Genomic DNA, 54,695 nt, shown 5'->3' on the forward strand with positions numbered 1-54,695 from the left:
GCGAGCAGGATCCAGCCGATCTTCATCACGGTCGATCCCGTGCGTGATACGCCCGACAAGCTCAAGCAGTTCGTTCGCGCTTTCCATCCCAAGCTGATCGGGCTGACCGGAACAGAGTCCGAGATCGCCGGGGTAGCCAAAGAATATGCGGTTTTTTACGAGAAGATGCCGGCGGAAAAAGATGGCTCCTACCTCGTAAATCACGTCCGCGCGGCCTATCTAATGGGCCCGGCAGGCGAGCCGATCGCCCTGATCACGCAGGACAAGGGTGCCGACACAGTGGTTTCCGATATCGAACGCTGGGCGAGATAATGGCTGAGGCAAGGCCGTTCTGGGAGACCAAGCGGCTCGACCAGATGAGCCGCGCCGAATGGGAATCGCTGTGCGACGGCTGCGGCAAATGTTGCCTCCACAAGCTCGAGGACGAAGAGACCGGCGAGCTGATGGCGACCAATGTCGCCTGCCGGCTACTCGATCGCCGCAGCGGCCTGTGCAAGGACTATAAGCACCGCCGGACCTTCGTGCCCGAATGCGTGCGGCTGACGCCCAAGGTCCTGTCCGAAATCGACTGGCTGCCGGCCAGCTGTGCCTATCGGCTGATCGACGAGGGCAAGCCGCTTGCCGACTGGCACCCGCTGGTCAGCGGCGATCCCGAGTCGGTGCACCGTGCTGGAATGTCGGTTCGCGGCTGGACCGTCTCGGAGGATGAAGCCGGCGATCTCGAACATCATCTGGTCGACCGTGCCCTGTAGCCGGGCAGCCCGCCCCTCATGATCTTCTCGCGGAAAACGGCCGAGGCCAATCTGATATTCGAAGCCGGCGGGCGCAGCCGGCCGCTGGTCGTGCGGCGCATGGCACAGGCACATGGGATGCGGCTGAGCGTTGATCCGCGTGATGGCGGCGTCCGCCTCATCATGCCCAGCCGGGCTTCGCTGCGCGCCGCGCTCAAATGGGTAGAGAGCAAACGCGACTGGATCGAGGCGGCGCTGGTGGCCTTGCCCGAGGCGCGGCCGATCGAGGACGGCATGACGATCGAGGTCGCCGGCGAGCCGCTGCGCATCGAGCTGGCCGATCGCGGGCGTATCGTGCGCCGGGTGGGAAACAGCCTGATCGTGCCCCGCCCGGCCGATCTGCTCGGCGCACGCGTCACGCGCTGGCTGCGGACCCAGGCGCTAGAACGACTGGAGGTGGAGACCCTGCGGTTCGCAGCGCTGGCCGGGGTCGATATCGGCCGGGTGTCGATCGGCGATCCACGCGCACGCTGGGGAAGCTGCTCGGCCAATGGCGACATCCGCTACAGCTGGCGCCTGATCCTCGCCCCACCCGACGTGCTCGAGGCAACCGTCGCGCATGAAGTGGCGCACCGGCTGCACATGGACCATAGCCCGGCGTTCCATGCGGCGGTGCGCCGCCTGCTCGGGCGCGATCCCAGTGCCGAACGCGCCTGGCTGCGCGCCCATGGCCGCGAACTCTACTGGCTGGGGCGTGACGCCTGACTGCGTCAGGACCTCACGTCTTATTGTCGAAGTCGATCGACGCCGAGTTGATGCAGTAGCGCAGCCCTTCCGGCCCCGGGCCATCGGGGAAGACATGGCCGAGATGGCCTTCGCAGCGCGCGCAGCGGACTTCGATACGAACCATGCCGTGGCTGGCGTCGCGATGCTCGGTCACCATCTGCTCGTCGGCCGGCGCGGTGAAGCTGGGCCAGCCGCAACCCGAATCATATTTGCTGTCGCTCGCGAACAGCTCGGCCCCGCAGCCCGCGCAGCGATAGGTGCCGTCGTCGTGGTTGTTCCAATATTTGCCGGTGAAGGCCCGCTCGGTCCCGGCCTGCCGCAGCACATGATATTGTTCCGGCGTGAGCCGTTCACGCCATTCGGCGTCGGTGAGATCGAGCTTTTCCATGCGGTGAATGTGGGTCTGCCGGGCATGCAGGTCAAGCGTCGGACTGTGACCGGGATCACTGCGGGCATGGGTTAACCATCCTATCCCCGTTGCAACGTTGCATGGCGTTCGAGTGGTTGCGTTGGCTTATGGGGGCGCAGGGGAATCGCCCCCCACCTTCAGGTGGCTTGAGAGTTGAGCCCGGCTGTCCCGTTGGATCGCCGGGCCGAGCCATGCCGCCTTGGAGGATCCCGACTGGGCCGGTCCTGTCAGCCGATCGTGATCGCCATGGTGAAGCTGCGGCTCGCGCCTGGCGCGATCGTCACCATTCCCGGCTTGTCCTCGATCGTCCCGGCATATCCGGCGGGATCGCTGTGGCCCTGCCACGGCTCGATGCACAGATATCCCGCGCCCGGCTTCATCCACAGGCCGAGATGCGGCATGCCCTGGAAGTCGACGATGACCGGCGAGCTGCCCGGCCCGCGATAGACCAGCGAGCGGCTCTCGATCCGGTCGAGGATCAGCGCGTCTTCGGCGAAAAGACTGTCGTCGAGCGCGAGCAGCCGGCCGTCGACCGGGGTAGGCCGCGGCCGCGGATCGAGGAGGCCGTCGGTGTCGAGCCGCCGGATCGGGGCCGGTTCGCTCCTGTCGAATTGCAGGACATGGCCGGTTTTCGATGACGCGCCGGGCAGCGGCCAGCGCAGCGCCGGATGGAAGCCGAAGGAGACCGGCATCGGATCGCCGCCGCGATTGGCGACGCGCGCCGTCATCGTCAGGGTCGCGCTGTTGATCGCGAAGATCATGTCGAGGCAGAAGTCGAACGGCCATGCCGCGCGGGTGGCGTCGTCGGCCTCGAGGCGGAGGACGAGGCCGTCGCCGCCCTGTTCGGCCACGGCGAAGCCGCGGCGGCGGGCAAAGCCGTGGCGCGGCAGGCTGTAGTCGCGGCCCCGCCAGCGGAAGCGATCACCGTTCAACATGCCCACGATCGGGAACAGGATCGGCGCGCGCCCGGCCCAATAAGCGGGATCGCCGTCCCATAGATACTCTTGGCCGGCAGCATCGGTCAGCCGCCGCAGCTCGGCGCCGTCCTGCGATATCTCGGCGGCGAGGCGGTCCGATGCGATACGGATCGCCATCGTCCGGTCAGCCCTCCGCGCTGTCGCCGGCGTCCTGGGGCACGTCCTTGAGATAGGGCTCGACAGGGCCGCTCAGCTTGATCGTCAGCGGGTTGCCCTTGCGATCGCGGGTGTTGCCGACCGAGACGCGGATCCAGCCCTCGCTCACGCAATATTCCTCGACATTGGTCTTCTCGGCACCCTTGAACTTGATGCCGATGCCGCGTTCGAGCAGCTCGCCATTGAAATGCGGGCTGGCGGGATTGATCGAGAGACGGTCGGGCAGGATGTCGGTCATGATGTCGTCCGGATGTGCGAAGGGAAAAGCTGCTGCGGGCGCTTTAGCCAAGCCGGGGCCGATCCGCCACCTCTCTCGTCACAAGCGACCGCGCGGCGCTAGGACGTCATCCACGGCGGCTTCAGGAAGGCGGCTGCGAGGAAGTCGATCAGGACCTTCACCCGGGCGGGGCGCATCGCGGTGGGCGGCGTCACGACATGCAGCGCGCTGATCGGGCCCGCCGACCAGTCCGACAGCACCTCCTCGAGCCGTCCGTCGGCAAGGCATTTCCAGGCAAGAAAATCCGGCAGGGAAGCGATGCCGGTGCCGGCGAGCAGCGCGTCCAGCAGCACGTCGCCATTGTTGGTGCGGATCGGGCCCTTCACCTCGATCGCGAATTCGCCCTGCTCGGGATGGCGGAAATGCAGGCGGCCCGGCGTGCGGGTATGCGTGTAGGCGAAGGTCGGATAGCGGACCAGGTCGCGCGGATGCTCGGGGCGGCCGAGCCGGTCGAACAGCGCCGGGGCGCCGACCAGCGGCAGCCGCACCGGGAACAGCCGTCGCGCCTTCAGCGCCGAGTCCTCGAGCTGGCCGATCCGCAGGGCGACGTCGAATCCCTCTTCGATCAGGTCGGTGCGCGCATCGGAGAGATGGAGTTCGACCGTCACCTGGGGATAGGCCTGGTGGAATAGCGGCAGGATCGGCCCGAGATGCGCGATCCCGAACGACATCGGCGCCGCTAGCCGCACCAGCCCGCGCGGCGCGGCGCCGCGCTCGGAAATCGCCTCCTCGATCGCCTCGCCGTCGGCAAGCATCCGCGCGGCGCGCTCCTGGGCGAGATGGCCACTGTCGGTGAGCGACAATTTGCGCGAGCTGCGGTGAAACAGGAGGGTCGCCAGCCGCAGCTCCAGGCGGGACACCGCCTTGGAGACGGTCGCCTTGGACAGCCCCAGATCGTCGGCCGCGCCCGAAAAGCTGCCCAGTTCCGCAACCTTGGCGAAGATCGCCCATGCCTCGAAATCGGGGAGATGCGCCATATGGTCTTGCCTGGTTTTGGAAACGATGAGTTTCGATCATCTCCATTTATTTGCAGGGCTGCAAGCCTAGATTGTCCCCAACGCGCCGCTGCGGCGGCCAGCATAGGAGTAGACGACATGATCGAAGTTCGGCCCTTTTCCTCGCTCGGTGGCGGCAACCATGGCTGGCTCGACGGCAAGCATCATTTTTCCTTCGCCGACTATCGCGATCCCAAGCGGGTCAATTGGGGCGCGCTGCGAGTCTGGAACGACGACACCATCGCCCCGCACACCGGCTTCGCTCCCCATCCGCACAATGACATGGAGATCATCACCTATGTCCGTTCGGGTGCGATCACCCATCGCGACAGCCTGGGCAATGAAGGTCGCACCGAGGCGGGCGACGTCCAGGTGATGTCGGCGGGCACCGGGATCGTCCATTCGGAAAAGAACGAGGAGGATGTCGAGACCACCCTGTTCCAGATCTGGATCATCCCGGACAAGCGGGGCGAAAAGCCCAGCTGGGGGGCGCGGCCCTTCCCCAAGGGTGATCGTACCGGGCGCTTCGTGACGCTGGCGAGCGGCATTCAGGGCGACGGGGACGCGCTGCCGATCCGGGCCGATGCCCGGGTCCTGGGCGCCACGATCGCCGCCGGCGAGACCGTGGAGCAGGCGATCGGCAGGGACCGCAAGGCCTATCTGGTGCCGGCCCGCGGCAGCATCGAAGTCAATGGCGTCGCGGTTTCCCCCCGCGATGGCGTGGCCATCGCCGATCTCGACACGATCAGCATCAAGGCGATCGACGACGCCGAGATCGTACTGGTCGACGTCGCCTGACTCCTTCGACCGCCCCGGACCAAGGCTCGGGGCGGTCGCTTCCGTCAACATGTTCGGAGTGAAGCAGATGCCGAAGATCCTCGTTCTCTATTATTCGACCTATGGCCATATCGAGACGATGGCGCACGCCGTCGCCGAAGGCGCGCGCAGCGCGGGCGCCCAGGTGGACGTCAAGCGCGTGCCGGAGACGGTGCCGCTCGACATCGCCCAGAAGAATCACTTCAAGCTCGATCAGCCTGCGCCGGTCGCGACCGTGGCCGAGCTGGCCGGTTATGATGCGATCATCGTCGGCACCGGCACCCGCTTTGGGCGCATATCGGGACAAATGGCATCCTTCCTGGACGGAGCGGGCGGCCTGTGGGCGAGCGGTGCGCTCAACGGCAAGGTCGGCGCCGCCTTCACCTCGACCGGCTCGCAGCATGGCGGGCAGGAGACCACGCTGTTTTCGATCATCACCAACCTGCTCCATTTCGGCATGGTGATCGTCGGCCTGCCCTACAGCTTTGCCGGCCAGACCGGCGTGGACGAGGTCAAGGGCGGTGCTCCCTATGGCGCAACGACCATCGCCGGCAGCGACGGCTCGCGCCACCCGAGCGCGACCGAACTCGATGGCGCAAGATTTCAGGGAAAACATGTGGCGGAGATCACAGCCAAGCTCTTCGCCTGAGCAGATAACAATGTGTAACAATCGGAGGAAGACATGACTATCGCGGTGCCGTTCCAGGCCGAAACCGACGCTTCGACGCCACCCTTGTCGGCGCTCGAGTGGAAGGTCGTCAGCCTGGCGATGCGCGAGGCGGGCGAGGCGCGCCGGCGCGGATGGTTCGGAAGGCTGGTCGAAGGCAGCAACGGCGTTCGTCCCAAGCTGCCGCTCGCCGATCCGCGGCTCGAAACCCTGCGCCGCTTCGTCTGCCGGGTGCGCGACCGGGCCGACGCCTCCGACCTCAAGCACCGGCTGGTCGAGTTCGGCTTCCATCCCAACCAGGTCACAGCGGTGGCGATGATCGCCCGCTGACCCTTTTAGCTGCTGCGGACTCCCCCCGATCGTCCGCAGCCTAGGCCGCCCGTTTCTCCTTCGGGAGAGACGGGCGGTTTGCTATGCAGCGCGGATGCGGGCTGGGCAGCAATGCAGCGGGTCGACCAGGGAGTGGGTGGATGAGATATGTCGGGAGTCTGGCCGGGCTGGCGCTGGCAGCGGCTTCGCCAGCCGCGGCCGAGGTCAAGGCAGCCGAGAGCGGCGGCTTCGTGGTGGCGTTCGCCGCAACCGTATCGGCCTCGCCATCCGCGGTCTGGGCAGCCTTGATCGCGCCCGGCCGCTGGTGGGACATGACCCACAGCTATTCCCAGGAGGGTGCCAACCTGACGCTCGATCCCACCGCGGGCGGCTGCTTCTGCGAGACCGTGCCGCAGGCGAAGGGGGCGGTGGAGCATATGCGCGTCGTGCAGATCATGCCGGATCGGCTGCTGCGCCTGCAGGGTGCGCTCGGGCCCTTTCAATCGATGGGCGTGTCGGGCGCGATGACCTGGGAGCTGAAGCCCTCGGGCAGCGGCACCGCGATCAGCCTGAGCTATGCGCTCGGCGGCTATATGCCGGGTGGCGGGCAGGGCTATGCGCCGATCGTCGACCAGGTGATCGGTGGACAATTCGCGCGGCTGACGGCTTTCGTCGAGAAGAAGTAGAGGTCGTTTCGTTCCAGTCTAAACCGTTCGTCCCGAGCGAAGTCGAGGGACGTACCGTGCGCCAGCGTGTCTCGACTACGCTCGACACGAACGGAATGCCCAAAGCAAACTCAAGAGGCTGTAGGATCATCCTGTTGCCGGCGCGCGGCGAGGCTCAGGCGGCCACCCAGGTCGCTACATCGCCCGCGACGGCATTGGCGGCGCGGTTGAGCGCGGCGCTGACGCTGGCGGCATCCTCCGCCGCGACCGGCGCGGTCGCCTCGAAGCGGCGTGTCTTCAAGATGTCCGAGCCGCTCGTCGCCAGCGTCGCGTCGAAGATCACCAGCACCTTGCCCTGGCCACCGAGCAACTGGAAGGCGGATAGCGTGCCGGCCAGCCGCGTGTCTGGCGTGATTGCCCCGTTGCGCTGGTCTGGGACGAAGCGGCCGGTCTTCGCCTCGATCGTCTCGGCGAGGACGGCGCGGAACAGCGCGGCGGGGGTATCGGCCCAGGCGGCTTTCGGCAGATAGGCGAAGGCCGCGCCGGTCTGCACCGCGATTCGCTGGTTGCGCAGCGCCGCGGGCAGGACCGGGACCGAGACTCCGATCGCCTGGGCGTCGCGGGTCGACTTGGCCTGGTCGGCGGGCACGCGCGCGTCCGAGGTCAGGCTGAGCAGCGCCTTGGGCGGCTTGGCGCCGAGGCTGATGCAGCCCGACAGCGTGGCGAGCAGCATGACGGCGACGAGCGGGCGGATCATCTTCACTCTCATTGTCCCTTATAGTCGGGCAGCTTGCCGCCGCCGAGCACCGCGCCGGCGCCGCCGCGATCGAGCTTGGCGGAGATCGCGTTGAGCGATTCGGACATCTCCGCGAGGTTGCGGACCAGCTGGTTGATCTGGGGTACCGTCTGGGTCGAGAAGGCCTTCACCCCCGGCCGCGCGTCGGTGATCGCCTGGTCCAGCGACTCCATGGTGTGCTGGGCGGCGGTCGTGGCGCGGTTGAGACTGGCCATCGCCGGCTTGACGTCGCTGGACATCACGCCGTTCGTCGTTTCGGCCAGCGCGCCGATCTTGGCGGCGGTGTCGCCCGCCTGCTGCAGCGTGACCTTGAGCTGCGCGACCGAGGCGGCGATCTCGGGTCCACGGTCGGCGAGGTCGCCGCTCAGCCGGTCGACATGGGCAAGAATGCCGCTGATCGATTTCTGGTTCTTGTCGTTGAGCAGCTCGGTGAGCCGTTCGGTCAGCGCCGATATCCGGTTCAGCAGCTCGGGCGCCGAGTTGAGCAGCTCGCCGAGCGCACCGGGCTTGGTCGGGATCACCGGCACGCCATAGGGTCCGGGTTCGACGATGGGCGGGGCGCCCTTGATCGCGCCGTCGAGATTGATCTGGCTGACGCCGGTGAAGCCGACGCCGGCGATGGTCGCGGTGGTGCCCTGCAGGATCGGCGTCTCCTGGTCGACCGAGATCCGCACCCGAACGAATTCCGGGCTGTCCGGGAGCAGCTTGATCTCCTGGATCTTGCCGACCGGAACGCCGGAGAAGTTCACCGGTGAGCCCTTGGCGAGGCCATCGACGGAGGTCTTGAAGAAGATGTCGTAGCGCTGCTCGGTGGCGGTGTTGAACCCCGCCAGCCAGACGATGAAGGCGAGCAGCCCGACAAGCAGCGCCAGCACGACGCCGCCCACCAGCACATGGTTGGACCGGGTTTCCATCAGCCTCTCATGCCCTGCTGTCCTTCGCCGCTTCGCGCCTGGCCGCGTCCGATGCGACCCGCCCCCGCGGGCCGTTGAAATATTCCTGAATCCACGGATGGTCCAACGCCAATAATTCCGGGATCGTTCCAACTGCGATCACCCGCTGGTCGGCGAGCACCGCGACGCGATCGCATATCGCATAGAGCGTATCGAGGTCGTGGGTGATCAGGAAGACGGTGAGGCCGAGCGTGCGCTGGAGCGCGTGGATCAGCGCGTCGAATGCCGCGGCGCCGATCGGATCGAGCCCCGCGGTCGGTTCGTCGAGGAACAGGAGCTGCGGATCGAGCGACAGCGCGCGGGCCAGGCCAGCGCGCTTGCGCATCCCGCCCGACAGCTCGGAGGGATATTTCGGCCCGGCCTCGGGCGGCAGGCCGGTCATCGCCACCTTGTAGGCGGCGATCTCGTCGAGCAGCTGTGCGTCGATCTGCGGATAATATTCGCGGATCGGCACCTGGACGTTTTCGGCCACGGTCAGGGTCGAGAACAGCGCCCCGCCCTGGAACAGCACGCCCCAGCGCCTGCGGACCTGCTTCGCTTCATATTCCTCGCGGCCGATCATCGGTTCGCCGAACACCTCGACGTCGCCTTCGAGCGGGGTCTGCAGCCCGATGATCGAGCGCATCAGCACCGATTTGCCCGTGCCGGAGCCGCCGACCACGCCCAATATCTCGCCGCGCCGCACGTCGAGGTCGAGCCCATCGTGGACCACCTGATCGCCGAAGCTGTTCCTGAGCCCGGAGACGTGGATGACGGTATCCCCTTCGGCGGTGTTGAGCCGTGCCATCAGATCCACCCGATCGAGCTGAAGAACACCGCGAACACCGAATCGAGCACGATCACCAGGAAGATCGCCTGCACCACCGAGGCGGTGGTGCGCAGCCCGACCTCCTCGGCATTTCCCTCGACCTGCATGCCCTGGTAGCAGCCCGACATCGCGATGATCAGGCCGAACACCGGTGCCTTGATCAGGCCGACCCACAGATCGGTGAGCGGCACCACCTCCTGCAGCCGCTGGACGAAGGTGATCGGCGGGATGTCGAGATCGATCCAGCAGAATATGCCGCCGCCGACGATGGCGACCACCGCCGCATAGAAGCCCAGCAGCGGCATCAGGAACACGGTGGAGATCACCCGCGGCAGGATCAACGCCTCCATCGGCGAGACGCCGATGGTGCGCATCGCGTCGATTTCCTCGGCCAGCTTCATCGAGCCGAGCTGGGCGGCGAAGGCGCTGCCGGAGCGGCCGGCGACCATGATCGCCGTCATCAGCACGCCGAGCTCGCGGATCGTGATCCGGCCGATCAGGTTGATCGCGAACACCTCGGCGCCGAACTGGCGGAGCTGGACCGCGCCCTGCTGGGCGATGACGATGCCGATCAGGAAGCTCATCAGCCCGATGATGCCGAGCGCCGTGACGCCCACCACCTCGAACTGCCGGGCCATCGCGTTGAAGCGGAACCGGCGCGGGTGGGTGACGAGGCCCCACAGCCCGATCACCGTGGCGCCGAAGAAGCCCAGCAGCCCGACCAGCGAATGGCCGGCGACCGCGGTGGCGTCGCCCATCTCGCGCAGCACGCGGACGAAAGGCGGGCTCGGATCGGGGCGGATCTTCAGCGGCTTGTCGGCAGCGGCAATCTGCTCGAGCAGGTGGCAGACGTCCTCGTCGGCGCCGATCACCCGGGCGTCATGCTCGCGGGCGATGCGGTGGACCAGCCAGGCGCCGACCGTGTCGATGCGGTCGACGCCATCGAGATCGATCTGCGCCGGTGCCTGCGCGATCGCCGCCAGCCGCTGCGGCAGGTCGCCGATGCGGGCAAGGGTCAGCTCTCCAGAGAACCGCAGGGTTCCGTCGTCGAACTCGAAGTCGGCCGGCGCGCTCATGACACTCAGCAGTGCTCGAAAAGCAGGAGATCGGCAAGCATCCGAAATGAAATCCCGGCGGGACGCGAATGTTCCCATATTCTTTGCTGCGGCAAATCGCCTAAAGCCGGTCGCATGACCGAACTCGCCATCTACGACATGGACCGGACGATCACCCGGACCGGTACCTTCACGCCTTTCATGATCCATGCCGCGCTGCGGCTGGCGCCATGGCGGCTGATCTTCGTGCCGGCGGCGGCGCTGGTGATGCTCGCCTATGTGCTCCGGCTGATCGAGCGCAAGCGCGTCAAGGAGCTGAACCAGGCGATGCTGCTCGGCCGCACTGTGCGCCTGTCTGCGCTGGCGCCGCTTGCCGAGAGCTTCGCCGAAAAGACGGTGCGGCACAATGTCCGCCGGCAGGCGCTCGACAGCCTTGCCGAGAACCGGGCCGCGGGCCGGCGGCTGGTGCTCGCCACCGCTTCGTCGCGGCTATGGGTCGAGCCGATCGCCGCGAAGCTGGGCATGGACGATATCGTCGCCACGACCAGCATCAGGGGCCTCGACGACTATGTCAGCCACAAGGTCGACGGCGAGAATTGCTACGGCCCGGCCAAGCTGCGGATGATCGAAGCGTGGATGGGGCTGGAAGGCCTTGAGCGCAGCCAGTGCCGGATCCGCTTCTATTCGGATCATGTATCGGACGTGCCGGTGCTCGAATGGGCGGACGAGGCGATCGCCGCGAACCCGCATCAGGGCCTGCGCGAAGAGGCAAAGCGGCGCGGCTGGACGATCGTCGACTGGGACTGAAGAACGATCCCGGATAAGCGAGCCCCGGAGAGGCTCAGCCTTCCTGGCCGTTCACCTCGGTGGCCGTGGAGGCGGTCGACTTGCCATTCTTGTAGATGAAGCCGTTGACCGGATAGGCCTTGTTGCCGACCGCGCCGATTGGCGCGAACCAGACCTTGACCTGGCTCCAGTCGTTGCGCGGCGAGGCGTCGACGACAGTGACGTCGCGCTCGACCTGACCGCGGCGGCCGTTGATGATCGACCAGTTGGCGTGGGTGATCTTGATGACCCGCTCACTGACCACCTGGGTGACGGTCGCGACATGGCCCGAGCGCATCGAGCCGATCGCCTTGAACACCATCACCGAACCGATCGCCGGGCTGTTGCCGCGCAGATATTTGCCCGCGGCCTGATCCCACCATGCGGCGGCCGCGCCGAACAGCTGGATGCCGGAGAACATGCGGGCGAAGGGTGCGCACTGGAGCATCTGGGCGTTGGCGGCACTGGGCGCGACAGCCATGCACGCAAGCAGCATGGAACCGACAATCGCGCGCATCGTTTTCGTCATCTGGTAGTCCCCACCCGATCCCGTGGTGTCTGATAGACATCCAAATCGGCGCGAGGGAAGGCTAAATGGTTAACAAGTTGCTGCAACGCGGCGAGCGGGTTTCATCCTGCGTTGAGTTGCAACTTATCCACAGACGAAACGAACGGCGGCTGCCGCTGCGTCAGACGAGAGCGACGCTGTCGAAGCGAATCGGCGTACCGATCGCTGCGTTGGCGAGATTGCCGTCCCACATCACCCGATGTCCGCGTATGATCGTGCCGATTGGCCGTCCGGTAAGCGCCATGCCGGTGAAGGGCGACCATCCGCAGCGCGATGCCAGCCAGTCCTCGTCGATCGTCCAGCGCGCCTTCAGGTCGACGATCGAGAAGTCGGCATCATAGCCGAGCGCGATGCGGCCCTTGGTGCGCAGCCCGAACACGCGCTGCGGGCCGGCCGAAGTCAGCTCGATCAGCTGCTGGAGCGTCAGGCGGCCCTCGGCGACATGGTTGAGCATCAGCGGCAGCAGCGTCTGGACGCCGGGCATGCCGCTTGGCGACGCCGGATAGGTCTTCGCCTTCTCGTCCCTGGTATGCGGTGCATGGTCCGAGCCGAGCACGTCTGGCACGCCCTGGCGCAGATAGTCCCACAGCCCCTCGCGGTGCGCGGCGGACCGGATCGGCGGGTTCATCTGGGCGTAGGTGCCGAGCCGCGGATAAGCCTCCTCGCCGGCCAGCGTCAGGTGCTGCGGAGTCACCTCGCAGGTCGCGATGTCCTTGTGCTGCGCGATCAGCGCGAGTTCGGCCGGGGTGGTGATGTGGAGGATGTGGATCCTGCGCCCGGCCTCGCGCGCGATGCGCAGGATACGGCGGGTGGCGAGCAGCGCGCTTTCATCGTCGCGCCAGACCGGGTGGCTCGATGGATCGCCCTCGATCCGCTCGCCCTGCCGCGCGATCATCCGCGCCTCGTCCTCGGCGTGGATGGCGACGCGGCGCTTGCCCGAGCGCAGCACCCGCGCCAGATTTTCGTCCTCGGCGACGAGCAGGTCGCCGGTCGATGCGCCCATGAAGATCTTCACTCCGGCCGTACCGGGGATCATCTCCAACTCGGCCAGCTGCTCGGCATTGGCCGCGGTCGCGCCGACATAGAAGGCATGGTCGCACCACATCCGATCCTTCGCGCGCGCCAGTTTGTCGGCGATCGCCTCGGCCGAATCGGTGTTGGGCTTGGTGTTCGGCATCTCGAAGACCGCGGTCACCCCTCCGAGCACCGCGGCGCGGCTGCCCGATTCGAGATCCTCCTTGGCCTCGAGCCCCGGCTCGCGGAAATGCACCTGGCTGTCGATCACGCCCGGCAGCACGTCGAGCCCGGTGCAGTCGATCGTCTCGCCTGCGTCACCGGCGACGCCGATTCCGGCGATCCTGCCGTCCTTGACGCCCACGCTGGTCTGCACCGGGCCGCCTACCGTCCACACGGTGCCGTTCTTGAGGATGAGATCGTAGGTCATGCCAGCCACCATGGGTTAACTTCCGGGTGCGTTGCTCCTACCTTCGTGCCATGTCCGATACCACCCTCATCGATCGCGCGCTGATCCGCCTCTCCGGCCCGGAGGTGCGTGACTTCCTGCAGGGGCTTGTCACCAATGATGTGAGCGCGGCGCTGCCGGTGTGGGCCGGCCTGTTGACGCCGCAGGGCAAGGCGCTGTTCGATTTCATCGTCTGGGACGCCAGGGACGAGGATGGCGACGCTCTGCTGATCGATTGCGAGGCGTCGCAGGCCGACGCGCTGGTCCGCCGCCTGTCGCTCTATCGGCTGCGCAAGCCGATCGTCATCGCACGCGAACCCGCGCTGGCGGTGCATTGGGCGCTCGACGGCGGGCAGGGCGTGCCCGACCCCCGCCTCGCGGCGCTCGGCCGCCGCTGGATCGCGGCGCCCGATGGCGCGGCGACCGGCTGGCACGAGCACCGGCTGTCGCTCGGCGTGCCCGAAGGGGTGGCGGAACTCGGCTCGGACAAGACGCTGTGGCTCGAATGCAATGCCGACCTGCTGCACGGGGTGAGCTTCACCAAGGGCTGCTATGTCGGCCAGGAAAACACCGCGCGGATGAACTGGCGCAACAAGGTCAATCGGCGGCTGGTGGTGCTGCCGGACGGTAGCGTCGAGCGGCGCTCGGTCGACAAGCTCGGCGATGCGCTGGTGCCGGCGTGGATGTGCGACGGGGTGGCGGCGGCGAGCGAATAGGCAGGCGCCGATCGCCGATGCGAAAGGGGTTCACCGCCCCGGGCTATTTCGCCTAGACTCGATTGTCCGTGATTTCCGAGCCGGCAGATGATTCCATCTGCCTCGAAATCACTCTAAGCGGAACGGGTGATCAGGTTTCTGCCGCGCCCCCGCCACCGCCTCATCCTTGCCGCCGCGCTCGTCGCTGCGGTCGGGCTCTGGGCTCGCGCATGGGGGATAGCCGGCGAGCCGATGTGGCTCGACGAAGGCTATAGCGCCTATGCCGCATCGAAAGGCTGGCATTTCCTTTGGCATGTCGTGCCGCGCTATGAGACCCATCCGCCCTTTTATTATTCGCTGCTGCGCGCCTGGACGCTGGTCGCGGGGGATGATCTGGCGGGGCACCGCGCGCTCGGGCTGGTCTGCGGCCTGGCGGCGCTGCCGGTGCTCGCCCTGGCAGCGCATCGACTGGCCCGGTTATGCGGGGCACCGGCGGGGCGCGTGACGCTGGCCGCGCTGGCGCTGGCGGCTGTGTCGCCGATCCTCGCCGAGATGACGCGCGAGGTGCGGCCCTATCCGGTGATGATCCTGGTCTATGCCGCCGCCACGCTCGCCCTGCTGGCGATCGCGGCGCGGCGCGGCGAGGGGTTGCCGCTCGCCGGGTGCGCCTATGCGGGATATCTCGCCTGTGCCGCGCTGATGCTGTGGCTCCACAATCTGGGGCCGCTCTATGCGGCCGCCCTGGGCCTGGCGCTGCTGTGCGTGGTGCGCGTCCGGACCATGCGCCGCGGCGACTGGTTGTGGCTGTTCGGCGGCCATCTTATCGTCCTGCTGGTCTGGCTGCCGGCGCTGCTGATCCTGATGGACCAGGCGCCCGAATGGGTGAAGGCGACCTGGCTGCGCTTCTCGACCGTCGATCTGGCGCGGCGGGCGACGGTGATGTTCAGCGGGCCGACCGACGATATGCGGGTGGCGGCGGCGATGCTGGCGCTGCTCGGCGCAGCGCTGCTGTGGCGCGCGCGCCGGGCGCGGCGGCTGCTCGCCGCGTTGCTGCTGCTCAGCCTTCTGCCTGTGGCGCTGTCGCTGATCCTGTCGGCGACGGTCGCGCCGATCTTCATCATCCGGACGATGACGCCGCTGGCCTGCCCGGCGATATTGCTGATGGCGCTGGCGCTGGGCTGGCGCTGGCGCATCGGGCTGCTCGCCGGCACCGGCGCGCTGGCATGGCTATGCGTCTCGCAGATCGGGTTCGACATCCGCATGCGCGAGCATCCGCGGCGCGACTGGTATCGGACGCTGGCGTGGCTGAAGCCGCGCTTCCAGCCGGGCGATGTCGTCTTTGCCTATCCGAACGAAGGCGCGCTGCCCTTCGACCGGGCAGTGCGCGACATGGCGCTGGCGATGCCGAGTCGGCCGATCCCGACCGCGATCCCGAGCCTGAACCCGCCGCCGGGGAGCATCTATGTCAGCGGCTCGCGGGGCGTCCCCTCGCTCGACCGGCCGCATCTGCGCGTCATCGCGCAGGCACCCGCGACACGATCCGTGCCGACCATCTGGCTGCTGCGGCTCGGGCCCTGGGCCTATGACAAGGGCGACGTGTTCCTCGAAGAGCTGTCGCGCGGGCGGGTCGAGGTCGGACGCTACAGGGATGGCGCGATCGACATCGTCGGGCTGCGACGGGTGCCCTCTCAAAAGCCAAAGTGGCCAACAGATTGACGCCCCCGCTCATCCTGAGGAGCCACTGAGCCTGGCGAAGTGGCGTCTCGAAGGACGTCCTTCGATGCGGTCGTCGCCCGGCTCAGCCCTTACTCAGGATGAACGGTTTGATCTGATCGCATTTGCTCTCGAGACGGACGCGATCAGAGCCCGTCGCGCCGCCCCAGCAGCCTTAGCCGCAGCGCCTGGAGCTTGATGAAGCCCGCGGCGTCGCGCTGGTCATAGGCGCCGGCGTCGTCCTCGAAGGTGACGACCTTCTCCGAATAGAGCGTGTAGGGCGACTTGCGGCCGATCACATGGACGCCGCCCTTGTACAGCTTCAGGCGCACCGTGCCGGTCACCTTGGCCTGGCTATGGTCGATCGCCGCCTGGAGCATCTCGCGCTCGGGGCTGAACCAGAAGCCGTTGTAGATCAGCTCGGCATAGCGCGGCGCCAGCTCGTCCTTGAGGTGTGCGGCGCCGCGATCCAGCGTGATCTGCTCGATGCCGCGATGGGCGAGGTGATAGATGGTGCCGCCCGGCGTTTCGTACATGCCGCGCGACTTCATGCCGACGAAGCGGTTCTCGACGAGATCGAGCCGGCCGATGCCATGGACGCGGCCATAATCGTTGAGCTTCGCCAGCAGGGCCGCCGGGCTCAGCCCCTCGCCGTTGATCGCGACCGCGTCGCCGCGCTCGAAGTCGATGGTGATGATCTCGGGGGTATCGGGCGCATCCTCGGGATTGACCGTGCGCGAGAAGACATAGTCGGGCACTTCCTCCCACGGATCCTCGAGCACTTTGCCCTCGGACGAAGTGTGGAGGATGTTCGCATCGGTCGAGAAGGGCGATTCGCCGCGCTTATCCTTGGGCACCGGGATCTGGTGCTGCTCGGCGAAGGCGATCAGCGCGGTGCGGCTGGTCAGGTCCCACTCGCGCCACGGAGCGATCACGCGGATGTCGGGGGCCAGGCCGTAATAGCCGAGCTCGAAACGGACCTGGTCGTTGCCCTTGCCGGTCGCGCCATGGCTGACCGCATCAGCGCCGACCTGGCGCGCGATCTCGATCTGGCGCTTGGCGATCAGCGGCCGTGCGATCGAGGTACCGAGCAGGTACAGCCCTTCGTACAGCGCGTTGGCGCGCATCATCGGATAGACATAATCCTTGACGAACTCCTCGCGGAGATCGTCGATGAAGATATGCTTGTCGGGCACGCCCATCAGCCGCGCCTTGGCGCGCGCGGGCTCGAGTTCCTCGCCCTGGCCAAGATCGGCGGTGAAGGTGACGACCTCGCAACCATAGGTCTGCTGGAGCCATTTGAGAATCACGCTCGTGTCGAGGCCGCCCGAAAAGGCCAGCACCACCCGCTTCACGTCATTCGTCATCTCAATCTCCCGCCCCGCCACCTCAGCGCGCGCGGCCCTTGCCATGCGTGGGGCCGCCATTCAAGTTGCTAGCGGCACTTCGTGGCGGTGCGGTGCCGGCAGGCGAGGAGGAGTAGCGATGCGTATCTGGCCCATCCTGGCGGGTGCCCTCCTGACCTTGCCCGTTGCGGCACAGGAACTGCCGATGACGCGAGAGGGGCTCGACAGTGCGCTCGCGCAATATTTCGCGGGTGCCGACCGCGACCAGAACGGTAGCCTTGACCGGGCCGAGGCCGCCGCTGCGCTGGGCGTCGCGCGCTCGATGCTGAGTGGCCGGCGCGACGAGGAGCCATTCATGATGGACGTCGGGCCCGATGGCCGCCCCCGGCTGACGCTGAACGACAATGGCCCGCTCAGCCGGAGCGGCATGCTCGATATGCTGTTCCGCCGCACCGATCGGGACGCCAGCGGCACGCTGTCGCTGGCCGAGGTGCAGGCGGCGGGACGCGAACGCTTCGATGCGGTGGATAGCGACGGCGACGGGATATTGGACGAGCGGGAACGGCAGGCGGCGAAGCAGCAGCTCGGCATGCTCAAGGCGCTGGTGTCGGGCGGGCGATGAGCGGGCCGGATATATTTCACCGCCGACACAGGTATTTCACCATCGAACTATCCGGGCAAGCTTTGCGTTTCATCAACATGACAGGGTGGGCCGGTTTTCCCTGTCGCAGCCGGTCCGCCCACCCATTCGCGAGGATAGCATGATGACGAAGACACCCTGGATCGCCGGAGCCGCCCTCGCCGCAACGCTCGCGGCGGCGGCTTATGCCCAGGCGACGCCCGATGGGCCGCCGCGGACCCGCGCCGAGCTGCAGGCCCGGGTCGCCGAGCATTTTCGCAAGGCCGACGCCAATGGCGACGGCTTCATCACCCCGGCCGAGTTCGATGTCGCCCGCGCGGCGATGCACGCGAAATTCGCCGAGCGGCGCGAGGATCGGCGCGCGGAGATGTTCGCAATGCTCGACAAGGACCATAGCGGATCGCTGTCCAAGGACGAGTTCATGGCGCCGCCGCCGCGGCGCGGAGGGCCCGAAGGCGCCGATGACATGGATCGCGGCAGGGACGGGCATGGCGACGACATGAAGCTGCGGCACGGCCGAATGGGCGGCATGGGCGGCGACTGGTTCGCCCGCACCGATGCCGACAAGGACGGCAGGGTCAGCCTCGCCGAGGCGTCTGCCAGCGCGCTGGCGATGTTCGATCGGGTCGACACCGACCATGACGGTACGGTCAGCCCGCAGGAGCATGATGCCGCCCGCGACGCGATGCGCGCGCGATGGAGGGACGGCGACGCGGGTTGAGTTTCCCGATGACCGGAATCTCGCCAGCCGCGATCGCCATGCTGGGCGCCGCCATTTTGCTCGGCGCATTCGCCCAGCCGGGGCCGGATCGGGCGCCAAGGACCCGTGCCGAGCTGGGCGTCAGGCTGGCCGACTATTTCGACATCGCCGATGGCGACGATAGCGGCGGCGTGACCTTGGCCGAGCTGCAGGATGCCCAGGATGCGATCGACGACCGGTACGGCATGGGCCAGAATAATTTCCGGATATGGCTGGTGGACAAGCTCGACGCGGACAGGGACGGTGCCCTGACCCGTGCGGATTTCAGCGGCGTGGCACGCGGGCCTGCCTGGCCAAGCCACCCTTTTGGCAGCGATGCGGCCGCCAACCAGGCATGGCGGCTCGTCGTTGCCGGCCAGGCGCCTGCGATCGGCACAAGCGCCGAATGGTTCATGCAGGCCGATCGCGACGGGAATGGCAGCCTCAGCCTCGCCGAGGCTTCGGCCGGCGCGCTGGCGATGTTCGACAGCATCGATCTGGACCATGACGGGACGATCAGCCCGGCCGAACAGGATGCAGCGCGCGCCAAGTGGACGGGCGCTGCCCGCAGCTGAGCTTGGCCGCGGCGCGCCGCTCTAGCTATCGTCGTCAGGATAGGATTATATCGTTCCGGCGGGGGCAGGGGCCCCCTTTTGCCGGCCGTTGGCCAGCAATAGAACCGGGGGGTTCCATATGAGCAAGAGTTTGTCGCTGGCTGCTGCATTGCTGGTCGGGTCGGTGCTGCTTGCCGCCTTCGGCCAGCGCGGGCCGGATGGGCCGCCAGGGACGCGCGCGGCTCTGCAGGCGCAACTGGCCGAATATTATGATGCGTCCGACTGGGATGAGAATGGCTCGCTACAATGGTGGGAAATCAGTAGCCGCCAGGAGCGCATCGCCGAGGAATATGCCGAAGGGCGCGACAATTTCCGCGAGTGGTTCCTGGCCCGCTTCGACGCCGACAAGGACGGTGCGCTGTCGCAAGCCGAGCTGAAGGGCGAGATCCCGGCCTACAAGGCGCCGGCCCGGCCCTATGGCGATGATGCGATCCGCAACCAGGCCTGGCACATGGTGGTGGGCGGGGACGGTCCGGGGATCGGGACGAACCGCCGCTGGTTCCGGCAGGCCGATGCCGACGCGAACGGCATCCTCACCCGCGCCGAAGCAGCACGGGGCCCGGTCGCGATGTTCGATCGGGTCGACGCCGATCATGACGGCATCATCACCAGCGAGGAAAGGCTCGCTGCGCGCAAGACGCCGCCGGCGGCGTGACAGGCCGCGGCGTCGGCCCGCGCCGGCCACCGGTCATCCTGCGGCGACGATCGCCCTGAACCCGGCCGCCGCCGCTCGGGCGAAGCCGTCCAGCTCGGCGCGGCTGGCGCCGTCGCGCGCCGCCGCCGACAGGCCCTTGAGAGCGATCGTCACGATCGACGCGAGTTCATGCGCCCGATCCGGAAGGTCCCGGGCGATCCGCGCGGCGATGACCTCGCTGCTGTCCGCCATCCGGCGCGCCGTCAGCGCCACCACCTCGGGATCATTGCTGCCGCGCGCGCCATCCAGCACGAGACAGCCGGCAATGCCGTCCCGGCGGGCATAAAGCCGCGCGGCATCCTTGAGCACGCGTTCCACTGCCGCGCAGGCGTCGCCACCGCCCTCGAGGGCATCGGGCACGAAGCGGCCGAAGCTGCCCGCATAGCGGTCGAGCACCCTGTCGAACAACGCCGCCTTGCTGCCGAAGGCGTTGTAGAAGCTGGGCGGCGTGATCCCCAGCGCCTTGCCGATCTCGGCGACGCCGACGCCGTCATAGCCGCGCTCCTGGAACAGCCGCTGCGCCGTCGCCACCGCTTCCTCCGGATCGAAGCCGCGCGGGCGCCCCCGGCCCGGGAGTTTTGTATCGGTCACTAAAAAAATCCTTGCCTTCATCCCAAGCCAATAATATAGCGATAACTATAGAAATTGAAAGGACATGGCATGACCGACATTTCCCCCCCTGTTTCGCGCCGCAAGACGGTCATCCTTGGCGGTAGCCGCGGCATAGGCGCTGCCCTGGTGCGCCAATTCGCCGCCGATGGCGCGGCGGTCGTCTTCACCTATGCGGGCTCGCAGGACGCCGCCGCCGCGCTGGCCGCCGAAACCGGCGCGAGGCCGCTGCGCGTGGACAGCGCGGATCGGGCGGCGCTGACCGCGGCGATCATCGCCGAAGGTCCGATCGACATCCTGCTGGTCAACGCCGGCGCGCTGGTACTGGGCGACCCGCTGGCGCTCGATGCCGAGGCCGTCGACCGGATGATCGACGTCAACGTCCGCGCGCCCTATTTCGCGGCGGTCGAGGCGGCGCGCAGCATGCCCGATGGAGGCCGCATCCTCATCATCGGCTCGACCAATGGCGATCGCATCCCGTTCGCCGGCGGCGCAGCCTATGCGATGACGAAGTCGGCGCTCCAGGGCATGGTGCGCGGCCTCGCCCGCGATTTCGGCGCGCGCGGCATCACCGTCAATTCGATCCAGCCGGGGCCGACCGACACCGACATGAACCCCGCCGACGGTCCGATGGCGGAGATGATGCACGGGTTCATGGCGATCCCCCGCCATGTCCACGCCAGCGAGATTGCCGGCTACGCAGCCTTTCTGGCCAGCCCCGCCGCCGCGATGATCACCGGATCGATGCAGACCATCGATGGCGGCTTCGCCGCCTGAGCGTCGCGCGGCGATCGGGCTGGCTATCGCGGCAGCGCCTGTTCCACCTCGGCCATATAGTCGCGCGTGATCGGCAACGCGCGGCGGTTGCGGATATATTGGAGCTGGTAATTGCACAGATTGCCGTGGATGAAGGCGGCCCGCGCGCCGGCCAGGTAGAAGGTCCACATCCGGAAGAAGCGCTCGTCGTACAGCGCGACGATCGCGTCCCTGGCCGCCATGGTCCGATCGTACCAGTGATCGAGCGTCATCCCGTAATGGAGCCGCAGCGTCTCGACATCGGCGACGATCAGCCGGGCCGGTTCGCTGGCCGAGACGATCTCCGACAAGGCCGGGTTGTAGCCGCCGGGGAAAATATATTTCAGGGTGAAGGCGTCGGTCTTGCCGGGCACGCCGAGCCGCCCGATGGTGTGGAGCAGCATCACCCCGTCCTCGGCGAGAAGATCGCGGCACTTGAGGAAGAAGGTCTCATATTGCGGCACGCCGACATGCTCGAACATGCCGACCGAGACGATTCGGTCGAACCTGCCTTCGAGCAGGCGGTAGTCGATCAGCTCGAACTTCACCCGATCCGAGACGCCCGCCGCCTCGGCGCGCGCGCGGGCCACCTTCAGCTGCTCCTCGGACAGGGTGATGCCGAGCACGTCAACGTCGGCGGCGCGGTTCAGGTAGAGCGCCATCCCGCCCCAGCCGCAGCCGATATCGAGCACCCGCTGGCCCGGCTTGAGGTGCAGCTTGGCGGCGATATGTGCCTTCTTGTCGGCCTGGGCCTGGTCGAGGCTGTTGCCGGGATCGGCGAAATAGGCGCAGCTATATTGGCGGTCGGCGTCGAGGAAGAGATCGTAGAGCCGGTCGTTCAGGTCGTAATGATGGGCGACGTTGCGCTTGGCGAGGCGCGCTGTGTTGAAGCTCTGCAGCCGCGCGCGCAGCCGGTCGCGCACCAGGCTGGCGAAGGTCCCGCGCAGGGTGATCCGGCCCTCTTCCCAGCGGCCGTTATAGCGGACGAGGTCGACGAGGTCGCGGATATCGCCCTGCTCGATGACCAGCCGCCCGTCCATATAGGCTTCGGCCGCGCCGAGATGCGGATTGCTCGCGATGGCACGCACCACGCCCTTGTCGGCGAAGCGGATGGTGACCGGCTTCAGCTTGGGATCGGGCGTGCCGTAGGTCTTTCGGCTACCATCGGCGAAGATGATCGTGAACTCTCCGCGCTTGAACAGGCGGTTTACGAACTTATCGAATAGCGACATGCATGCGCTCCACAGGGGGTGGGCATAGAACCGCCGCCACGCCGCCGACGCAAGGGGGGCCGAAGGCTAAATTTAACGGCTAAACATAGATTATGCGGCGGCAGATTTGATGAGCGACCATCCGCTGATCCGTCATTCCGCTGGAGGCGGGGGGCCTCAGTCGTCAGCACGGAGCCGATGTCGTGAACCGCCGACCGAGATCCCGGCCTTCGCCGGGATGACGACAGCAATGTACCTACAGAACTACCCCAGCGCGGCCTGCTTCTCCGCGGCCAGCCGGTCGAGCTCGGCGCGGCTCTTCTTCTCCGAAGCGGATTTCAGCTGGCCGCACGCCGCCATGATGTCGCGGCCACGCGGGGTGCGCACCGGAGCGGAGATGCCGCCCTTGAATATGATATCGGAGAAGCGCGCGATCCGGTCCGGATCCGAGCATTGATAGTCTGCGCCGGGCCAGGGATTGAACGGGATCAGGTTGACCTTGGCGGGCAGCTTGTACTTCTTGAGCAGGCGGACCAGTTCGCGCGCATCGTCGTCGCTGTCGTTCTTGTCCTTGAGCATCACATATTCGAAGGTGATACGCCGGGCATTGTTGGCGCCCGGATAGTCGGCACAGGCCTGGAGCAGCTCCTCCAGCCCATATTTGCGGTTCAGCGGCACGATCTCGTCGCGCACTTCCTTGGTCACCGCGTGGAGCGAGACCGCGAGATTGACACCGATCTCCTCGCCGGCGCGGGCCATCATCGGCACCACGCCCGAGGTCGACAGCGTGATCCGCCGCTTCGACAGCGCCAGGCCGTCGCCGTCCATCACGAGCTTGAGGGCATCGCGGACATTGTCGAAATTATAGAGCGGCTCGCCCATGCCCATCATCACGATGTTGGTGAGCATCCGCCCCTCGGGCTGCGACGGCCATTCGCCGAGCGCGTCGCGCGCCAGCATCACCTGGCCGACGATCTCGCCGGGCGTCAGGTTGCGCACCAGCCGCATCGTGCCGGTGTAGCAGAAGCGGCAATTGAGCGTGCAGCCGACCTGGCTCGACACGCACAGCGTTCCCCGATCGGCGTCGGGAATGAACACCATCTCGTAATCCTGGCCGTCGTCCGAGCGGAGCAGCCATTTGCGGGTGCCGTCCGACGACACCTGCGCCTCGACGACCGCTGGCCGCGAGATGACGAAGCGCTGCTCGAGCCAAGCGCGCATGTCCTTGGCGATGTCGGTCATCAGCGCGAAATCGGTGGCGCCGCGATTATACATCCACTGGAAGATCTGCTTGGCGCGCAGCTTGGCCTGCCTGGGCTCGAGCTGCGCCGTCTCCAGCGCCATGCGCAGATCGGCCTTGGTGAGGCCGAGCAGGTCGATCCGGCCGTCCTGCCGCAGTGCCAGGGTGCGCGGCACCGGCACAGGATCGATGTGGCCGGGAATCGGCATGGAGATGGGCTGCGGGTGGTTCATGCCCGGCCACATAGGCGATTTGGCGGGGTTTTTACAGGGGGCGGTGCGCCGCGGTCGCCGGGCGCGGGAACAATGCCGCCAGATCGGCATCGGTCATGGCGATGACGGCCTGCGGATCGAGCGCGATGTCCGCTGCGATATCGCCCGGCACCAGCGGGCGGCCATAGAGATGCGGGAACAGCTGGCCGCCGCGGGATGCCTCCCAGCGCAGGCCGTCCGCGAGCGCATCGCCCGGCACCGCGGCGAGGACGATGCACCGCTCGCCGGCGAAATATTTCCGCACCGTCTCGCGGACCTGCGGGAGGGCGGAGAAGTGCATATAGCCGTCGCGCAGGTCGTCGGCGCTGCCGTCGAACCGGCCAGCGGAGCGGAGTGCGTCCCACTCGTCGGTGCGGAGGATCTTGAAGATGAGGTCTTGCATCGCCCTCCAGTGGCGTCGGCGCGCGCCGCGGTCAATTGGGCGGTCAATTGGGCGGTCAATCGGCGGCGGGTGTCGGCGCGCGCCTCGCGCCCGACTGGGCGAGCGCCATGCCGATCGTCGCGATCTTGGCGGCGACCCGGGCACCGCTTACGCGATCGAAGGGATGAACGATACAGAGGCGCTCGCGCTCATCCGCGAACTGCGCGCGCACATCGTGAAGCCGGCCTATCGGACCAGCTACAAGATCCTGCCGGAGACGTCGTCCTCTGGGACAATTTCGGCACCGTCCACAGAGCGGCGCCGCTCGAATATTCGAGCGAGCCCGGCAAGCGCCGACTGCTCCGCCGCATCAGCACGAAGGGGGTGCCCGGCTTGTGCCGACAACCGGCCTGACCGCTCAGTCGGGTTGCCGCGCCGGATAACGGCCCATTGCCAGATAACAGAAGGCCGCCGCGGCGAAGGACGCCGACGCGGCTGCCAGCGCCGCGTTATAATTGCCGAAGACATCGAACGACTTGCCGATCAGCGTCGCGCCGAGGGAAACGCCAAGCGCGATGCCCAGCGTCGACACCCCATAGATGGTGGCATAGCTGCGCAGGCCGAAATAGCGCGCAATCATGAAGGCGACGATGTCGATCTCCGCGCCCTGGCCCAGGCCGATCAGCAGGATCGCACCATAGAACAGCATCGGCGACACCTGATCCTGCAGCAGGCAGAGGCAGCCGATCGCCGGCGCGGCGTTGAGCACGAAGGCGACAGCCGGCGCCCAGAACCGATCGACGAGAAGGCCGCTCAGCAGCGCGCCGGCAGCTGCAGCGAGACCCAGCATGGAGAGCGCGCCCACCGCCATGGTTGCGTCCAGCCCCTTCGAGACGGCCAGCGGCTTCAACTGCGACATCAGCGACACGACCGGCACATAGTTGAGCACGGCGGCCGCCGTCAGGATCCTGACCTTCGGCATGGCGATCACGATGCGCCAGCCGTCGGCGACGGCGTGCGCGGCAGCGCTACCCACGCGTTCGGCGGCCTTTGACGGCACCCAGAACCAGACCAGCGGCAGCGCGACGAACAGCAGGAAAGCCGCCAGGATGAGGTAGCCGCCGGCCGTGCCGAACCGATCGATCGCGGGAAAGAGCAGCATCGGCATCAGCGCGCCGGCAATGGCCAGCCCCGACCGGCCGATCGCCAGCGCGGTGCCGCGGGTCCGTTCGAACGCGCCGCTCAGGATGCGGGTGAAGGTGATGCCGGTCGTTGCCATGCCGGATAGCGAAAAGACGAAATAGACGGCGTAGTAATAATGCAGCGAGCCGTGCATCAGCGATAGCAGCGCATAGCCCAGCGCCGTCAGGACAAGACCGATCGACAGGACGGGGCGCACTCCGAACCCGTCGGTCAGGCGGCCGACGACGGGGGCGGCAAAGGCGGTGACCAGACCGAAGCTGTGAACGAAGGCGATATCGCCGCGCGACCAGCCGAACTGCGCCTGCAGCGGCTCGACGAACAGGCTGGAGACGGCGGCGTAGAGCGAATAGCTGATCGAGCCGCCGACCAGCGCGGCAACGCCCGGCCGCCAGGCACGGCGCCATTCATGGACGACAAGGGCGCCATGCGACATGCCGTCGCGCGCATCGACCAACTGCTTCGGTTCGGCCCGCACAATCCCTCCCGGATCACTTTGTGTCGTCCTGCGCCTGCGCAGGGCATGGCGCAAACCGGATGTGCCCGGCCGATCCAGCCCTACGCATATGCGTAGGGAAGCGCCCGGCTGTTGCCATCGGTTCGCGCCGGATCCCATCCTAGGCGCACATGGCTGCGGCGTTCGCGCACGCTTTGGGGAGAAAGTGGATGACAGACGAAGCAGAGCGACCCGCGATCATCGTCGAACGTCCCGAGAAAGACATCGCCCTGGTGACGCTGAACCGGCCGGCGCGGCTCAATGCCCTGACCCGCGAGACGGTGGCCGCGCTCAATGCCGCACTCGATGAACTGGCGCCCGACAGCGGTTGCCGCGCCGTGATCCTGACCGGCGCAGGCCGCGGCTTCTGCTCCGGCCAGGATCTCGCCGCCGCGAACAGCCGCAACCAGGCCGGCGCAAGCGGCGTTGTCGAGAAGCTGTTCTGGCAGGATCAGTTCGCCGGGATGGGCGCACGGCTGCGGGCGATGCCGCAGCTGGTGATCGCCGCCGTCAACGGGCCAGCCGTCGGCGCCGGCATGGCGATCGCGCTCAGCGCCGACGTCCGTATTGCGACACCGTCGGCGGCTTTCCTGGTCGCGGCGGTCCGCATCGGCCTGTCCGGCGGGGAAAGCGGCCTCAGCTATCTGCTGCCGCGGATGATCGGCGCGGCCCGCGCCTTCGACATATTGCTCACCGGCCGGCCGATCGACGCTGCCGAAGCCGAGCGGATCGGCCTGGTGCTGCGGCTGGCCGAGCCCGGCGACCTCGTCCCGCAGGCGATGGCCTACGCCCGCAACGTGCTGGCCAACAGTCCCTTTTCGATCGCGCATACCAAGCGGATGATGTGGGACAATCTCGACGCCAGCTTCGCCGCGGCCATCGCCTCGGAAAACCGTACCCAGATCCTGGCGGCGATGACGCGCGACTATGCCGAGGCGACGGCCGCCTTCACCGAGAAGCGACCGCCCAGCTTCGAAGGGCGATGATCGGCGCTTCCGTGACGGGAGCTGCGTCCAGCTACATATCAGATAGACGATCAGGCGAGCCCCAGGAGACTTCCGGTCTAGGGTTAGAGGCTCCGACCATATAACTAGTAACCGCAGTGGTAAGGGTTCCGCACATGACCCGCCATGGCTCTATGGGGAGGACCAAATGCAATTTCGGACCATCATTCTCACAGGTTGCGCGTTCGCTGCGTTCCCACTTCCGGCGTTCGCCCAGGGCGAGGCTGCGCCACAGGCGGCTGAAGCGCGCGATGCCTTCGACGCCGGCGCCATCGTCGTCACCGCGCGCCGTCGCGAAGAGTCGATCCAGGACGTGCCGATCTCGGTATCGGCCCTGTCGGGCGAGCAGCTTCAGCGCTCGGGCGTGACCGACGTCCAGGCGCTGCAGTACCGCACGCCTTCGCTGTCGATCACCAGCGCACAGAGCCAGCGCAATACCGTGGCCTTCGCACTGCGCGGCCAGCGCACGCAGGAAACCCAGCTCTTCACCGATCCGCCGGTCGGCACCTATTTCGCCGAAGTCGTCCAGCCGCGCCCCTATGGCTTCGGCAAGACCTTCTACGACCTCCAGTCGGTGCAGGTCCTCAAGGGCGTCCAGGGCACGCTGTTCGGTCGGAACATGACCGGCGGCGCCGTTCTGGTCGAGCCTAATCATCCGGTGCTTGGCGAGTTCAGCGGCGAGGTCCGCGGCCAATATGGCAATTACGACCTGAAGGACCTGTACGGCGTCGTGAACTTCGCGTTGGGCGAGAATTTCGCGATCCGCATCGCCGGCAAGACCCACGAACGCGACGGCTGGGCCCGGGAAGTGACCACCGGCCGCCGCTACGACAACCAGAATTTCGACACCTTCCGTGTCTCCACGCTGTGGACGCCGCTGGACGGGCTCGAAACGCTGACGGTCGGCGATTGGTACAAGTCCAGCGAGACGGGCACCGCGGCATTCATCACCGACCTGCGCCTGCCTTCGGTGATCTCGAATTATGAGAATCTGCGCCGCGGCGGCCTGATCACCGCCAACATCCCGGCGCAATATGCCGCAGCGCGCCAGCTGTTCTACAACAAGCACTTCACCTTCGATCTCGGCGCGGGCGAGGGGGGCAACCTCGACGTCTTCGGGCGGCCCTATGAGAAGATCAAGAACTGGGGCATCACCAACAAGACCACCTGGGATCTCAGCGACTCGCTGAAGCTGAAGAACATCTTTGGTTACCGCAAAGTCCGCCGCGACCAGGTGCAGGATTATGACGGCATACCAGCCTTCCTGATCACACCCTATCAGTTCGCCCGGACGCGCAACATCAGCGAAGAGCTCCAGCTTCAGGGCAAGGCGTTCGACAAGAAGCTCGAATATATTGTTGGCGCCTATTATTTTGAGGAAAAGGGCGTCGATGGCTCGCTCGCCAATACCCTGCCGGAACTCAACATCGCCGGCGCCCGCCTGAACCCGCAGACGACCGACGCCAGCCTCTTCGTCACCGCCAATCCGGGCCGCGGTTATTCGCGCACCATGGCAGGCTTCGTCGCCGGCACCTTCCATGCCACCGACCAGCTGAGCGTCTCGGGTGGCCTGCGCTATAACTATGACAAGCGGAAGATCACCGTCGCGCCGAGCCAGCCCAACCGTCCGAACCCGGCCGGCGGCATCGGCGTCTGCGCGTTCGACACCGACGCGGCCACCGCGGGCACCCAGACCGTCCCGTTCGCGCAATGCTCGTTCACGAACCAGAAGACCTTCAAGGAATGGACCTATGACGGCACCATCCAGTGGGAGCCCTCGGCAGCGGTGACGACCTATGCATCCTATCGTCACGGCTTCCGTGCCGGCGGATTCTCCACGCGCGCCACGAGCTTCGTGACGCTGCAGCCGTTCCTGCCGGAGTTCGTGAACGAATATGAAGTCGGCCTGAAGACCAATTCGCGGATCTTCGGCACCGGCCGCCTGACCACCAGCACGGCGATCTTCCGCCAGGATGGCTCGGACGTGCAGAAGCAGCGTGCCACCTTCGTGAACGGCAACGTCTTCACGATCGTCGACAACACCGCCAAGCAGCGTAACTCGGGTGGAGAATTCGAGGCGACCCTGTCGGTGCCGGCTTTCTCGCTCACCGCATTCTACTCCTATACCAAGGTGAAGATCCTGCGCGGTGCGGCGACCTCGGCCTTCGGTCCGGAAATCGCGCAGCGCGGCACGCCAAAGCATCAGGCAGGCTTTACGGCCACCGTCTCGCCGCCGGTCTCGGAAGATCTCGGCAAGCTGAACCTGGTCGGCAATCTCACCTGGCGCAGCATCAACTATCTCGACGATTTCGAGACGAGTGCGGCCCAGCCGGCCTATGCGCTGGTCAACCTGCGTGCGGAACTGAACGATATCGGCGGCTCGCGGGCATCGGTCGCACTGTTCGTCAACAACGCGACCAACGAGGTTTACCGCATCGGCGTGCTGGGTCTGGTCGCCGAGGGCCTAGGCTTCTCCTCGAGCGTCTATGGCGAGCCGCGGATGTACGGCGTGGAGCTCGGCTACAAGTTCTGACGCACCTCCGGGGCGAAGCGAAGCAGGGGTGCACCGTCGTGCGCCCCTGTTTTCGTTCTGGAATGGATCGAGAACGGGGAAGCGCGCATGACGAGTCCTTACCATCAGCCCGCCCTGCCGCTGCCATTGCGGCCGGAGGATGTCGACGCCAGCTGGCTGACCCGCGCTATGCGGCAGACCCTCTCCGGCGTGACCATCGAGACGGCCGAAATCATCGAAATCCTGTGGGGGACCTCGACCAAGATCAGGGTCCGCATCAGCGGCAGCCGGCCCGACGGCAGGCCGTTGCCCGAGACGGTGATCGTCAAGGGCGGCTTCGAGAAGCATAGCCCGAAAATGGCGTCGATGTATGCCAATGAGGCGCGCTTCTACGCCGACATCCAGCCTCGCGTGCCAATGGCGTCCCCGCACTGCTACTTCGCCGGATCGGATCCCGGTTCGCACCAGTCGATCGTGATCATGGAGGACCTGCGCCGTGATGGCGTGATCTTCTGCGATCCGCTCAAGCCCCAGGCTTTCGAAGAGATCGCCCGGCGCGTGGAGGCGATGGCGGCCTATCACGCCGCGACCTGGGAATCCCCCGCCTTCGATCCGGGCGGCCGCTGGGCGGATATCCACAGCCGGTTCGAGACCTGGGGGCTCGTCTATATGCGCCGCTACCTCGAGCCCGACACATGGGCGCATTATATGGCGTCACCGCGCGGCGCGGCGGTGTCGGCGCGGTTCCACGACCGCGCATGGATGGAACGCGCCCTCGTCCGCATCGGCGAGATCCAGCGCGACCAGCCGAAATGCCTGATCCACGGCGACACCCACCTCGGCAATCTCTATATAAGCGAAGACGGGACGCCAGGCTTCTTCGACGCGCAGGTCGCCCGGACAGCCTGGCATCATGAAGTCTCCTATCATGTCACCTGCGCCGCCGACCTGGCGGATCGCGGACGATGGGAGAAGCCGCTGCTCGAACGATATCTCGCCGCGCTGACCACGCACGGCGCACCCGCGCCCGATTTCGACGCGGCGTGGCTCGACTATCGCCGCTCGCTCCTCTGGGGGCTGTTCATCTTCCTGACCAACGAGGTCCGCTTCCAGACCGAGGCGGTCAACACCGCCTATGCCGCCCGCTTCGGCCAGGCCGCTCTCGACCATGACCTGCGGGCCCTGTTGCCATAGCGCCCGGAGCGTCCGATCAGCTCGCGCAGCGGCCGCCGTCGATGATGTAGGAACCGCCGGTGATATGCGGCGCTTCGTCCGAAGCGAGGAAGGCCACGAGCGCCGCGACTTCCTCGGGTTCGCCGAGCCGGCCCTGCGGCGAGCGGGATACCAGCATCTCGATCATCTCGGGCGAACTGCTGGCGAGAATATCGGTATTCGTCGTGCCGGGGCAGACCGCATTGATCCGGATATTGTCCCTGGCATAGTCGACGGCGGCGGCGCGGGTCATCATCAGCACCGCGCCCTTCGAGGTGATATAGGGACTCGAGAGCGCAGTGGCGCGGAAGCTGCCGGTCGACGCCATGTTGACGATCGCGCCGCCGCCCTGCGCCAGCATGTGCGGAATGATCGCGCGCTGCATCAGATAGACCCCGCGCACGTTGACCGCCATCACCCTGTCCCAGTCCTCCGGGGATTGCTCATGCAGCCTGGCGCGCTGGCGATTGCCGATCCCGGCATTGTTGACGAGGACATGGATCGCACCGAAGCGTTCGATCACCCCGGCGACCAGTCCGGCGATCGCCGCCTCGTCCGCGACGTCGCACAGCATCGGCACGGCGACGCCCTCGATCGCCGCCGCGGCGGCATCGAGCCTGGCGGCGTCGATGTCGGTGCCGATCACGGTGGCGCCCTCGCCGGCGAGGCGCGCCATGCAGGCCTTGCCGATCCCTGCGGCCGCGCCGGTGACGATCGCGACCTTGCCTTCGAAGCGGCGGGTCATGTCCGCTCCGCATCGCCCGCGTGGCCCGCGTCGGCGATGAACCGGTCGATCCGTGCGTTGAGCCCGTCCACCAGGGCGCGATCGGACAGTTCGACGAAATAGCCCAGCCGGTCGACCGTATCGAGGTGGATCACCGCGGCATCGCCGTTTGGCATCTTGGCGCCCCAGCTTTCGAACACGCACGCAACGCCGTCGGGCCGCTGGCCGAGATCATCGACCGCATAGCCCATGTGGAAAATGCCCTCGCCGCGGGTTTCGAGCCATTCCCTGGCATTGCCCTCGCCGGTCACCGGCTCGATCATCTCGAGATAGAGATTGCCCCAGCGCGTGAAGGCGTTGCGGTTGGCGAACCGCCCGCGCCAGTCGCGATAGCGGCCTTCATAGTCGGTATCGAGCCGCCAGAACGGGCCGAGCCCCAGGAGTTGCCGATACTGCTCCATCCCCCGGTCGATGTCGCGGACGACGACGCCGATCTGGTAGAGATCTCCCTGGAATATCATCGTCGCAGCCTCCTTCAGGCGTGATCCGCATCCTTCACCCGATCCCGCAGGATGAACTTCTGGACCTTGCCCAGCGGCGTCCGCGGAAAATCGTCGACCAGGAACAGGCGGCGCGGCACCTTGTAATTGGCCATGCGCTCGCGGCTCCAGGCCGCCAGCTCGGCAAATGTCAGTTCCATGCCCGGATGAAGCACGGCGCAGGCGGCGCAGACTTCGCCCATGCGATCGTCGGGCCAGCCGATGACGCAGATATCGGCGATGGCCGGATGACCGCGAAGGATCGTCTCGATTTCGGCAGGATAGGCGTTGAACCCGCCGACGATGACCACGTCCTTGAGCCTGTCGAGAATGCGGACGGTGCCGTCCGCTCCGATCGAGGCGACGTCTCCGGTGTGCAGCCAGCCGTCGGGATCGATCGTCGCCGCGGTCTGCTCCGGATCCTCGAAATAGCCCTGCATGACATTTGGCCCGCGCACGAGCAGTTCGCCGCTGTCGCCCTGCGGCCGCGCTTCGCCCGCTTCGTCGACGACCTTCACCTCGACGCCGGGCAATGGCACGCCCACCGTCCTTGCGATGGTTTCGAAATCGCTGTCGGGATAGTTCACCGTGACGAGCGCCGTGGACTCGGTCTGGCCGAAGCTGGTCAGGAAGAGGTCGAAGCCGAAGACCTCGCGGCCCGCGCGGATCAGGTCGATGGGCACGTTGGCCGCGCCGGTATGACCGACGCGCAGCGACGAGATGTCGTACTCGCTGAAATGGGGATGCTCCATCAGCGCGTGGAAGATCGTCGGCGGCCCCATCAGCACGCTGATCGCTTCGCGCTCGATCAGCTGCAGCACGGCCCCGGGATCGAAGCTGGCGACGGGATAGACGGTGATCCCCGCGGCGAGCGCCGACACCCAGCCGGATCGATAGCCGAAGCTGTGGAAGAAGGGATTGATGATCACCATCCGGTCGCCTGCGCGCAGGTCGTTCGAGCGGTTCCAGTTCGCGACCACCCACAGCGCCTGGCCATGATTGTGCATGGCACCCTTGGGATAGCCGGTGGTTCCGCTGGTGAAGAGGATGTCGGCGATCGTGTCTGGCCGCACCCGCGCAATGCGGCGCTCCAGCTCCGCTTCCCCGCATTGCAGCGCTTCGAAGGCGGCGAGCGACGATGGATCGAGCCGCACGATCTCGCGCAGCTCCGGCAGCGACGCCGCCGGTTGGCCGGGGGCCGCATCGCCGCCGGCCTCCTGCAGCATGGCGGCATAGTCATTGCCCAGGAAATCGCCGACGGTGAACAGGATCCGCGCGCGGGTCTTGGCTAGCGCATAGCCTGCCTCGCCGCCCTTGTAGCGGGTGTTGATGGGCACCATGATCCCGCCGACGATCTCGATGGCCGAAGCCGCGATCATCCATTCCGGACTGTTAGGCGCCCAGATCGCCACCCGATCGCCATGTTCGACACCATGGGCGACGAGGGCCCTGGCCAGATTTTCAACCCGCATGCGAAAGCCGGCGAAGCTCGTCACGGTACCGTCTTCGCCGACGGCAAACGGCGTCTCGCCATAGCGATCCGCGACATGGCGGATCATTTCGGGCAATGTGTGGCCGAGCGAGATGGCGAGCCCGGAGAAATGCGGGCTCGCAGGATCGGCGATCGTTTCCATGACGGTCAGAGCAGGCCGCGCTCTTCCGAGGTGTGCAAGCCGTCCGGCGATACGCCGGCCTCGCGCATCGCCTCGATCACCGCCGTGGTCGCGGTGGCGATGCACGGGAAGCCGACATAGGGCGTGAGCTGGATCAGGATTCCCTCCAGCTCGGCCACGGTCAGGCCGTTGGCAAGGCCGATCTTGACATGATTTTTGAGCTCGAGCGGCTGGCGCGTCGCGATCAGTGCGGAGATGATCGTGATGCTCTTCTCCTTGCGGGTGATGCCGGCATGCTGCCAGGCGTCATGGAAGGCCGAGCCGGCGGCCATGCGCGTGATCTCGGAGCCGAAGCGGTCCGAGCTGGCCGACTCCCGGAAGGCTGCGCCGAACGCCTCCCCCATGATCCCGGAGATGAAGTCGATGCCGATCTGCTGCTTGTCGTCGAGCTTGGCCACGCATGTCCCTTTCGATGTTCGTTGGCGCCGCCGCGGCTATTCGGCGGCGAGAAGGCCGTCGTCGGGAGCGGGTCGGCCGAACCGCACCAGCCGGCCAGGCAGGGCGCCGGTCGAGCGCCCCCGCCGATAGGTGATCGCGCCCGACACGATCGTGGCCTCATAGCCGTCCGACTGCTGGCCCAGGCGCTTGCCGCCGGCGGGAAGGTCATGCTTCACCCGGGGCGCGTAGAGGCGCAGACGGTCGAGGTCGATGATGTTGATGTCTGCCTTGTAGCCGGGCTTCAACACGCCGCGATCGAACAGGTTGACGGTTTCGGCCGTCTCCCGGCTCAGCATGCTGACGGCCTGCTCGATGGCGATCTTGCCGCTGTCGCGTACATATTCGGATAGCATGTACGTCGGATATGCGGCGTCGCAGATCATTCCGTAATGCGCGCCGCCGTCGCCCAGCCCGAGCACCGTGCCTGGCTTGCCGAACAGGTCGACCGCCGCATCGAAGCGGTTGTTCGCGGTGTTGCCCATCGGACAATAGATGATCGCCTTGCCGTTCTGGCGCAGCAGCTCGTCATACATCAGTTCACGCTCGTCGATGCCCAGCGTCTCGGCGCGCGCCTTGATGCTGTCCGACGGGTGCGGGTTGTAGTTGGGCGGGTCGCCGAGCGGGAACAGGATGTGCGTCTGCTGCACCACCCACAGGAAGAAGGGGTTGGGATCCTCCGGCTGCTCGGACAGGATCTGGCTGCGGAATGCCGGATCGCGCATCCGGGCGACCTTCTCGTCCAGCGGCAGCTGCTCGATCTGCTTGTAGCTCGGATTGAGCGAGAAGGGATGATAGCTCAGCTCGAGGCCGAACAACATGCCGATCGGCCGAGGGAAGAATTGCCCGTGGATGCGGCGGCCATCCTGCTTGGCCCGCGCCAGCCCGTCGAGCAGGGGGCCGGGACCGCCATTGACCTGCTCGCCGGTGAACAGGCTGAAGTTCACCGGCCGTCCCGATGTCTCGCTGAGCGTCTCGATCACGCCCCATTCATGCGTCGTCGGCTGGTCGGTGGAGGGGATGATCTGGAACACGCCGGCGCCGGCGTCCCTCAGCCCGGCGGCGAGCGCCTTGAGTTCGTCCACTTCGGTCTTCGTCGATGGCGCGGGGCGGCCGTCGCGAAAGCTGTGGGCGAGCTGCCGGGACGTGGTGACGCCCAGCGCGCCGGCCTCGATGGCTTCCCTGGTGATCCGGCGCATCTCGGCAAGATCGGCCTCGGTCGGCGGCTCGAGATTGGTGCCGCGCTCCCCCATCACATAGACGCGCAGCGGGCTGTGCGGCAGCTGCGCGGCAAAATCGACATCGGTCCGCCGGGTGTCGAGGAAATCGAGATATTCCGGGAAGCTTTCCCATTTCCAGGGAACGCCCTCGGCCATCACCACTTCCGGGATGTCCTCGACCCCCTCCATCAGCTTGATCATCAGCTGGCGATGTTCGGGACGCGACGGCGCGAAGCCGACGCCGCAATTGCCCATCACCACCGTGGTCACGCCATGGTTGGACGAGGGAGCGAGCGTGTTTTCCCAGGTCACCTGCCCGTCATAATGCGTATGCACGTCGACGAAGCCCGGCGTCACGACCATGCCCGCCGCGTCGATTTCCTCCCGGCCCTTGCCCGGCACCGCGCCGATCGCGGCAATCATGCCGCCGTTGATGGCGACGTCTGCCTGGAAGCCGGGGGCGCCGGTGCCGTCGACGACGGTCCCGCCCCGAATCACGATGTCGAATTCCATGCTCATCCTGCTCCTCGCTTTCGTCCGCGATGCGTCGAGGCGAAATCCGCGACCGGGCGGGCGACCGGGCCTTTGGCCGATCGTCCAGCGCTCACGGTGAAGATTAGGATCGGCGGAAGGGCCGTCAACCGAGCGATGGCCAAATCGAAGCCGGCGCGTAGGAGTCATCGGTTATCTGATGATATGCCGCAAGGATCATCAGATGGCCGATGGGCACGGTGCGCCGCTATCGTGGCTGCAGATGATCGAATATCTTCCAGGCAACCGAGCGCGGCGGGAACAGGGCGGAACATCATGTCCGATCCGGCGCGCCATGCCATATCAATGGAGTTACCATGTCTTCTCAAGCGCCGCTGAAGTCGACGGATCGTCCACCACTCTACACCGGCCCGATCTTCGACGCCGACACCCATTTCTGGGAGACCGACGACGCATGGACAAGGTATCTGCCCCGCGACGCGGCCGAGAAATACGGGGTCAGTTTCAAGAAGGGCGATGACGGCGACTTCGCCATGTATGTCGGCCCGCGCAAGGTGGAGATCAGCGCCGATCATCTGTTCGAGGATGGCCGCGTGCCCGCGCCCGGCAAGCTCCACGAGTGGCTCCGCGCGATGAAGGAAGGCAAGGCCGAGATCGATCTCCATGTCGCCAAGACGGCGGACATGATCGAGCCTGCGGCGCGCGTGAAGAAGCTCGACGGCTGGGATGTCAGATCGTCGATCCTGTTCATCGGCAACATGATCACCGCGATCAGCTTCCTCGATGATCCACGCCACGCCTATCCGGTGCTGAACGCCTACAACAGCTGGATGTACGATCAGTGGAAGTATAATTATGACGACCGGATATACACCGCGCCGATCGTGACGCTCGACGATGTCGACGAGGCCTGCAAGCAACTTCGCGGCGTGGTCGCCAGGGGTGCGAAGCTCATCCTGATGCCGATGGGACCCTATAACAACAAGGCTCCCGCCCATCCCGATCACGACCCGTTCTGGGCCATCGCCAACGAAGCCGGCATTCGCGTCGTGTTCCACGTTTCCGAAGCGATCTACATGAAGCACCACATGGCGGTGTGGGGCGAGCCCGTGCAGCAGTCACGGATCAAGCAGACCGCTTTCGTCTGGATGCACGGCTATTCCGAGCGCCCGGTCATCGAGACGCTGTCGAGCTTCATCTTCTGGAACTTTTTCGAGCGCTTTCCGAATGTAAAGCTGCTCTCGGCGGAAAACGGCGCCGAATGGGTACCCGCAATGCTGAGCAAGATGGACAAGTGCCGCGGCATCGCCAAGAACGGCTTCTGGCCCGGCGGCCAGCTGAAGGATCGGCCGAGCCGCGTCTTCGCGCGGCATGTTTCGGTCGTCGCCTATCCCGAGGACGATCTCAAATCGATCGTCGACCAGGTCGGCACGTCCGATTGGCTGCTGATGGGATCCGACTATCCCCATGCCGAAGGCGTCGAGGAGCCGCGGATCTTCGCCGACGAAGCGTGCCGCGGGCTCACCGCCGAGGACACGCGCAAGATCATGTACGAAAACGGCATGCGCTTCATGGGGCTGCCTTACTGACCGCATCGGAACCCGCGCGCCTCAGCCCCGCGCGGCGCGGGTTTCAGCTTTCCGGGGATAGCGCCGCCAGCCCGGGCCTGGCGGTGACGGGGCGGCCCGACGCCGCCAGGCCCGCATCGACCAGCAATCGCAGCAGGACGTCGAAATTGGTGCGCATGCGATCGAGTGGCGCAGCCAGCATCATCGCCCCGATATTGTCGTCGTCCGGGCCGAATACCGGCACCGCGATCGCCGCCGTGTCGCTCAGCATCTCTCCGAAGCTCGCACAATATCCGGTCTGCCGGATCTCATCGAGGTGGGCCATGATCGCCGCTTCCGTGGTCCGCGTATTCTCGGTCAACGCCCTGAGCTTGGCCCGCTTCAGATAGGCCTTCAGCCGCTCGGGTTGCGCATGGGCCAGCAGCACCCGTCCGGCCGCGCTCGCGTAGAGCGGCGCGCGGATGCCGACATGCATCGCATAATGCACGGCCTGGGTACTGTTGATCGCTTCGATGTAGATCGCCTGGCCGATCTCCCAGTCCGCAATTGCGAAGCCAACCGACTCACGGGTATCCCTCGCCAGCATCTTCACCGGCGGCCGCACCACATCCGGCGCAGACCATGTCGCGAGAACCTGGCTGGCCAGGCGATAGGCCACCGGTCCCAGCCGGTAGCGGCCTTCCTCCTGGACCAGATAGCGCAGATCGCAGAGTTCCCGCAGCGTATCGAGAAAGGTGCTCTTCGACACCGCCATCGCCGCGCTGATGTCGGCCAAGCCCAGCCCCTCTCTATTCCGCGAGAGCAGCAGCAGCAGATCGAGCACGCGCCCGATCGCCCTCGGACCCTTGGTGGTGCGCGCCTCCCCCACCCCTGACGTCTTCATCGTTGATCTTCCCTGTGCTCGGATCGATCTCTTATCCGTTCGGATATTCGAACACAATTCGAAAAAACTTTACCGATCATGCTTGTGATGCTACCCCATGTGAAAATCAGCGAGTCTCAGGAGAAGGATTTGTCGATGGCCACCAGCGATTCCCGGACCATTAAGTCTGCGCACCGCGTGCTCGAAATTCTCGAATATTTCGATCAGGACAGGCGCTACGCCACGGTCATGGATATGTCCCGCACGCTCTCCTACCCGCAGTCGAGCACCTCGGAGCTGCTGCGCTGCCTGACCCGGCTGGGCTATCTTCATTACAACCGCTTCCGCCGCACCTACAGCCCGACGGCGCGCGTCGCGCTGTTGGGCGCCTGGGTGAAGCCGTCGCTGTTCCGCGGCGGGCCGGTACTGTCGGCGGTCGATCGCGTGGCCGAACTGATCGGCGAGACGGTGATCCTGTCCACCGCGGCCAACTATGTGGTCCAGCATCTCCATGTCGTCCACGGCCCCGCGGAGAACGCCGTCGAGGCGCATGTCAGCGACACGCTGTCGTTGCTGCACAGCCCACAGGGCAAGCTGCTGCTGTCGAGCTATAAGGACGACCATATCCGCGCGGCGCTCCACCGCCTCAACGCCGAGGAAGTCGATACGTCGCGCTACGTGCGGCTCGTCGACATAATGGAAGAGATCGCCGCCCTGCGCGAAAGAGGCTGGATCATCACCGAAGAGGCGGACGGCTCCGGGTGCATCGCGGCGCTGCTGCCCGCGCGGCGCGGCGCCGACCGGCTCGTCATCAGCGTCCTTGCGCCACGCGAGGTGATCGAACAGCGCTCAGGCGAGATCATCGCCGCGTTGCTTGATCATCGCGAGGAGATCGATGCCGCCGAGCGCGTCGATCCGGTCAACGACATTGCCGAGAGCAACCTCGCCCGCCTGAACGACAATGTGAAGATCATGAGCTATCGCCGCTACTTCGCCTGACCCGCTCGCGCGGCAATGACCGAACCGGCCAATATCGCCATATTGGCCGGTGAGGCCGGCGCCATCCGGCTAGAACGGCTGCCTGCGCCCCGCCAGCCGGAACCCGGCGAGATCCTCGTCCGCATGGCGCTGGCGCCGATCAACGCGGCGGACATCCTCGCTATCGACGGCAGCTATGCCTTCTCCATCGACGCGAATGCGCCGCTGGGAGCGGAGGGCGTCGGCGTCGTGGAGCAGCTGGGATCTGGTGTCTCCGATCTGCACCGGGGCGACATGGTCCTCCCGCTGGATCGGGGAAACTGGGCACGCTATCGGACCTTGGCGCGCAGCCGGGTCATCGCCGTTCCCCCGGGAATCGAGCCGCTCCAGGCTGCGGTGATGCGGATAAACCCGGCAACGGCCTGGCTGCTGCTGGAGGCAAGCGGCGTCGCGCGGGACGGCTGCCTGGTTCAGAACGCCTGCTCGTCGACCGTCGCGCATTGGGTCCGGGTGCTGGCGGCCAGCCGTGGCATCACCGTGATCGATGTCGCGCGCCCGGGTTCGAAAGCCGCGGAAACCGGTGCCATATCCGACGACGAACGGCTCGAAGCAGCGGTGCGGGCCGCACATGGCGATCGGCCGCTCGGTGCGGCGCTCGACTGCGTCGCCGGCGATGCGACCGGCCGCCTTGCCGCCTGTGTCGACCCGCTCGGCATCGTGCTCACCTTCGGCCACCTGTCGGGAGAACCGGCCCGCATCCGATCGCAATTGCTGACCGGCCGCGAACTGACGGTGCGGGGATTCAGCCTGCGGCCGGCCGAAGCGCGGATGACCCCGGCGGCGCACGCCGCGATGTTCGCCGAGCTCTGGGCACTGGCGCAGAGCGGAAGCGTGGGCCCACCGGCGCGCGCCGTCATCCCGCTCGCGGAGGCCGATCGCGCGGTCGCGCTGGCCCGCACGCCGGGCCGCGGCCGGGTGCTGCTCGACGTCGAGGCAATATCGGGCATGTGAACGCTGCGGCCATCGCGTTGACAGTCGGGCGCAAACCCTGATGGGGATGGCTTCGACGAACGGGAAAATCACGATGAATCTTGACTTCACGGCCGAGGAGATCGCGTTTCGCGATGCGCTGCGAACCTTCTTTCGGGAGACGCTGCCCGAGGATCTTCGCCGCAAGATGATCAATCGGGAACATCTCGGCAAGGATGATACGGTCCGCTGGCAGCGCCTGCTCAACGCCCGGGGATGGGCGGTGCCGCATTGGCCGCCGCAATATGGCGGTCAGGCCTGGACGCCCGCCGAGCGCTACATCTTCCAGGAGGAAATGGCACTGGCGCACGCGCCCGAAGGATCGCCGTTCAACGTCAACATGATCGGCCCGGTGCTGTGCCGGTTCGGCACCGAGGAACAGAAGGCGCGCTTCCTGCCCGCTACCGCCAATCTCGACATCTGGTGGTGCCAGGGCTTTTCCGAACCGGGCGCCGGATCGGATCTCGCCAGTCTGAAGACCAGCGCGGTCCGCGACGGCGACGATTTTGTGCTCAACGGCCAGAAGATCTGGACGACCCAGGCGCAGCATGCCGACTGGATGTTCGGCCTGTTCCGTACCGACAACAGCGGCAGGAAGCAGGAAGGCATAACCTTCCTGCTGCTCGACATGCGCACGCCGGGCATCACCATTCGGCCGATCGAAACGATCGACGGCGGACATGACGCCAATGAGGTGTTCTTCGACGATGTCCGCGTTCCGGTCGCCAATGTGGTCGGCGAGGAGGGCAAGGGCTGGACCGTGGCCAAGCATCTGCTGGGTAGCGAGCGCAGCGGCATCGCGCGCATCGGATTGTCCAAGGAACGCCTGTCGCAGCTCCGCAGCCTGGAGCGGCGCCTTGCTGAGGACGGAACGCTTACGGCGCCGGAGCAGGCGCGGCTGGCCTATCGGCTCGCCGACGTCGAGGTCGAACTGCGCGCGCTGGAGCTGACCCAGCTCAGGGTCGTCTCCGCCGATGCCCATGGCGGCGGCGCCAATGCCGCGGCCTCGATCCTCAAGGTGAAGGGCACCGAGATACAGCAGCGCATGACCGAGCTCGTGCTCGAACTGGCGGGACCGGCCGGCCTCGCGACCGCCGGCCATGGCGGCCAGGAAGATCCGGACGATGACTGGATCGCGGCGGCTGCGCCCTTCTACTTCACGATGCGCAAGGTCTCGATCTTCGGCGGATCGAACGAGGTGCAGAAGAATATCATCGCCAAGTCGATGCTGGGATTGTGACCGACGATGGATTTTGAACTCACCGACGAGCAGAAGATGCTCAACGACAGCGTTACCCGTTTCGTCGCGGACACCTATGCCTTCGACAAGCGCGAACATGCGCTGCGCAGCCGCGACGGCTGGAGCCGCGCGGCCTATGCCGGCCTGGCCGAGATGGGGCTGCTGGCCTTGCCCTTCGCGGAAGAGGACGGCGGCTTCGGCGGCGGCGGCGTGGAAATGATGCTGATCATGGAAGCGATGGGCCGCGGCCTGATGGTGGAACCCTATTTCGCGACCGTGGTGCTCGCCGGCGGGGTGCTCCGGCACGCCGCCTCGGCGGAGCAACGCGCCGCGATCGTACCCGGCCTGATCCTGGGCGAACGCATCCTGGCGCTCGCGCATGACGAGCCCGGCATGCCGCGCCACACGCTCGAGATGCGCGCCAGCGCGCGTCCGTCCACAGATGGCTGGGTGCTGGACGGCGACAAGGTCGCGGTGATCCATGGCCAGAGCGCCGACACGCTGATCGTCAGCGCGATGACAGCGCAGGGCCCGGCCTTGTTCCTGGTCGACGCGAAGGCCTCAGGCGTCACGATCGAACCGGCGCGGGGCTATGACGGCATTGCCGTTGCCGCGGTGCGGCTGTCGGGCGCAGCTGTCGGCGGCGATGCACTGATCGGCCAGGTCGGCGGCGGGGCGACGATCCTCGACGCGGTGTTCGACGAGGCGCGGGCCGCGCTGGTCGCCGAAGCGGTCGGCGCAATGGCCGGTACGCTCGACGTCACCGTCGACTATCTCAAGACCCGCCAGCAGTTCGGCGTCCCGATCGGCAGCTTCCAGGCCCTGCAACACCGCGCGGTCGACATGCTGATGCAGGTTGAACTGTCGCGCAGCATGGCGGTGCTGGCGGCGCTGTCGCTCGACGGCGATCCGGCCCAGCGGCGTCGCAACGTCGCCGCCGCGAAGGCGCAGATCGGCAAGTCCGGCCGGATCGTCGGGCAGGAGGCCGTGCAGATGCACGGCGCGATCGGCATCACGGCCGAATATAAGGTGGGCCACGCGTTCAAGCGGCTGACCGCGATCGACGCGCTGCTGGGCGACCGCGACCATCATCTGGCGCGGCTTGTCGAACTGGGCGGCGTCTATCCGGCCGTCGCCTGACGGCTGACGCAGCCCGCCGCGCCAACAAGCGCGGGCGTCAGCCTTCGGAGGCCTTGCGCAGCATCACGGCGTGGTCGCCATCGCGAACGACCACCAGCCGCATCCCGGGCTTGGTCGTATCCGCAAATTCCGCGAACGGCTCACGACGACCGGGATAGCGCACACGGATGAACGTATTCTCGTCCACGGTCAGCGTGATCTCGCCGCGTTGACCGGCGTCGACCGTGATGCTGTTCGGCGTGACCGCCCGCACCGTTGCGGCGATGGCGCTGGGATTGGTCGCCGACTGGACGCGGGAATCGAACGAGATGCGGAGCCGGTCCGAATGGTTCGGCATGCCGCAGTGCGGCGTATAGGGATGCACGATCAGCACGTCGCCGGGCAGATAGTCGGTCGTGGCCCAGGCCTCGTCGGGAATGGCATCGCGCGGGATCGGATAGGGCGCCGGCTTGGCGACATTATGGAAATAGCCGCGCTTGTTCTGCCCTACCGCCAGCGCCAGCCCGCCCATGGCGCGCGTGCAGGGCGTCAGGGAGATCCACACCGGCTTATAATCCTGGATACCGGGGCTGTAGAAACCGTCCTGATGGACGGTCGTGATCGGACCGTTGGGCGGATAGGTGCGATACTGGACGATCGGAACGGCGCAGGCGGGCTCGCCCAACACCTTCTCCATCACCGCGAGATTGGCGGGATGCTCGATCAGCCGCGCCGCGATCCCGGCATAGATGTCGCTTTCTTCCATCCCGCCGTCGAAGGAGCCGCCGGTCCATTTGCCCTCCGGATCGCCCGGGCTGGTCAGGCCGAGCCTAGCCGCGACTGCGAGCATCGCATCGCGCGCCTCGGCCACCGATCCCGGGTCGAGCACGCCGCGCAGCAGGAGATAACCGTTATCGTCGTAGAAACGCTCGAGCGCGGCATGTTCGTCGAGCAGGTGATTGCAACTTTCGAGTTCGCGATCGGGCTTAACATCGAGGACCTTGAGATCCTCGGCATCGGGCCGGCTAAGGGCGGCGACAGTCATCATCCTCTCCGTTCTCATGCAAGAGTCGCGCTTGTGCGCGTCAGCACCGACAAGATACCTTCCGGCGCCGAAAGTAAGGGATGTTTTCGAGCAATGGCCGGATGTAAATAGTCAGCGCGTGCCGTCTTCGCCGGATGACAGCAGCGCCAGCATCTGCATCAGTAGCGTATCCTGGCGCCGGGCGATGTCTTCAACGCTGCGGCCTGCCGCAGCGGCCGCCATCTGCCGCACCAGTTCGGCCTGAAGCCGGGGGTCCCCCAGCGGCGGATCGGCCATGGTTTTCCAGCGCTGGACGATGCCGGGCGTGAATTTGGGCAGGAATTCCGCCAGGCCGCCCGCGCCGCCCGATGTATGAAAGGTCGCGAACTGGCCCTGGATCGCCCATTTGAGCGCCGGGCCGAAACGGATCGCCTTGTCGATATCCTCGACGCTGGCATAGCCCTCGGCCACCAGCCGCACCGCCTCGCGAAACATTGCGCTGGTCAGCCGATTGCCGATATGGCCGAAGATCTCGCGGTTGAGGCGCACCGGCTCCTTGCCCAGAGCAGCGTAGAAGTCGAGCGCCAGGTCGATGGCGAGCGAATCAGTCGCCTCGCCCCCCCCGACCTCGACGAGCGGGATCAGGTGGACCGGATTGAACGGATGACCGAGCACGAAGCGAGAGGCGGTGCCGAGCCCCGCCTGCAGTTCGCTGATCGGCAGGCTCGACGTGCTGCTGCCGATCAGCACGTCGGCCGGGACCAGCCGGTCGAGATCCGCAAACAGCGCCTGTTTGATCTCTGACCGTTCGGGCGTGCTTTCCTGGATGAAATCGGCACCGTCCACGGCCTCATCGAGCCGATCGTGCAGCGTGAGTCGGCCGGACCAATCGTCACCGTCGCGGGCAAGTCCGAGTGCCGTCATCTGCGGCCAGGCTTGCTCGACATGATGGCGCACCCGCGCGGCCGCGGCGGTGGCAGGGTCGTACAGCCGCACCGCCCGGCCCGCGCCAAGGAAGGCGGCGGCCCAGCCGCTGCCGATCACGCCGGCGCCGATTGCGGCGACGGTGGCGATGCCGTCCTTGGCGCGGTACGCCGTCATCACGCTCAGTAGCCCTTGAACTCGGGCTTCTCCTTGTTGGCGAAGGCGGTGGTCGCCGCCTTGTAGTCGTTGGTCACCATTGTCATCGATTCATAAGCGATCGACAGTTCGAGGACAGCATTGACCTGCGCCTTGACCTGCTTGTTGACCGACGCCTTGGACCAGCGGACCGCCCACATCGGCTGCGCGGCGATCTCGCGTGCGATCTTGATCGATTCTTCCAGCACCTGCTCCCGCGGGAAGGCGTAGTTGACGAGGCCGATCTCTTCCGCCTTCTTGCCGTTCAGGATCTTGCCGCGCATCAGATATTCCTTGGCCTTCTGCGGGCCGACCAGCAGCGGCCACATCACCGCGCCGCCATCGCCCGCGACGAGGCCGACACGGACATGGGTGTCGCCCAGCTTGGCATCGTCGGCGACAATGCTCATGTCGCAAAACAGCAGCAGCGAGGTACCGAGGCCCAGCGCATCGCCATTGACCGCCGCGATGATCGGCTGCGGGCAGAGGAGGAAATGTTCCCAAAGGCGCAGGGTATTCTGCGGCACCCGCAGCGCATATTTCAGTCCGAACTCGGTCTGAGCGCGCTCCGACATGAGCTTCACGTCGCCGCCCGCGCTGAAGGCGCGTCCTGCGCCGGTCAGCACGACCACCTTGATCCGCTCGTCCCGGGCGATCCTCAGCCAGATGTCCTCGAGCTGCCAATGATTGTGAGGGCCGACGGCGTTGAGCTTGTCGGGATCGTTCATGGTGACGACGGTAACGCCATCCTCGCCGATCTCGACCTTGAAGAATTCCAGGTCGCTATAATCGGCCGGGCGGGAAAACTCGTTGTCGCTCATATATATATACTCCTAGATTCGCGATGCGCCGGTCACCCGGCGAATATTTCAGGCGGCGGCGCCGCTCTTTTGCCAGTCGGCAAAGCTCTGTCCCCTGTCAGCGAGCCCCACCAGCAGCGCCGCCGGCTCGAGCGACGGATCGCCAGGCGTATCCGCGGCGAAGGTGCGCAGCCGGGCGACGATATGCGACAGGCCGATCTCGTCGGCGTAAAACATCGGCCCGCCCAGGTGTCGCGGCCAGCCATAGCCGTTGATCCACACCAGATCGACATCCGACGGGCGCAGCGCGATGCCCTCCGCGATGATCCGCGCGCCTTCGTTGATGAGCGGAAAGAGCAGCCTTTCGACGATCTCCTGCTCCGGGATCTCGCGCCGGACGATGCCCAGCTTCTCGGAGGTCGCGACGATCAGCGCCTCGGTCTCGGAGTTGGCGCGCGGGGTGCGGTCGCCGGCTTCGTAGAGATAATAGCCCGCACCCGTCTTCTGGCCCAGCCGCCCGCTCTCGACGATGGCGTCGGCGATCGGGAAAGGTGTGCCGCGCCGCTTGCGGATCGAATAGCCGACATCGAGACCGGACATGTCGTTGGTCGTTAGCGGCCCCATCGGGAACCCCATATTGGTGAGCGCCGCGTCCACCTGCTTCGGGAAAGCGCCCTGCTGGAGCAGCCGTTCGGCCTGGGCAGACCGCTTCGCCACCATGCGATTGCCGATGAAGCCGTCGCAGTTGCCGGCGAGGATCGAGACCTTGCCGATCTTCTTGCCGACCGCCATCGCGGTGAGGATCGCGTCCGCGCTGCTGTCCTTCGCCTTCACGACCTCGAGCAGCTTCATGACGTTGGCCGGCGAGAAGAAGTGCATGCCGACGAAATCCTGCGGCCGCTCGAGCACCGACGCGATCTCATCGACATCGAGCGCCGAGGTATTCGAGGCGAGCACCGTCCCAGGTTTCACCCGCCGCTCGAGATCGGCGAAGATCTCCTTCTTCACCGCCATGTCCTCGAACACCGCCTCGATGATGAGGTCGGCGTCGGCGGCCGCGCCACGATCGGTGGCCGGGGTGATGCGGCGCAGGCGTTCGTCCATCTGCGCCTGGGTTATCGACCCGCGCTTCACCGACGTCGCGTAATTGGCGCGAACCCGGTCCATGCCGCGGTCGAGCGCCTCCTGCGTCGTATCGATGAGGGCGACCGGGATGCCCGCGCCGGCGAAGCACATCGCGATGCCGCCCCCCATCGTCCCCGCCCCGATGATCGCCGCGCCAACGACTTCGCGGGCGCGGGCACTCTCGGGCAGCGCGGGAATCTTGGCCGCCTCGCGCTCGGCGAAGAACAGATGGCGCAGCGCGCGCGACTGGCTGCCGGCCATGAGTTCACGATTGGCAGTGCCGTCGATCGCCATCGCCGCGTCGAAATCCATCGTGAAGGAGCGGCGGATCGACGCGACGCAGGCGAGCGGCGCGGCCTGGCCTTTGGCGCGCGCGGTCAGTTTCGCGGCGAGCGCGTCGAAGGCGGCCGGATCGGCACGGGTCGGCGCGATCCTGTCCTCCCGGTCGCTGACCGGGACGACCATGAGCTTCTCGTCGATCACGCGCCGCGCGAAGGCCGCGCCGATGGTCGCGGGGTCTCCCTCCTCGACGGCGTCGAGGATGCCGAGCGCCAGCGCTTCGGCCGCCGCGACGGGCTTGCCCGACAGCACGAACTCCAGCGCTTTTTCCGCGCCGATGATGCGCGGCAGGCGCTGGGTGCCGCCGCCGCCGGGAAAGAGGCCGAGATTGATTTCCGGGAGGCCTACCTTGGCGGCCGGATTGGCGACGCGAAAGGGGCAGCCCAGCGCCGTTTCGAGGCCGCCGCCCAGCGCCGTGCCATGGATCGCGGCGATCACAGGCTTGGACGAGCGTTCGAGCTTGGCGATCATGTCCTGCAGCGCGGGGGAAAGGCGCGGCTTGTTGAACTCGGTGATGTCCGCGCCCGCGAAGAAGGTGCGTCCGTCGCAGTGGAGGACGATCGCCTTGACCGCGGGATCGGCGTTCAGCCTATCGACCGCCTCGACGATCCCCGCGCGCACGAGCTGCCCCAGCGCATTGACTGGCGGATTGTTGCTGCAGATGAAGCCGATATCGCCTTCGACACGCGTTGTGATCTTCTCGTTAATCTGAGTCATGACCGCTCGGTCGAGCCCCCGCTACTGCTGTTTCAGCCTTGCACAAGCGATTCTGGGCCCGAACTGTCAAGCAAAGCGCAGGGCGTGCCCGGAGGCATCGCGGATGTGAACCCTTGAGGACCCGGCTTCGCATCGCGTCCTTCGCGATTTAGGCGGATGGAGCGATGATGCGCGTGGCTGCGCGCTACAAGGGAAGCTTCTTGATGCAGTTCGATCTGACCGAAGAACAAGCCATGTTTCGGGATTCCGTGGCCGCTTTCGCCCAGCGGCATCTCGCCTCCGGCGCGGTCGAACGGGCGCATGGCGACGACTATCCCTGGGAGATCGCCCGGCTGATGTCCGAACAGGGGCTGATCGGCATCACCATCCCCGAGGACAAGGGCGGTCTTGGCGGTTCGCTGATGGATGCCGTCATCGCCATCGAGACGGTGGCGTCGATCTGCCCGCGCTCGGCAGACGTCGTGCAGGCCGGCAATTTCGGTGCGATCCGTACCTTCGCCCAGTTCGCCAGCGACGCGCAGAAGGAGCAGTATCTGGCGCCGCTGCTGAAGGGCGACGGACTGATCTCGGTCGCGATGACCGAACCCAATGCCGGCTCGGCCGTCACCGAGCTGACGACCGCCGCGGTCCCCGACGGCGACGGCTTCCGCGTGACCGGGCAAAAGATCTTCACCACGCACGGCACCCACGCCACCGTTTTTCTGGTCTATGTCCGCTATGGCCCCGGCACCGGCAATATCGGGTCGGTGCTGATCGAGCGCGGGCAGGAAGGGTTCAGCTTCGGCAAGCCGGTCCGCTTCCTGTCGGGCGAGGAGTGGAATCCGCTGTTCTTCGACAATGTCTTCGTCCCCCGGGAGAAGGTCCTGCTCGGACCGGGCGGGTTCAAGCAGCAGATGTCCGGCTTCAACGTCGAGCGGATCGGCAATACCGCGCGCAGCCTGGCGCTGGGCCGCTATGCCTTCAACGCGGCGGTCGAACATGCCAAGACGCGCAAGCAGTTCGGCCGCGCCCTGTGCGAGTTCCAGGGGCTGCAGTGGAAGTTCGCGGAAATGAAGCTCAAACTCGATGCCGCGCAATTGCTGCTCTATCGGGCCGCGACCAACGCCGACAAGGGCCTGCCCTCGCCCGACGAGACCGCCATAGCCAAGGTCGCCTGCAACCGGGCAGGCTTCGACTGCGCCAATGAGGCGATGCAGGTCATGGGAGGCGCGGGCTACAGCCAGGACAGCCTCGTCGAATATTGCCTGCGTAGGACGCGCGGGTGGATGATCGCCGGCGGCGCCATCGAGATCTTGCTAAATCGCATTGCCGAGGGCGTGTTCGACATGCGGTTTCCTCAAGGGCCGGCAAAGTCCTGAAGGCATGACGGGGAGAGGATGAAGAGATGAACGAGATCAGCAAGCTGTCCACGAACGCGGTACGCCAGGACTATGTGCCGGCCGATGGCTATATCTCGCCCGAATTCGTCCGGCTGGAGAAGGACAGGCTGTGGCCGCGCATCTGGCAGATGGCCTGCCGCGAGGAGGAGATCCCCAATCCGGGCGATTTCTACACCTATGACATCGCCGACGAGTCGATTACCGTGGTGCGCGGCACCGACGGCGTGGTGGTGGCCTACCATAATGTCTGCCCGCATCGCGGGCGGCGCCTGACCGCCGGCTGCGGCCGCATGGGCAAGTTCCACTGCAAATATCATGGCTGGCAATGGAGCCTCGACGGCAAGCCCGCCGAGGTGGTCGATCGCCATGACTGGGGCCCGCTGCTCCAGGACAGCGAGATAACGCTGCACCCGGTGAAGGTGGGCAGCTGGGGCGGCTGGCTGTTCATCAACATGGATCCCGACAGCGAGAGCCTCGAGGCCCATCTCGGCGAGGCCAAGACCCTGCTGGATCCGTTCGAGATCGACAGGATGCGCTATGTCTGGCGCAAGCGCATCGTGATGCCATGCAACTGGAAGACCGCGCAGGAGGCCTTCATGGAAGGCTATCATGTCCAGACCACGCATCGCCAGCTGCTGCCCTATCAGGAGGATTACACTTTCTCGCGCGCCTTCGGCCGGCACGCGATGTTCGGCTATGCGCCGACGGCCTTGTTCGGCCTGCCCAGCCCTCGGATCAGCGACCAGAGCGGCGACGTCCGCAAGGGCCTGGCCGAGTTCAACAAGGAGATCTGGGACACGTTGAAGGCGACGACGACCGAGGAAATGCTGGCGGCCGGACGGCGGCTGATGGAGCTGCCGGAGACGGCGACCCCGTTCGAGGTCTATGTCGCCTTCGCCCGCTTCCACCGCGAGGAATCGGAGAAGGCGGGCCGGCCCTGGCCGGCGATCACCCCAGAGCAGCAGATGGCCGCGGGCACCGACTGGAACATCTTTCCCAATCTCGTCTTCCTGCAGCAGCCGACCAACGTGCTGTTCTACCGATCGCGACCGAATGGCGACGATCCGGACAGCTGCGTCTTCGAGATCAGCGTGCTCGAGCGCTTCGCGCCGGGGGCCGAGCCGAAGAATGTCGAGGTCGAGATCGCCGAGGATTGGCGCGCCGTCGACTGGGGCCTTATCCTCGCGCAGGATTTCCAGAATATGGAAGCGGTGCAGAAGGGCATGAAATCGCGCGCCTTCAAAGGCGCGCGGCCCAGCCCGGTCCAGGAAATCGAGATCAGCAATTTCCACGCGACCCTGCTCGACTATCTGCACGAGGGCCGGTGATGCCGGAAGGCGCTAGCGACGAGACGGTCGATTTCATCATATGCGGTTCGGGTGGAGGCTCGATGGCCGCCGCCCTCTATCTCAAGTCGATCGGCAAGACGCCGCTGATCCTGGAAAAGACCGACAAGCTCGGCGGGTCCACCGCGATGTCGGGCGGAGTCCTGTGGGTTCCGAACAACCACCTCCTCGCGCGCGACGGCGTGGAGGACAGCCATGAGGCGGGCCGCACCTATATGGATGCGACGGTCGGCAACGATGCCGGCCCGGCGGCGTCGCCCGAGCGCAAGGAAGCCTATCTCCGCAACGGTCCACCCCTGCTCCGATGGCTCGAGGAACAGGGGATGAAATGGCTGCGGACCGAAGGCTGGGCCGATTATTATGACGATCGGCCCGGTGGCTGTACGCGCAGCCGCTCGGTCGGCGCCCAGATGCTCGACGCGCGCGACATGGGGCCGCTGTTCGACAAGCTGCGCCTCGGCCCGATGCTCATGCCTCTGCCCACCGACAAGGCGGGCATTATCGGCCTCGCCACGCGCACGCCGCGCGGTATGCTCGAAGGCATGAAGCTGCTGTTCCGGATGTGGCTGGTGAAGAAGCGCGGCAAGCCGCTGCTCAGCTTCGGCGGCGCGCTGCAGGGCCGCATGCTGATGCTCGCCGACAAGGCCGGCATCGACATGCGCACCGGCCATGGCGTCGTCGAACTGATCGAGGAGAATGGCCGGATCACCGGCGTCATCGCCGAACATGACGGCGAGCAGATCCGCATCCGCGCGCGAGACGGCGTGCTCATCAACGCCGGCGGCTTTTCCCACAATGCCGAGATGCGCCGGAAATACGGCCCGCAGCCGAGTTCGGTGGAATGGACCAACGCCAATCCCGGCGACACCGGCGAGATGATCCAGATCGCCGAGCGGCATGGCGCGGCGCTCGACCTGATGGACCAGGCCTGGTGGGTGCCCGGCACGTTGGTGCCCGAAGGCGGACCGGCCAACATGCACAACACCGACATCTCGAAGCCGCATTGCATCATCGTCAACCGCCATGGCCGGCGGATCCTGAACGAGAGCGGCTCCTATATGGAGAATGGCCAGCGGCTCTATCGGAACGACGTGCCGGCCTATGTCATCCTCGATAGCCGTCACCGCAAACGCTATGCCTGGGGCTATTATCCACCGGGCAAGACGCCGCAGTCATGGTTCGACAGCGGCATGGTCAAGACTGCGGATTCGATCGAGGAGCTGGCCCGCAAGGCGGGGATCGACCCGGGCGGACTCGAGGCTGAAGTCGAGAAGTTCAATCGTTATTGCGAGACCGGCAAGGATCTGGACTTCAATCGCGGCGGCCGCGGCTATGACAACTGGTTCGGCGACCCCACGGTGAAGCCCAACCCGAACCTCGGCAAGATCGACAAGCCCCCCTTCTACGTCATGGAAATGGTTCCCGGTGATGTCGGCACCAGCGGCGGGATACTGACCGACGAGCATGCCCGGGTGCTGCGCCCGGACGGCTCGGTGATCCAGGGCCTCTACGCCACTGGGAATTCGACGGCATCGGTGATGGGCCGCTGCTATCCGGCGGCGGGTGCCAGCATCGCCGCGTCGTTCGTATTCGCCTGGATCGCGGCGCATCACGCCACCGGGCGCAACGATTGAGCGTCGCGCCGCCGGCCTGCGCGGGCTCAGCGCCGCGGCGGCGTCTGCCGCGCCTGCGCCGCCTCGCGCCACTGCGTCGCGGTCATGCCGGTGTGCTGGCGGAACATCGTCCGGAACAGGCGGCTGTCGGAAAAGCCGACCAGCTCCGCGATTCGGTCGATCGACCGATTCGACCGTTCGAGCATCTTGATGGCCGCCTGCAGGCGCAGTTGCTGGACATAGGCCTTGGGGGTGGCGCCAAGCGCCTTGCGGAAACGCCGTACCAGCGTGGGCTGGCTGGTCGACAGCGCCTCGGCCAGCTCCTGCATGCCGATCGGGCCGGTAAAGCGCTGCTCGAGCCAGATCTGGGCGCGGGCGACGAGTTGGTCGCCCGCGAGCACTTCCTCGTCCTCGCGGGCGAGCCCCATGACCGAGGTCAGCCAGCGTCCGACATCGGGCGACAAGGTGCGCTCCATCACCCGCACGATCAGCGCCAGATCATTCGCCATGCCATTGGCGATCAACAGCGAGCCGTAATCGGCCAGGCCCAGCCGTTCCTCGGCGCTGTGCCGCGGGAACATCGCCCGCGCGACCGGCTGCAGCGCCCGCGCGACCGGCACCGCGATATCCTTGGTCAGCCCCGCCGCCATCAGCAGCAGCGCCGATGCGCCGCTCGCGCCGATGATGGCGCCCCGGTCGGCCTGGCGCTGCAGCCAGCGGAACAGCTCGGCGCTGCGCGCTATCCGCTCCTCCAGGCGCGCGACGCCCATGACCCGGAAGGCTGGAAGCCAGACGAAGGCATGTTCGTCGCTGCTGCTGATCGCGCCGTCGACCTCCAGGCGCCGGCCGTCGCTCATCCGGATCGGGCCGCCGTCCAGCGACACTATGCGCAGGCGGGTTTCCATGCGCATCGGGTCGGTACCGGCAAAGATCTGCTCGATCCGGTCGCGGGCGAGAATGAAGCTGTCGGTCAGCGCTCCGACACTGGCATGATAGGCGCCGTCGAGCGCGACGAGGGCGAAATCGGACATGACCCGTGCTGACAGAAAACAACCGGATCATGCAAGATAACATCCTGCCCGGGGCAAGCGCCGTCCCGGCTCGCGCCCTATACCCCATGCCATAACGCCACGCGGAGTATCACGATGCCCGAACCCTCCCGCTATCTCCGGCGCCTCGCCGGCAAGGTTGCGATCATCACCGGCGCCGGCGCTGCGGCCGATGAGATCGGGATCGGCCGCGCCATCGCCTTCATCATGGCGCGGGAAGGCGCGCGCGTGGCCTGCGCCGATCTCGACGGCGCGCGCGCCGAGGCCACGGCCGCCCGGATCCGGGCGGAGGGCGGCGAAGCGATCGCGGTGGCAGCCGACGTCAGCACCCCGGAGGACTGCCAGGCGCTGGTCGAGGCCGCAGGCCAGGCCTTTGGAAAGCTCGACATCCTGGTCAACAATGTCGGCATCTCGGCCCCGACCGACCTTGCGACGATCACCCTCGATCTCTGGAACCGGACGATCGCCACCAATCTGACCAGCGTGATGCTGATGTGCAAGTTCGCCGTGCCGCACATGGCGCGGGGCGGCGGCGGATCGATCGTCAACATCTCCTCCTTGGCGGGCATGCGGGCGATGGGCGCGCTTGCCTACGGTCCGTCCAAGGCGGCGATGGCGCAGCTGTCGCGCGAGATCGGGGTCCTCCACGGCCGGCAGGGTATTCGCGTCAACACCGTCGCGCCCGGCCATGTCATGACGCCGCATGCGATGAGCAAGCTGCCCGCCAGCATGCGCGAGGCGCGGCGCAAGGTCGGCCCGCTCGGCATAGAAGGAGACGCATGGGACATCGCCCAGGCGGTGCTGTTCATCGCCAGCGACGAGGCGCGCTTCATCAACGGTGTCCATCTTGCGGTCGACGGCGGGGTCGAGGGGATCGGCCCGCTGGTGGGCCACGCCTTCGTTTCCGAATCCTGATCGCGATGGAGACGTTGTGGAGGATGAGATCTTGACCGACCAGTGGCTCCCGCTCGTGCCGGACGACGTCACCCCGCAATGGCTGGGCAAGGCACTTGCCGCGCAATGGCCAGGGATAGAAGTCGAAAGCCTGGACGTGACCGACATCCTGTGGGGCACCGGAACCAAGATGATGGTAACGGCCCGTTACAACGCCGTCGGCCGCGCTGCCGGCCTGCCCGAACGTCTATGCGTCAAGGCCGGGCTTGCTGAACATCGCGAACTGGTCAAATTCTGCTACCAGACCGAGGCACGCTTCTTCGCGGAGATCGCACCGCATCTCTCGATCGGACTGCCACGCTGCGTCTTTGCCGCCGCCAACGCCGATCAGGGCGTGGTGATCATGGAGGACCTACGCCCGGCGGGTGCCCGCATCTGCCGTGTGCAGCAGACGTTGACCCGGCAGGAGGCGACGGCCTTCCTCGACGATCTGGCAGCGCTGCATGCGCGCTGGTGGAACAGCGACGCCCTCCACGACGATGGCGAACTCGGCTGGCTGATGCGCCATGACCCGCTGCCCGATGCGGCGTGGGGCGATTTCGGGCGGGGCCAGCTCGAACCCGAAACCTGGGCCCATTATATGGGCCTCCCCCGGGCGCTCGCTATCCCCGCCGTCTGCCGCGATCGCGACACTATAAAGGGTGCGCTTCAGCAGTTGCGCCGCTTCGCCCCCGCCGGACCGACCTGCGTGATCCATGGCGACGCCCATCTCGGCAACATGTATCTGTCCGCCGACGGACGGC

56 protein-coding genes (2 of these 56 only partly in view) are annotated in these 54,695 nt (G+C 66.5%); 28 read left to right on the forward strand and 28 right to left on the reverse strand.

The genetic code is table 11. The annotated features are described in order from the left end of the window. The 3 genes in view from AC1DPF_RS01605 to AC1DPF_RS01615 are tightly spaced (at most 18 nt apart) and all read left to right on the forward strand, a layout consistent with a single transcriptional unit that may run on beyond the window. Nucleotides 1-312 carry the 3' portion of an SCO family protein gene (locus AC1DPF_RS01605; protein WP_477867806.1) on the forward strand. The gene continues 303 nt to the left of window position 1, outside the view, so the window shows 312 of its 615 coding nt (coding positions 304-615); its start codon lies beyond the left edge, outside the window; its stop codon occupies nt 310-312. Beyond that, complete coding sequence (locus AC1DPF_RS01610) at nt 312-752, forward strand: YcgN family cysteine cluster protein (protein ID WP_477867804.1); 441 nt, start codon at nt 312-314, stop codon at nt 750-752. Before AC1DPF_RS01605 ends, AC1DPF_RS01610 begins: the two co-directional genes overlap by 1 nt. 18 nt (nt 753-770) lie before the next feature. Then, nucleotides 771-1,496, forward strand: coding sequence for a M48 family metallopeptidase (locus AC1DPF_RS01615; protein ID WP_477959344.1), 726 nt, complete (start codon nt 771-773; stop codon nt 1,494-1,496). A 13-nt stretch (nt 1,497-1,509) separates the two neighbouring features. Here AC1DPF_RS01615 and msrB read toward each other — a convergent pair whose 3' ends face one another. From msrB to AC1DPF_RS01635, 4 genes are all read right to left on the reverse strand, one after another. Then, nucleotides 1,510-1,905, reverse strand: a complete 396-nt coding sequence (gene msrB, locus AC1DPF_RS01620) for a peptide-methionine (R)-S-oxide reductase MsrB (protein WP_477959347.1) — start codon at nt 1,903-1,905, stop codon at nt 1,510-1,512. 248 nt (nt 1,906-2,153) lie between these two features. Further along, complete coding sequence (locus AC1DPF_RS01625; RefSeq protein WP_477959350.1) at nt 2,154-3,020, reverse strand: aldose 1-epimerase family protein; 867 nt, start codon at nt 3,018-3,020, stop codon at nt 2,154-2,156. A gap of 7 nt (nt 3,021-3,027) precedes the next feature. Further along, on the reverse strand, nt 3,028-3,297 hold the full coding sequence (locus AC1DPF_RS01630) for a DUF3297 family protein (RefSeq protein ID WP_477959352.1): 270 nt from the start codon (nt 3,295-3,297) through the stop codon (nt 3,028-3,030). Nucleotides 3,298-3,395: 98 nt separating this feature from the next. Beyond that, nucleotides 3,396-4,313: a LysR family transcriptional regulator gene (locus tag AC1DPF_RS01635; protein ID WP_477959353.1), complete on the reverse strand. Its 918-nt coding sequence runs from the start codon at nt 4,311-4,313 to the stop codon at nt 3,396-3,398. 117 nt (nt 4,314-4,430) lie between these two features. Between AC1DPF_RS01635 and AC1DPF_RS01640 the strand changes: the two genes are divergently transcribed. From AC1DPF_RS01640 to AC1DPF_RS01655, 4 genes are all read left to right on the forward strand, one after another. Next, nucleotides 4,431-5,129 carry a pirin family protein gene (locus AC1DPF_RS01640; RefSeq protein WP_477867788.1) on the forward strand — a complete coding sequence of 233 codons (699 nt, stop codon included), beginning with the start codon at nt 4,431-4,433 and terminating at the stop codon, nt 5,127-5,129. A 67-nt stretch (nt 5,130-5,196) separates the two neighbouring features. Further along, nucleotides 5,197-5,796 carry an NAD(P)H:quinone oxidoreductase gene (gene wrbA, locus AC1DPF_RS01645; protein ID WP_477959356.1) on the forward strand — a complete coding sequence of 200 codons (600 nt, stop codon included), beginning with the start codon at nt 5,197-5,199 and terminating at the stop codon, nt 5,794-5,796. A gap of 33 nt (nt 5,797-5,829) precedes the next feature. After that, nucleotides 5,830-6,144, forward strand: a complete 315-nt coding sequence (locus AC1DPF_RS01650; protein ID WP_477867784.1) for a hypothetical protein — start codon at nt 5,830-5,832, stop codon at nt 6,142-6,144. A gap of 140 nt (nt 6,145-6,284) precedes the next feature. Next, nucleotides 6,285-6,809 carry an SRPBCC family protein gene (locus AC1DPF_RS01655; protein ID WP_477867782.1) on the forward strand — a complete coding sequence of 175 codons (525 nt, stop codon included), beginning with the start codon at nt 6,285-6,287 and terminating at the stop codon, nt 6,807-6,809. A 154-nt stretch (nt 6,810-6,963) separates the two neighbouring features. Here the strand turns inward: AC1DPF_RS01655 and AC1DPF_RS01660 are convergent, their stop codons facing one another. Genes AC1DPF_RS01660 through AC1DPF_RS01675 form a run of 4 tightly spaced genes read right to left on the reverse strand, consistent with a single transcriptional unit; the run spans nt 6,964 to nt 10,421 of the window. Next, nucleotides 6,964-7,545: an ABC-type transport auxiliary lipoprotein family protein gene (locus AC1DPF_RS01660; protein ID WP_477867780.1), complete on the reverse strand. Its 582-nt coding sequence runs from the start codon at nt 7,543-7,545 to the stop codon at nt 6,964-6,966. An 8-nt stretch (nt 7,546-7,553) separates the two neighbouring features. Beyond that, the gene (locus AC1DPF_RS01665; protein ID WP_477867778.1) at nt 7,554-8,498 is read right to left on the reverse strand and encodes an MlaD family protein; all 945 of its coding nucleotides are present in this window, start codon (nt 8,496-8,498) and stop codon (nt 7,554-7,556) included. Between the two features lie 7 nt (nt 8,499-8,505). After that, on the reverse strand, nt 8,506-9,324 hold the full coding sequence (locus tag AC1DPF_RS01670; protein WP_477867776.1) for an ABC transporter ATP-binding protein: 819 nt from the start codon (nt 9,322-9,324) through the stop codon (nt 8,506-8,508). Further along, nucleotides 9,324-10,421, reverse strand: coding sequence for an MlaE family lipid ABC transporter permease subunit (locus tag AC1DPF_RS01675; protein WP_477867774.1), 1,098 nt, complete (start codon nt 10,419-10,421; stop codon nt 9,324-9,326). Before AC1DPF_RS01675 ends, AC1DPF_RS01670 begins: the two co-directional genes overlap by 1 nt. Nucleotides 10,422-10,535: 114 nt before the next feature. On the opposite strand from AC1DPF_RS01675, the gene AC1DPF_RS01680 reads away from it, so the two are divergent. Continuing rightward, nucleotides 10,536-11,207: an HAD family hydrolase gene (locus tag AC1DPF_RS01680; RefSeq protein ID WP_477867772.1), complete on the forward strand. Its 672-nt coding sequence runs from the start codon at nt 10,536-10,538 to the stop codon at nt 11,205-11,207. A gap of 34 nt (nt 11,208-11,241) precedes the next feature. Here AC1DPF_RS01680 and AC1DPF_RS01685 read toward each other — a convergent pair whose 3' ends face one another. After that, nucleotides 11,242-11,754: a CHAP domain-containing protein gene (locus AC1DPF_RS01685; protein ID WP_477867770.1), complete on the reverse strand. Its 513-nt coding sequence runs from the start codon at nt 11,752-11,754 to the stop codon at nt 11,242-11,244. Nucleotides 11,755-11,914: 160 nt separating this feature from the next. After that, nucleotides 11,915-13,237, reverse strand: coding sequence for a dihydroorotase (locus tag AC1DPF_RS01690; protein ID WP_477959359.1), 1,323 nt, complete (start codon nt 13,235-13,237; stop codon nt 11,915-11,917). Between the two features lie 50 nt (nt 13,238-13,287). Between AC1DPF_RS01690 and ygfZ the strand changes: the two genes are divergently transcribed. Both ygfZ and AC1DPF_RS01700 read left to right on the forward strand, forming a co-directional pair. After that, nucleotides 13,288-13,971 carry a CAF17-like 4Fe-4S cluster assembly/insertion protein YgfZ gene (ygfZ, locus tag AC1DPF_RS01695; RefSeq protein ID WP_477867766.1) on the forward strand — a complete coding sequence of 228 codons (684 nt, stop codon included), beginning with the start codon at nt 13,288-13,290 and terminating at the stop codon, nt 13,969-13,971. 126 nt (nt 13,972-14,097) lie between these two features. Beyond that, nucleotides 14,098-15,666 carry a hypothetical protein gene (locus tag AC1DPF_RS01700; RefSeq protein ID WP_477959361.1) on the forward strand — a complete coding sequence of 523 codons (1,569 nt, stop codon included), beginning with the start codon at nt 14,098-14,100 and terminating at the stop codon, nt 15,664-15,666. A gap of 143 nt (nt 15,667-15,809) precedes the next feature. Here the strand turns inward: AC1DPF_RS01700 and AC1DPF_RS01705 are convergent, their stop codons facing one another. After that, nucleotides 15,810-17,030 (reverse strand): argininosuccinate synthase, encoded by a 1,221-nt coding sequence (locus AC1DPF_RS01705; protein WP_477867762.1) that lies wholly within the window; start codon nt 17,028-17,030, stop codon nt 15,810-15,812. Nucleotides 17,031-17,148: 118 nt separating this feature from the next. Here AC1DPF_RS01705 and AC1DPF_RS01710 point away from each other — a divergent pair, with 118 nt between their 5' ends. From AC1DPF_RS01710 to AC1DPF_RS01725, 4 genes are all read left to right on the forward strand, one after another. Next, on the forward strand, nt 17,149-17,631 hold the full coding sequence (locus tag AC1DPF_RS01710; protein WP_477867760.1) for an EF-hand domain-containing protein: 483 nt from the start codon (nt 17,149-17,151) through the stop codon (nt 17,629-17,631). Nucleotides 17,632-17,770: 139 nt separating this feature from the next. Further along, complete coding sequence (locus AC1DPF_RS01715; protein ID WP_477959362.1) at nt 17,771-18,370, forward strand: EF-hand domain-containing protein; 600 nt, start codon at nt 17,771-17,773, stop codon at nt 18,368-18,370. A gap of 8 nt (nt 18,371-18,378) precedes the next feature. Continuing rightward, nucleotides 18,379-18,963 (forward strand): EF-hand domain-containing protein, encoded by a 585-nt coding sequence (locus tag AC1DPF_RS01720; RefSeq protein ID WP_477959364.1) that lies wholly within the window; start codon nt 18,379-18,381, stop codon nt 18,961-18,963. Between the two features lie 118 nt (nt 18,964-19,081). Beyond that, complete coding sequence (locus tag AC1DPF_RS01725) at nt 19,082-19,657, forward strand: EF-hand domain-containing protein (RefSeq protein ID WP_477959365.1); 576 nt, start codon at nt 19,082-19,084, stop codon at nt 19,655-19,657. Between the two features lie 33 nt (nt 19,658-19,690). Here AC1DPF_RS01725 and AC1DPF_RS01730 read toward each other — a convergent pair whose 3' ends face one another. After that, nucleotides 19,691-20,287 carry a TetR/AcrR family transcriptional regulator gene (locus tag AC1DPF_RS01730; protein ID WP_477959367.1) on the reverse strand — a complete coding sequence of 199 codons (597 nt, stop codon included), beginning with the start codon at nt 20,285-20,287 and terminating at the stop codon, nt 19,691-19,693. Between the two features lie 69 nt (nt 20,288-20,356). Between AC1DPF_RS01730 and bdcA the strand changes: the two genes are divergently transcribed. Continuing rightward, nucleotides 20,357-21,082: an SDR family oxidoreductase gene (gene bdcA, locus AC1DPF_RS01735; RefSeq protein ID WP_477959369.1), complete on the forward strand. Its 726-nt coding sequence runs from the start codon at nt 20,357-20,359 to the stop codon at nt 21,080-21,082. Between the two features lie 23 nt (nt 21,083-21,105). On the opposite strand, the gene AC1DPF_RS01740 is transcribed toward bdcA, so the two are convergent. The 5 genes from AC1DPF_RS01740 to AC1DPF_RS01760 all read right to left on the reverse strand — a co-directional run bounded on the left by AC1DPF_RS01740 (nt 21,106) and on the right by AC1DPF_RS01760 (nt 25,862). Then, nucleotides 21,106-22,332 (reverse strand): class I SAM-dependent methyltransferase, encoded by a 1,227-nt coding sequence (locus tag AC1DPF_RS01740; RefSeq protein ID WP_477959371.1) that lies wholly within the window; start codon nt 22,330-22,332, stop codon nt 21,106-21,108. A 243-nt stretch (nt 22,333-22,575) separates the two neighbouring features. Continuing rightward, nucleotides 22,576-23,784 carry a dual-specificity RNA methyltransferase RlmN gene (gene rlmN, locus AC1DPF_RS01745; RefSeq protein ID WP_477959373.1) on the reverse strand — a complete coding sequence of 403 codons (1,209 nt, stop codon included), beginning with the start codon at nt 23,782-23,784 and terminating at the stop codon, nt 22,576-22,578. 31 nt (nt 23,785-23,815) lie between these two features. Then, nucleotides 23,816-24,205, reverse strand: coding sequence for a DUF952 domain-containing protein (locus tag AC1DPF_RS01750; RefSeq protein ID WP_477959375.1), 390 nt, complete (start codon nt 24,203-24,205; stop codon nt 23,816-23,818). Nucleotides 24,206-24,260: 55 nt separating this feature from the next. Then, nucleotides 24,261-24,416 carry a hypothetical protein gene (locus AC1DPF_RS01755; RefSeq protein ID WP_477959377.1) on the reverse strand — a complete coding sequence of 52 codons (156 nt, stop codon included), beginning with the start codon at nt 24,414-24,416 and terminating at the stop codon, nt 24,261-24,263. 186 nt (nt 24,417-24,602) lie between these two features. Continuing rightward, complete coding sequence (locus AC1DPF_RS01760) at nt 24,603-25,862, reverse strand: MFS transporter (RefSeq protein ID WP_477959379.1); 1,260 nt, start codon at nt 25,860-25,862, stop codon at nt 24,603-24,605. Between the two features lie 188 nt (nt 25,863-26,050). Here AC1DPF_RS01760 and AC1DPF_RS01765 point away from each other — a divergent pair, with 188 nt between their 5' ends. The 3 genes from AC1DPF_RS01765 to AC1DPF_RS01775 all read left to right on the forward strand — a co-directional run bounded on the left by AC1DPF_RS01765 (nt 26,051) and on the right by AC1DPF_RS01775 (nt 30,590). Beyond that, entirely contained in the window at nt 26,051-26,866 is an 816-nt protein-coding gene (locus tag AC1DPF_RS01765) for an enoyl-CoA hydratase/isomerase family protein (RefSeq protein ID WP_477871754.1), read from the forward strand. Nucleotides 26,867-27,032: 166 nt separating this feature from the next. Then, nucleotides 27,033-29,417: a TonB-dependent receptor gene (locus AC1DPF_RS01770; RefSeq protein ID WP_477959381.1), complete on the forward strand. Its 2,385-nt coding sequence runs from the start codon at nt 27,033-27,035 to the stop codon at nt 29,415-29,417. Nucleotides 29,418-29,504: 87 nt separating this feature from the next. Then, nucleotides 29,505-30,590, forward strand: a complete 1,086-nt coding sequence (locus AC1DPF_RS01775; RefSeq protein ID WP_477959383.1) for a phosphotransferase — start codon at nt 29,505-29,507, stop codon at nt 30,588-30,590. Nucleotides 30,591-30,606: 16 nt separating this feature from the next. Here the strand turns inward: AC1DPF_RS01775 and AC1DPF_RS01780 are convergent, their stop codons facing one another. From AC1DPF_RS01780 to AC1DPF_RS01800, 5 genes are read right to left on the reverse strand one after another with little or no spacing between them, the layout of a single operon-like run. Continuing rightward, nucleotides 30,607-31,353, reverse strand: coding sequence for an SDR family NAD(P)-dependent oxidoreductase (locus AC1DPF_RS01780; protein ID WP_477959385.1), 747 nt, complete (start codon nt 31,351-31,353; stop codon nt 30,607-30,609). Continuing rightward, a complete protein-coding gene (locus AC1DPF_RS01785) occupies nt 31,350-31,853 on the reverse strand; it encodes a VOC family protein (RefSeq protein WP_477871746.1) in 504 nt (167 codons plus the stop codon). Before AC1DPF_RS01785 ends, AC1DPF_RS01780 begins: the two co-directional genes overlap by 4 nt. A gap of 14 nt (nt 31,854-31,867) precedes the next feature. Then, complete coding sequence (locus tag AC1DPF_RS01790; RefSeq protein ID WP_477959387.1) at nt 31,868-33,505, reverse strand: AMP-binding protein; 1,638 nt, start codon at nt 33,503-33,505, stop codon at nt 31,868-31,870. 5 nt (nt 33,506-33,510) lie between these two features. Then, nucleotides 33,511-33,942 (reverse strand): carboxymuconolactone decarboxylase family protein, encoded by a 432-nt coding sequence (locus AC1DPF_RS01795; RefSeq protein ID WP_477871742.1) that lies wholly within the window; start codon nt 33,940-33,942, stop codon nt 33,511-33,513. 36 nt (nt 33,943-33,978) lie between these two features. After that, entirely contained in the window at nt 33,979-35,718 is a 1,740-nt protein-coding gene (locus AC1DPF_RS01800) for an N-acyl-D-amino-acid deacylase family protein (protein ID WP_477959389.1), read from the reverse strand. Nucleotides 35,719-36,047: 329 nt separating this feature from the next. Between AC1DPF_RS01800 and AC1DPF_RS01805 the strand changes: the two genes are divergently transcribed. Beyond that, a complete protein-coding gene (locus tag AC1DPF_RS01805; RefSeq protein WP_477871738.1) occupies nt 36,048-37,280 on the forward strand; it encodes an amidohydrolase family protein in 1,233 nt (410 codons plus the stop codon). 43 nt (nt 37,281-37,323) lie between these two features. Here the strand turns inward: AC1DPF_RS01805 and AC1DPF_RS01810 are convergent, their stop codons facing one another. Further along, nucleotides 37,324-38,142, reverse strand: a complete 819-nt coding sequence (locus tag AC1DPF_RS01810) for an IclR family transcriptional regulator (protein ID WP_477959391.1) — start codon at nt 38,140-38,142, stop codon at nt 37,324-37,326. Between the two features lie 135 nt (nt 38,143-38,277). Between AC1DPF_RS01810 and AC1DPF_RS01815 the strand changes: the two genes are divergently transcribed. The 4 genes from AC1DPF_RS01815 to AC1DPF_RS01830 all read left to right on the forward strand — a co-directional run bounded on the left by AC1DPF_RS01815 (nt 38,278) and on the right by AC1DPF_RS01830 (nt 42,508). After that, nucleotides 38,278-39,120: an IclR family transcriptional regulator gene (locus tag AC1DPF_RS01815; protein WP_477871734.1), complete on the forward strand. Its 843-nt coding sequence runs from the start codon at nt 38,278-38,280 to the stop codon at nt 39,118-39,120. A gap of 15 nt (nt 39,121-39,135) precedes the next feature. Further along, entirely contained in the window at nt 39,136-40,110 is a 975-nt protein-coding gene (locus tag AC1DPF_RS01820) for a zinc-dependent alcohol dehydrogenase family protein (protein ID WP_477871732.1), read from the forward strand. A gap of 73 nt (nt 40,111-40,183) precedes the next feature. Next, a complete protein-coding gene (locus tag AC1DPF_RS01825) occupies nt 40,184-41,368 on the forward strand; it encodes an acyl-CoA dehydrogenase family protein (protein ID WP_477959393.1) in 1,185 nt (394 codons plus the stop codon). A gap of 6 nt (nt 41,369-41,374) precedes the next feature. After that, nucleotides 41,375-42,508: an acyl-CoA dehydrogenase family protein gene (locus AC1DPF_RS01830; protein ID WP_477871728.1), complete on the forward strand. Its 1,134-nt coding sequence runs from the start codon at nt 41,375-41,377 to the stop codon at nt 42,506-42,508. Between the two features lie 37 nt (nt 42,509-42,545). Here the strand turns inward: AC1DPF_RS01830 and AC1DPF_RS01835 are convergent, their stop codons facing one another. From AC1DPF_RS01835 to AC1DPF_RS01850, 4 genes are all read right to left on the reverse strand, one after another. Next, complete coding sequence (locus AC1DPF_RS01835) at nt 42,546-43,550, reverse strand: phytanoyl-CoA dioxygenase family protein (protein WP_477959395.1); 1,005 nt, start codon at nt 43,548-43,550, stop codon at nt 42,546-42,548. Between the two features lie 93 nt (nt 43,551-43,643). Then, a complete protein-coding gene (locus AC1DPF_RS01840; protein ID WP_477871724.1) occupies nt 43,644-44,612 on the reverse strand; it encodes a 3-hydroxyacyl-CoA dehydrogenase NAD-binding domain-containing protein in 969 nt (322 codons plus the stop codon). Nucleotides 44,613-44,617: 5 nt separating this feature from the next. After that, nucleotides 44,618-45,451 carry an enoyl-CoA hydratase/isomerase family protein gene (locus AC1DPF_RS01845; protein ID WP_477871722.1) on the reverse strand — a complete coding sequence of 278 codons (834 nt, stop codon included), beginning with the start codon at nt 45,449-45,451 and terminating at the stop codon, nt 44,618-44,620. A gap of 48 nt (nt 45,452-45,499) precedes the next feature. Next, nucleotides 45,500-47,611: a 3-hydroxyacyl-CoA dehydrogenase NAD-binding domain-containing protein gene (locus AC1DPF_RS01850; protein WP_477959397.1), complete on the reverse strand. Its 2,112-nt coding sequence runs from the start codon at nt 47,609-47,611 to the stop codon at nt 45,500-45,502. Between the two features lie 164 nt (nt 47,612-47,775). On the opposite strand from AC1DPF_RS01850, the gene AC1DPF_RS01855 reads away from it, so the two are divergent. The 3 genes from AC1DPF_RS01855 to AC1DPF_RS01865 are packed head-to-tail and all read left to right on the forward strand — an operon-like array spanning nt 47,776 to nt 51,970. Then, entirely contained in the window at nt 47,776-48,969 is a 1,194-nt protein-coding gene (locus AC1DPF_RS01855) for an acyl-CoA dehydrogenase family protein (RefSeq protein WP_477871718.1), read from the forward strand. Nucleotides 48,970-48,995: 26 nt separating this feature from the next. Further along, entirely contained in the window at nt 48,996-50,318 is a 1,323-nt protein-coding gene (locus tag AC1DPF_RS01860; protein WP_477959399.1) for an aromatic ring-hydroxylating oxygenase subunit alpha, read from the forward strand. Further along, a complete protein-coding gene (locus tag AC1DPF_RS01865; RefSeq protein ID WP_477959401.1) occupies nt 50,318-51,970 on the forward strand; it encodes an FAD-binding protein in 1,653 nt (550 codons plus the stop codon). The genes AC1DPF_RS01860 and AC1DPF_RS01865 overlap by 1 nt, the downstream gene beginning before the upstream one ends. A gap of 26 nt (nt 51,971-51,996) precedes the next feature. Here AC1DPF_RS01865 and AC1DPF_RS01870 read toward each other — a convergent pair whose 3' ends face one another. Further along, entirely contained in the window at nt 51,997-52,980 is a 984-nt protein-coding gene (locus tag AC1DPF_RS01870; protein ID WP_477871712.1) for a GlxA family transcriptional regulator, read from the reverse strand. A gap of 114 nt (nt 52,981-53,094) precedes the next feature. On the opposite strand from AC1DPF_RS01870, the gene AC1DPF_RS01875 reads away from it, so the two are divergent. Then, complete coding sequence (locus tag AC1DPF_RS01875; protein WP_477959403.1) at nt 53,095-53,913, forward strand: SDR family NAD(P)-dependent oxidoreductase; 819 nt, start codon at nt 53,095-53,097, stop codon at nt 53,911-53,913. Nucleotides 53,914-53,944: 31 nt separating this feature from the next. Further along, on the forward strand, nt 53,945-54,695 hold the 5' portion of the coding sequence (locus AC1DPF_RS01880; RefSeq protein WP_477959405.1) for a phosphotransferase. 332 nt of this gene lie beyond the right edge of the window; only the first 751 of its 1,083 coding nucleotides appear in the window; it begins with the start codon at nt 53,945-53,947; the stop codon falls past the right edge of the window.

The sequence above is a fragment of the Rhizorhabdus sp. P4_G6 genome (assembly GCF_056401045.1).

What these genes read in the sequence shown, in the direction of transcription:
- AC1DPF_RS01855 (WP_477871718.1), top strand. Translation starts at nt 47,776, where the DNA reads ATGATGCGCGTGGCTGCGCGCTACAAGGGAAGCTTCTTGATGCAGTTC.
- AC1DPF_RS01740 (WP_477959371.1), bottom strand. Translation starts at nt 22,332, where the DNA reads ATGTCGCTATTCGATAAGTTCGTAAACCGCCTGTTCAAGCGCGGAGAG.
- AC1DPF_RS01675 (WP_477867774.1), bottom strand. Translation starts at nt 10,421, where the DNA reads ATGAGCGCGCCGGCCGACTTCGAGTTCGACGACGGAACCCTGCGGTTC.
- AC1DPF_RS01715 (WP_477959362.1), top strand. Translation starts at nt 17,771, where the DNA reads ATGATGACGAAGACACCCTGGATCGCCGGAGCCGCCCTCGCCGCAACG.
- AC1DPF_RS01800 (WP_477959389.1), bottom strand. Translation starts at nt 35,718, where the DNA reads ATGAGCATGGAATTCGACATCGTGATTCGGGGCGGGACCGTCGTCGAC.
- AC1DPF_RS01690 (WP_477959359.1), bottom strand. Translation starts at nt 13,237, where the DNA reads ATGACCTACGATCTCATCCTCAAGAACGGCACCGTGTGGACGGTAGGC.
- AC1DPF_RS01825 (WP_477959393.1), top strand. Translation starts at nt 40,184, where the DNA reads ATGAATCTTGACTTCACGGCCGAGGAGATCGCGTTTCGCGATGCGCTG.
- AC1DPF_RS01870 (WP_477871712.1), bottom strand. Translation starts at nt 52,980, where the DNA reads ATGTCCGATTTCGCCCTCGTCGCGCTCGACGGCGCCTATCATGCCAGT.
- AC1DPF_RS01640 (WP_477867788.1), top strand. Translation starts at nt 4,431, where the DNA reads ATGATCGAAGTTCGGCCCTTTTCCTCGCTCGGTGGCGGCAACCATGGC.
- AC1DPF_RS01750 (WP_477959375.1), bottom strand. Translation starts at nt 24,205, where the DNA reads ATGCAAGACCTCATCTTCAAGATCCTCCGCACCGACGAGTGGGACGCA.
- AC1DPF_RS01765 (WP_477871754.1), top strand. Translation starts at nt 26,051, where the DNA reads ATGACAGACGAAGCAGAGCGACCCGCGATCATCGTCGAACGTCCCGAG.
- AC1DPF_RS01670 (WP_477867776.1), bottom strand. Translation starts at nt 9,324, where the DNA reads ATGGCACGGCTCAACACCGCCGAAGGGGATACCGTCATCCACGTCTCC.
- AC1DPF_RS01840 (WP_477871724.1), bottom strand. Translation starts at nt 44,612, where the DNA reads ATGACGGCGTACCGCGCCAAGGACGGCATCGCCACCGTCGCCGCAATC.
- AC1DPF_RS01680 (WP_477867772.1), top strand. Translation starts at nt 10,536, where the DNA reads ATGACCGAACTCGCCATCTACGACATGGACCGGACGATCACCCGGACC.
- wrbA (WP_477959356.1), top strand. Translation starts at nt 5,197, where the DNA reads ATGCCGAAGATCCTCGTTCTCTATTATTCGACCTATGGCCATATCGAG.
- AC1DPF_RS01815 (WP_477871734.1), top strand. Translation starts at nt 38,278, where the DNA reads ATGGCCACCAGCGATTCCCGGACCATTAAGTCTGCGCACCGCGTGCTC.
- AC1DPF_RS01615 (WP_477959344.1), top strand. Translation starts at nt 771, where the DNA reads ATGATCTTCTCGCGGAAAACGGCCGAGGCCAATCTGATATTCGAAGCC.
- AC1DPF_RS01625 (WP_477959350.1), bottom strand. Translation starts at nt 3,020, where the DNA reads ATGGCGATCCGTATCGCATCGGACCGCCTCGCCGCCGAGATATCGCAG.
- AC1DPF_RS01875 (WP_477959403.1), top strand. Translation starts at nt 53,095, where the DNA reads ATGCCCGAACCCTCCCGCTATCTCCGGCGCCTCGCCGGCAAGGTTGCG.
- AC1DPF_RS01725 (WP_477959365.1), top strand. Translation starts at nt 19,082, where the DNA reads ATGAGCAAGAGTTTGTCGCTGGCTGCTGCATTGCTGGTCGGGTCGGTG.
- AC1DPF_RS01790 (WP_477959387.1), bottom strand. Translation starts at nt 33,505, where the DNA reads ATGGAAACGATCGCCGATCCTGCGAGCCCGCATTTCTCCGGGCTCGCC.
- AC1DPF_RS01610 (WP_477867804.1), top strand. Translation starts at nt 312, where the DNA reads ATGGCTGAGGCAAGGCCGTTCTGGGAGACCAAGCGGCTCGACCAGATG.
- AC1DPF_RS01705 (WP_477867762.1), bottom strand. Translation starts at nt 17,030, where the DNA reads ATGACGAATGACGTGAAGCGGGTGGTGCTGGCCTTTTCGGGCGGCCTC.
- AC1DPF_RS01650 (WP_477867784.1), top strand. Translation starts at nt 5,830, where the DNA reads ATGACTATCGCGGTGCCGTTCCAGGCCGAAACCGACGCTTCGACGCCA.
- AC1DPF_RS01710 (WP_477867760.1), top strand. Translation starts at nt 17,149, where the DNA reads ATGCGTATCTGGCCCATCCTGGCGGGTGCCCTCCTGACCTTGCCCGTT.
- AC1DPF_RS01630 (WP_477959352.1), bottom strand. Translation starts at nt 3,297, where the DNA reads ATGACCGACATCCTGCCCGACCGTCTCTCGATCAATCCCGCCAGCCCG.
- rlmN (WP_477959373.1), bottom strand. Translation starts at nt 23,784, where the DNA reads ATGAACCACCCGCAGCCCATCTCCATGCCGATTCCCGGCCACATCGAT.
- AC1DPF_RS01860 (WP_477959399.1), top strand. Translation starts at nt 48,996, where the DNA reads ATGAACGAGATCAGCAAGCTGTCCACGAACGCGGTACGCCAGGACTAT.
- AC1DPF_RS01685 (WP_477867770.1), bottom strand. Translation starts at nt 11,754, where the DNA reads ATGACGAAAACGATGCGCGCGATTGTCGGTTCCATGCTGCTTGCGTGC.
- AC1DPF_RS01665 (WP_477867778.1), bottom strand. Translation starts at nt 8,498, where the DNA reads ATGGAAACCCGGTCCAACCATGTGCTGGTGGGCGGCGTCGTGCTGGCG.
- AC1DPF_RS01865 (WP_477959401.1), top strand. Translation starts at nt 50,318, where the DNA reads ATGCCGGAAGGCGCTAGCGACGAGACGGTCGATTTCATCATATGCGGT.
- AC1DPF_RS01835 (WP_477959395.1), bottom strand. Translation starts at nt 43,550, where the DNA reads ATGAGAACGGAGAGGATGATGACTGTCGCCGCCCTTAGCCGGCCCGAT.
- ygfZ (WP_477867766.1), top strand. Translation starts at nt 13,288, where the DNA reads ATGTCCGATACCACCCTCATCGATCGCGCGCTGATCCGCCTCTCCGGC.
- AC1DPF_RS01660 (WP_477867780.1), bottom strand. Translation starts at nt 7,545, where the DNA reads ATGATCCGCCCGCTCGTCGCCGTCATGCTGCTCGCCACGCTGTCGGGC.
- AC1DPF_RS01770 (WP_477959381.1), top strand. Translation starts at nt 27,033, where the DNA reads ATGCAATTTCGGACCATCATTCTCACAGGTTGCGCGTTCGCTGCGTTC.
- AC1DPF_RS01785 (WP_477871746.1), bottom strand. Translation starts at nt 31,853, where the DNA reads ATGATATTCCAGGGAGATCTCTACCAGATCGGCGTCGTCGTCCGCGAC.
- bdcA (WP_477959369.1), top strand. Translation starts at nt 20,357, where the DNA reads ATGACCGACATTTCCCCCCCTGTTTCGCGCCGCAAGACGGTCATCCTT.
- msrB (WP_477959347.1), bottom strand. Translation starts at nt 1,905, where the DNA reads ATGGAAAAGCTCGATCTCACCGACGCCGAATGGCGTGAACGGCTCACG.
- AC1DPF_RS01775 (WP_477959383.1), top strand. Translation starts at nt 29,505, where the DNA reads ATGACGAGTCCTTACCATCAGCCCGCCCTGCCGCTGCCATTGCGGCCG.
- AC1DPF_RS01845 (WP_477871722.1), bottom strand. Translation starts at nt 45,451, where the DNA reads ATGAGCGACAACGAGTTTTCCCGCCCGGCCGATTATAGCGACCTGGAA.
- AC1DPF_RS01780 (WP_477959385.1), bottom strand. Translation starts at nt 31,353, where the DNA reads ATGACCCGCCGCTTCGAAGGCAAGGTCGCGATCGTCACCGGCGCGGCC.
- AC1DPF_RS01810 (WP_477959391.1), bottom strand. Translation starts at nt 38,142, where the DNA reads ATGAAGACGTCAGGGGTGGGGGAGGCGCGCACCACCAAGGGTCCGAGG.
- AC1DPF_RS01635 (WP_477959353.1), bottom strand. Translation starts at nt 4,313, where the DNA reads ATGGCGCATCTCCCCGATTTCGAGGCATGGGCGATCTTCGCCAAGGTT.
- AC1DPF_RS01850 (WP_477959397.1), bottom strand. Translation starts at nt 47,611, where the DNA reads ATGACTCAGATTAACGAGAAGATCACAACGCGTGTCGAAGGCGATATC.
- AC1DPF_RS01655 (WP_477867782.1), top strand. Translation starts at nt 6,285, where the DNA reads ATGAGATATGTCGGGAGTCTGGCCGGGCTGGCGCTGGCAGCGGCTTCG.
- AC1DPF_RS01720 (WP_477959364.1), top strand. Translation starts at nt 18,379, where the DNA reads ATGACCGGAATCTCGCCAGCCGCGATCGCCATGCTGGGCGCCGCCATT.
- AC1DPF_RS01830 (WP_477871728.1), top strand. Translation starts at nt 41,375, where the DNA reads ATGGATTTTGAACTCACCGACGAGCAGAAGATGCTCAACGACAGCGTT.
- AC1DPF_RS01820 (WP_477871732.1), top strand. Translation starts at nt 39,136, where the DNA reads ATGACCGAACCGGCCAATATCGCCATATTGGCCGGTGAGGCCGGCGCC.
- AC1DPF_RS01805 (WP_477871738.1), top strand. Translation starts at nt 36,048, where the DNA reads ATGTCTTCTCAAGCGCCGCTGAAGTCGACGGATCGTCCACCACTCTAC.